The sequence below is a fragment of the Intrasporangium flavum genome (assembly GCF_001956915.1).
In the GTDB taxonomy this organism is placed as follows: Bacteria; Actinomycetota; Actinomycetes; order Actinomycetales; family Dermatophilaceae; genus Monashia; species Monashia flava.
In genome coordinates this window covers 57,672-114,026 of record NZ_MLJO01000022.1, presented here as the reverse complement: position 1 = coordinate 114,026, position 56,355 = coordinate 57,672, and the positions used below count along the sequence as shown (strand labels likewise).

Annotated in this window: 54 protein-coding genes and 2 pseudogenes (2 of these 56 running past the window's edge); 38 read left to right on the top strand and 18 right to left on the bottom strand. The window is 73.8% G+C overall.

Going from position 1 to position 56,355, the window contains the following annotated elements; translation table 11 throughout:
* Positions 1 to 192: the end of a M24 family metallopeptidase gene (locus tag BIV28_RS16205; RefSeq protein WP_076263536.1), read on the top strand. It extends 936 nt beyond the left edge of the window; the window shows 192 of its 1,128 coding nt (coding positions 937-1,128); the start codon falls outside the window, past its left edge; its stop codon occupies positions 190 to 192.
* 73 nt (positions 193 to 265) lie between these two features.
* Here the strand turns inward: BIV28_RS16205 and BIV28_RS16200 are convergent, their stop codons facing one another.
* Positions 266 to 1,717 carry an NAD(P)/FAD-dependent oxidoreductase gene (locus BIV28_RS16200; protein WP_083707422.1) on the bottom strand — a complete coding sequence of 484 codons (1,452 nt, stop codon included), beginning with the start codon at positions 1,715 to 1,717 and terminating at the stop codon, positions 266 to 268.
* 34 nt (positions 1,718 to 1,751) lie between these two features.
* Between BIV28_RS16200 and BIV28_RS16195 the strand changes: the two genes are divergently transcribed.
* From BIV28_RS16195 to BIV28_RS16120, 16 genes are all read left to right on the top strand, one after another.
* Positions 1,752 to 2,591, top strand: coding sequence for a GNAT family N-acetyltransferase (locus tag BIV28_RS16195; protein ID WP_076263535.1), 840 nt, complete (start codon positions 1,752 to 1,754; stop codon positions 2,589 to 2,591).
* A 134-nt stretch (positions 2,592 to 2,725) separates the two neighbouring features.
* A complete protein-coding gene (fbaA, locus tag BIV28_RS16190) occupies positions 2,726 to 3,754 on the top strand; it encodes a class II fructose-bisphosphate aldolase (RefSeq protein WP_076263533.1) in 1,029 nt (342 codons plus the stop codon).
* Positions 3,751 to 4,158 (top strand): DUF3151 domain-containing protein, encoded by a 408-nt coding sequence (locus tag BIV28_RS16185; RefSeq protein ID WP_076263614.1) that lies wholly within the window; start codon positions 3,751 to 3,753, stop codon positions 4,156 to 4,158. The genes fbaA and BIV28_RS16185 overlap by 4 nt, the downstream gene beginning before the upstream one ends.
* Before the next feature lie 16 nt (positions 4,159 to 4,174).
* Complete coding sequence (locus tag BIV28_RS16180; protein WP_076263531.1) at positions 4,175 to 4,978, top strand: Cof-type HAD-IIB family hydrolase; 804 nt, start codon at positions 4,175 to 4,177, stop codon at positions 4,976 to 4,978.
* A gap of 73 nt (positions 4,979 to 5,051) precedes the next feature.
* On the top strand, positions 5,052 to 5,882 hold the full coding sequence (locus BIV28_RS16175; protein ID WP_076263529.1) for a MerR family transcriptional regulator: 831 nt from the start codon (positions 5,052 to 5,054) through the stop codon (positions 5,880 to 5,882).
* Positions 5,883 to 6,091: 209 nt separating this feature from the next.
* Positions 6,092 to 7,402 carry an adenylosuccinate synthase gene (locus BIV28_RS16170; RefSeq protein WP_076263527.1) on the top strand — a complete coding sequence of 437 codons (1,311 nt, stop codon included), beginning with the start codon at positions 6,092 to 6,094 and terminating at the stop codon, positions 7,400 to 7,402.
* A 46-nt stretch (positions 7,403 to 7,448) separates the two neighbouring features.
* Positions 7,449 to 9,236: a lysine--tRNA ligase gene (gene lysS, locus BIV28_RS16165; protein ID WP_076263526.1), complete on the top strand. Its 1,788-nt coding sequence runs from the start codon at positions 7,449 to 7,451 to the stop codon at positions 9,234 to 9,236.
* Between the two features lie 103 nt (positions 9,237 to 9,339).
* A complete protein-coding gene (locus BIV28_RS16160) occupies positions 9,340 to 9,954 on the top strand; it encodes a helix-turn-helix domain-containing protein (RefSeq protein WP_242653085.1) in 615 nt (204 codons plus the stop codon).
* 168 nt (positions 9,955 to 10,122) lie between these two features.
* Positions 10,123 to 11,427 (top strand): MFS transporter, encoded by a 1,305-nt coding sequence (locus tag BIV28_RS16155; RefSeq protein WP_076263524.1) that lies wholly within the window; start codon positions 10,123 to 10,125, stop codon positions 11,425 to 11,427.
* A gap of 9 nt (positions 11,428 to 11,436) precedes the next feature.
* Positions 11,437 to 12,834 carry an FAD-dependent oxidoreductase gene (locus BIV28_RS16150; RefSeq protein ID WP_076263522.1) on the top strand — a complete coding sequence of 466 codons (1,398 nt, stop codon included), beginning with the start codon at positions 11,437 to 11,439 and terminating at the stop codon, positions 12,832 to 12,834.
* On the top strand, positions 12,831 to 14,054 hold the full coding sequence (locus BIV28_RS16145) for a CaiB/BaiF CoA transferase family protein (RefSeq protein ID WP_076263520.1): 1,224 nt from the start codon (positions 12,831 to 12,833) through the stop codon (positions 14,052 to 14,054). Before BIV28_RS16150 ends, BIV28_RS16145 begins: the two co-directional genes overlap by 4 nt.
* On the top strand, positions 14,051 to 14,872 hold the full coding sequence (locus BIV28_RS16140) for an enoyl-CoA hydratase-related protein (RefSeq protein WP_423221545.1): 822 nt from the start codon (positions 14,051 to 14,053) through the stop codon (positions 14,870 to 14,872). The genes BIV28_RS16145 and BIV28_RS16140 overlap by 4 nt, the downstream gene beginning before the upstream one ends.
* Positions 14,869 to 15,804, top strand: a complete 936-nt coding sequence (locus tag BIV28_RS16135) for a dihydrodipicolinate synthase family protein (RefSeq protein WP_083707421.1) — start codon at positions 14,869 to 14,871, stop codon at positions 15,802 to 15,804. Before BIV28_RS16140 ends, BIV28_RS16135 begins: the two co-directional genes overlap by 4 nt.
* Complete coding sequence (locus tag BIV28_RS16130) at positions 15,804 to 16,577, top strand: SDR family oxidoreductase (protein WP_076263518.1); 774 nt, start codon at positions 15,804 to 15,806, stop codon at positions 16,575 to 16,577. Before BIV28_RS16135 ends, BIV28_RS16130 begins: the two co-directional genes overlap by 1 nt.
* Before the next feature lie 32 nt (positions 16,578 to 16,609).
* Positions 16,610 to 18,040, top strand: a complete 1,431-nt coding sequence (locus BIV28_RS16125; RefSeq protein ID WP_076263516.1) for an aldehyde dehydrogenase family protein — start codon at positions 16,610 to 16,612, stop codon at positions 18,038 to 18,040.
* On the top strand, positions 18,037 to 18,951 hold the full coding sequence (locus BIV28_RS16120; protein WP_076263514.1) for an adenosine deaminase family protein: 915 nt from the start codon (positions 18,037 to 18,039) through the stop codon (positions 18,949 to 18,951). The genes BIV28_RS16125 and BIV28_RS16120 overlap by 4 nt, the downstream gene beginning before the upstream one ends.
* A gap of 84 nt (positions 18,952 to 19,035) precedes the next feature.
* On the opposite strand, the gene BIV28_RS16115 is transcribed toward BIV28_RS16120, so the two are convergent.
* Positions 19,036 to 20,595 (bottom strand): M4 family metallopeptidase, encoded by a 1,560-nt coding sequence (locus tag BIV28_RS16115; protein ID WP_076263513.1) that lies wholly within the window; start codon positions 20,593 to 20,595, stop codon positions 19,036 to 19,038.
* Positions 20,596 to 21,039: 444 nt separating this feature from the next.
* Positions 21,040 to 23,355: a HelD family protein gene (locus BIV28_RS16110; protein ID WP_076263511.1), complete on the bottom strand. Its 2,316-nt coding sequence runs from the start codon at positions 23,353 to 23,355 to the stop codon at positions 21,040 to 21,042.
* A 58-nt stretch (positions 23,356 to 23,413) separates the two neighbouring features.
* On the opposite strand from BIV28_RS16110, the gene BIV28_RS16105 reads away from it, so the two are divergent.
* Positions 23,414 to 24,046, top strand: a complete 633-nt coding sequence (locus tag BIV28_RS16105; RefSeq protein WP_076263509.1) for a GNAT family N-acetyltransferase — start codon at positions 23,414 to 23,416, stop codon at positions 24,044 to 24,046.
* A gap of 81 nt (positions 24,047 to 24,127) precedes the next feature.
* Here BIV28_RS16105 and BIV28_RS16100 read toward each other — a convergent pair whose 3' ends face one another.
* Entirely contained in the window at positions 24,128 to 24,727 is a 600-nt protein-coding gene (locus BIV28_RS16100) for a DinB family protein (RefSeq protein WP_076263508.1), read from the bottom strand.
* A gap of 48 nt (positions 24,728 to 24,775) precedes the next feature.
* Between BIV28_RS16100 and purD the strand changes: the two genes are divergently transcribed.
* The 4 genes and pseudogenes from purD (at position 24,776) to BIV28_RS20530 (ending at position 28,314) form a co-directional block, all read left to right on the top strand.
* Positions 24,776 to 26,053 (top strand): phosphoribosylamine--glycine ligase, encoded by a 1,278-nt coding sequence (purD, locus tag BIV28_RS16095; protein ID WP_076263506.1) that lies wholly within the window; start codon positions 24,776 to 24,778, stop codon positions 26,051 to 26,053.
* A 36-nt stretch (positions 26,054 to 26,089) separates the two neighbouring features.
* Complete coding sequence (locus BIV28_RS16090; protein ID WP_076263505.1) at positions 26,090 to 26,725, top strand: RNA polymerase sigma factor; 636 nt, start codon at positions 26,090 to 26,092, stop codon at positions 26,723 to 26,725.
* 56 nt (positions 26,726 to 26,781) lie between these two features.
* Positions 26,782 to 27,687, top strand: coding sequence for a phosphoribosylaminoimidazolesuccinocarboxamide synthase (locus BIV28_RS16085; protein WP_076263610.1), 906 nt, complete (start codon positions 26,782 to 26,784; stop codon positions 27,685 to 27,687).
* 55 nt (positions 27,688 to 27,742) lie between these two features.
* Positions 27,743 to 28,314, top strand: a pseudogene (locus BIV28_RS20530) (GNAT family N-acetyltransferase).
* An 11-nt stretch (positions 28,315 to 28,325) separates the two neighbouring features.
* Here the strand turns inward: BIV28_RS20530 and BIV28_RS16075 are convergent.
* Positions 28,326 to 29,609 (bottom strand): GNAT family N-acetyltransferase, encoded by a 1,284-nt coding sequence (locus BIV28_RS16075; RefSeq protein ID WP_207556034.1) that lies wholly within the window; start codon positions 29,607 to 29,609, stop codon positions 28,326 to 28,328.
* A 174-nt stretch (positions 29,610 to 29,783) separates the two neighbouring features.
* Here BIV28_RS16075 and purS point away from each other — a divergent pair, with 174 nt between their 5' ends.
* The 3 genes from purS to purL are packed head-to-tail and all read left to right on the top strand — an operon-like array spanning position 29,784 to position 33,123.
* On the top strand, positions 29,784 to 30,113 hold the full coding sequence (purS, locus tag BIV28_RS16070) for a phosphoribosylformylglycinamidine synthase subunit PurS (RefSeq protein WP_076263501.1): 330 nt from the start codon (positions 29,784 to 29,786) through the stop codon (positions 30,111 to 30,113).
* A complete protein-coding gene (purQ, locus tag BIV28_RS16065; RefSeq protein WP_076263499.1) occupies positions 30,110 to 30,805 on the top strand; it encodes a phosphoribosylformylglycinamidine synthase subunit PurQ in 696 nt (231 codons plus the stop codon). The genes purS and purQ overlap by 4 nt, the downstream gene beginning before the upstream one ends.
* A complete protein-coding gene (purL, locus tag BIV28_RS16060) occupies positions 30,802 to 33,123 on the top strand; it encodes a phosphoribosylformylglycinamidine synthase subunit PurL (protein ID WP_076263497.1) in 2,322 nt (773 codons plus the stop codon). The genes purQ and purL overlap by 4 nt, the downstream gene beginning before the upstream one ends.
* A gap of 56 nt (positions 33,124 to 33,179) precedes the next feature.
* Here purL and BIV28_RS16055 read toward each other — a convergent pair whose 3' ends face one another.
* The 3 genes from BIV28_RS16055 to BIV28_RS16045 are packed head-to-tail and all read right to left on the bottom strand — an operon-like array spanning position 33,180 to position 35,345.
* On the bottom strand, positions 33,180 to 34,049 hold the full coding sequence (locus BIV28_RS16055; RefSeq protein ID WP_423221544.1) for a spermidine synthase: 870 nt from the start codon (positions 34,047 to 34,049) through the stop codon (positions 33,180 to 33,182).
* Positions 34,050 to 34,056: 7 nt separating this feature from the next.
* Positions 34,057 to 34,893, bottom strand: coding sequence for a GNAT family N-acetyltransferase (locus BIV28_RS20080; protein ID WP_207556033.1), 837 nt, complete (start codon positions 34,891 to 34,893; stop codon positions 34,057 to 34,059).
* Between the two features lie 26 nt (positions 34,894 to 34,919).
* Positions 34,920 to 35,345: a VOC family protein gene (locus BIV28_RS16045; protein WP_076263493.1), complete on the bottom strand. Its 426-nt coding sequence runs from the start codon at positions 35,343 to 35,345 to the stop codon at positions 34,920 to 34,922.
* 122 nt (positions 35,346 to 35,467) lie between these two features.
* Here BIV28_RS16045 and BIV28_RS16040 point away from each other — a divergent pair, with 122 nt between their 5' ends.
* The 6 genes from BIV28_RS16040 to purF all read left to right on the top strand — a co-directional run bounded on the left by BIV28_RS16040 (position 35,468) and on the right by purF (position 40,462).
* Positions 35,468 to 36,349, top strand: a complete 882-nt coding sequence (locus tag BIV28_RS16040; RefSeq protein ID WP_076263491.1) for an LLM class flavin-dependent oxidoreductase — start codon at positions 35,468 to 35,470, stop codon at positions 36,347 to 36,349.
* A gap of 100 nt (positions 36,350 to 36,449) precedes the next feature.
* Positions 36,450 to 36,824 (top strand): sterol carrier family protein, encoded by a 375-nt coding sequence (locus tag BIV28_RS16035; RefSeq protein ID WP_076263490.1) that lies wholly within the window; start codon positions 36,450 to 36,452, stop codon positions 36,822 to 36,824.
* Between the two features lie 2 nt (positions 36,825 to 36,826).
* On the top strand, positions 36,827 to 37,072 hold the full coding sequence (locus BIV28_RS16030) for a hypothetical protein (protein WP_076263608.1): 246 nt from the start codon (positions 36,827 to 36,829) through the stop codon (positions 37,070 to 37,072).
* Positions 37,069 to 38,244, top strand: a complete 1,176-nt coding sequence (locus tag BIV28_RS16025) for a CaiB/BaiF CoA transferase family protein (protein ID WP_076263488.1) — start codon at positions 37,069 to 37,071, stop codon at positions 38,242 to 38,244. The genes BIV28_RS16030 and BIV28_RS16025 overlap by 4 nt, the downstream gene beginning before the upstream one ends.
* Positions 38,241 to 38,810 (top strand): RNA 2',3'-cyclic phosphodiesterase, encoded by a 570-nt coding sequence (gene thpR, locus BIV28_RS16020; protein WP_076263487.1) that lies wholly within the window; start codon positions 38,241 to 38,243, stop codon positions 38,808 to 38,810. Before BIV28_RS16025 ends, thpR begins: the two co-directional genes overlap by 4 nt.
* Before the next feature lie 89 nt (positions 38,811 to 38,899).
* Complete coding sequence (purF, locus tag BIV28_RS16015) at positions 38,900 to 40,462, top strand: amidophosphoribosyltransferase (protein ID WP_076263485.1); 1,563 nt, start codon at positions 38,900 to 38,902, stop codon at positions 40,460 to 40,462.
* Between the two features lie 81 nt (positions 40,463 to 40,543).
* Here the strand turns inward: purF and BIV28_RS16010 are convergent, their stop codons facing one another.
* Positions 40,544 to 41,449, bottom strand: coding sequence for a hypothetical protein (locus BIV28_RS16010; protein WP_076263483.1), 906 nt, complete (start codon positions 41,447 to 41,449; stop codon positions 40,544 to 40,546).
* A gap of 212 nt (positions 41,450 to 41,661) precedes the next feature.
* Here BIV28_RS16010 and purM point away from each other — a divergent pair, with 212 nt between their 5' ends.
* A complete protein-coding gene (gene purM, locus BIV28_RS16005; RefSeq protein WP_076263482.1) occupies positions 41,662 to 42,792 on the top strand; it encodes a phosphoribosylformylglycinamidine cyclo-ligase in 1,131 nt (376 codons plus the stop codon).
* Positions 42,793 to 42,980: 188 nt separating this feature from the next.
* On the opposite strand, the gene BIV28_RS16000 is transcribed toward purM, so the two are convergent.
* The gene (locus BIV28_RS16000; protein WP_076263480.1) at positions 42,981 to 43,178 is read right to left on the bottom strand and encodes a DUF3073 domain-containing protein; all 198 of its coding nucleotides are present in this window, start codon (positions 43,176 to 43,178) and stop codon (positions 42,981 to 42,983) included.
* A 588-nt stretch (positions 43,179 to 43,766) separates the two neighbouring features.
* On the opposite strand from BIV28_RS16000, the pseudogene BIV28_RS15995 reads away from it, so the two are divergent.
* Together BIV28_RS15995 and BIV28_RS15990 are read left to right on the top strand one after the other, a co-directional pair.
* Positions 43,767 to 43,958, top strand: a pseudogene (locus BIV28_RS15995) (BldC family transcriptional regulator).
* A gap of 145 nt (positions 43,959 to 44,103) precedes the next feature.
* On the top strand, positions 44,104 to 44,538 hold the full coding sequence (locus BIV28_RS15990; RefSeq protein ID WP_076263478.1) for a VOC family protein: 435 nt from the start codon (positions 44,104 to 44,106) through the stop codon (positions 44,536 to 44,538).
* A gap of 4 nt (positions 44,539 to 44,542) precedes the next feature.
* Here BIV28_RS15990 and BIV28_RS15985 read toward each other — a convergent pair whose 3' ends face one another.
* Positions 44,543 to 45,238 carry a nucleotidyltransferase domain-containing protein gene (locus tag BIV28_RS15985; protein ID WP_083707418.1) on the bottom strand — a complete coding sequence of 232 codons (696 nt, stop codon included), beginning with the start codon at positions 45,236 to 45,238 and terminating at the stop codon, positions 44,543 to 44,545.
* 74 nt (positions 45,239 to 45,312) lie between these two features.
* On the bottom strand, positions 45,313 to 46,962 hold the full coding sequence (locus tag BIV28_RS15980; RefSeq protein ID WP_083707417.1) for a PucR family transcriptional regulator: 1,650 nt from the start codon (positions 46,960 to 46,962) through the stop codon (positions 45,313 to 45,315).
* A gap of 213 nt (positions 46,963 to 47,175) precedes the next feature.
* Between BIV28_RS15980 and BIV28_RS15975 the strand changes: the two genes are divergently transcribed.
* Positions 47,176 to 48,456, top strand: a complete 1,281-nt coding sequence (locus BIV28_RS15975) for an NAD(P)/FAD-dependent oxidoreductase (protein ID WP_076263476.1) — start codon at positions 47,176 to 47,178, stop codon at positions 48,454 to 48,456.
* A 90-nt stretch (positions 48,457 to 48,546) separates the two neighbouring features.
* Here the strand turns inward: BIV28_RS15975 and BIV28_RS15970 are convergent, their stop codons facing one another.
* On the bottom strand, positions 48,547 to 49,017 hold the full coding sequence (locus BIV28_RS15970; RefSeq protein WP_207556032.1) for a hypothetical protein: 471 nt from the start codon (positions 49,015 to 49,017) through the stop codon (positions 48,547 to 48,549).
* 170 nt (positions 49,018 to 49,187) lie between these two features.
* Here BIV28_RS15970 and BIV28_RS15965 point away from each other — a divergent pair, with 170 nt between their 5' ends.
* Both BIV28_RS15965 and BIV28_RS15960 read left to right on the top strand, forming a co-directional pair.
* Complete coding sequence (locus BIV28_RS15965; protein ID WP_076263472.1) at positions 49,188 to 49,985, top strand: response regulator transcription factor; 798 nt, start codon at positions 49,188 to 49,190, stop codon at positions 49,983 to 49,985.
* A complete protein-coding gene (locus BIV28_RS15960) occupies positions 49,985 to 51,145 on the top strand; it encodes a sensor histidine kinase (protein ID WP_076263470.1) in 1,161 nt (386 codons plus the stop codon). The genes BIV28_RS15965 and BIV28_RS15960 overlap by 1 nt, the downstream gene beginning before the upstream one ends.
* A 53-nt stretch (positions 51,146 to 51,198) precedes the next feature.
* Here the strand turns inward: BIV28_RS15960 and BIV28_RS15955 are convergent, their stop codons facing one another.
* Positions 51,199 to 52,344: a hypothetical protein gene (locus tag BIV28_RS15955; protein ID WP_076263468.1), complete on the bottom strand. Its 1,146-nt coding sequence runs from the start codon at positions 52,342 to 52,344 to the stop codon at positions 51,199 to 51,201.
* Positions 52,341 to 52,886, bottom strand: coding sequence for a sigma-70 family RNA polymerase sigma factor (locus BIV28_RS15950; RefSeq protein ID WP_076263466.1), 546 nt, complete (start codon positions 52,884 to 52,886; stop codon positions 52,341 to 52,343). The genes BIV28_RS15955 and BIV28_RS15950 overlap by 4 nt, the downstream gene beginning before the upstream one ends.
* A gap of 141 nt (positions 52,887 to 53,027) precedes the next feature.
* Here BIV28_RS15950 and BIV28_RS15945 point away from each other — a divergent pair, with 141 nt between their 5' ends.
* Positions 53,028 to 53,672: a hypothetical protein gene (locus tag BIV28_RS15945; RefSeq protein WP_076263464.1), complete on the top strand. Its 645-nt coding sequence runs from the start codon at positions 53,028 to 53,030 to the stop codon at positions 53,670 to 53,672.
* Between the two features lie 81 nt (positions 53,673 to 53,753).
* Here the strand turns inward: BIV28_RS15945 and BIV28_RS15940 are convergent, their stop codons facing one another.
* The 3 genes from BIV28_RS15940 to BIV28_RS15930 form a co-directional block, all read right to left on the bottom strand.
* On the bottom strand, positions 53,754 to 54,695 hold the full coding sequence (locus BIV28_RS15940; RefSeq protein WP_242653083.1) for a BadF/BadG/BcrA/BcrD ATPase family protein: 942 nt from the start codon (positions 54,693 to 54,695) through the stop codon (positions 53,754 to 53,756).
* 61 nt (positions 54,696 to 54,756) lie between these two features.
* On the bottom strand, positions 54,757 to 55,677 hold the full coding sequence (locus tag BIV28_RS15935) for a carbohydrate ABC transporter permease (RefSeq protein WP_076263461.1): 921 nt from the start codon (positions 55,675 to 55,677) through the stop codon (positions 54,757 to 54,759).
* Positions 55,674 to 56,355, bottom strand: the 3' portion of a protein-coding gene (locus BIV28_RS15930) for a carbohydrate ABC transporter permease (RefSeq protein ID WP_076263459.1). It continues 218 nt past the right edge of the window; the window shows 682 of its 900 coding nt (coding positions 219-900); its start codon lies off the right edge, out of view — the gene reads right to left on this strand; its stop codon occupies positions 55,674 to 55,676. Before BIV28_RS15930 ends, BIV28_RS15935 begins: the two co-directional genes overlap by 4 nt.

Genomic DNA, 56,355 nt, shown 5'->3' with positions numbered 1-56,355 from the left:
CTCGACGTGCACGAGGAGCCGTACGTCGTCGAGGGCAACGACCTCCCGCTCGAGGCCGGCATGACGTTCAGCATCGAGCCGGGCGTCTACCTCGCCGGTCGCTGGGGCGCGCGCATCGAGGACATCGTCGCCGTCACCGACACCGGAGTCGAGCGCTTCAACACCCGCCCCACCGAGCTCGCCGTCCTCTGACGTCCCGCCCTCACCGCGAGAAAGTGCCCACTCGACTCGAGAACGCCGTCGAGTGGGCGGTTGGACTCACGGGTCACGAGTCGAAGCCGACGCCCATCCGGTCGAGCGCCTTCAGCCACAGGTTGCGGCGCCCGGTGCGGTCCTCGGCGGCCAGCGAGGCGCGGGTGGCGGTCACGGCGGCATAGCGCACCGGCTCGGGCGGGAAGGGCACCGGCTTGCGGCGCACCATCCCGAGCCGGGTCAGCTCGGTGTCCTTGCCGTCGACGAGGTCGAGGGCCACCGCCGCACCGAACCGCGTCGAGGCCACGCCGAGCCCGGTGTAGCCGACGGCGTAGGCCATCCGCCCGCCGAGCGCCGTGCCGAAGACCGGCGTGAACCGTGACGTCGTGTCGATGACGCCGGCCCACCGGTGCGTGAACCGGATGCCCTCGAGCTGCGGGAAGAGGTCGAGGAAGTGGTCGGCGAGCAGCCCGTGCGAGGCGTCGTTCTGCTCGAGCGCCGGGTCGATGCGGCCCGGGAAGTGGTAGTTGGCGTCGTACCCGCCGAAGAGCACCCGGTCGTCGAGCGTCCTTCTGTAGTAGTGGAACTGGTTGCCGGCGTCGGTGAGGCCCTCGCGTCCCTCCCAGCCGATGGCGGCCAGCTGGGCCGGCGTCAGGGGCTCGGTCATGAGCACGTGGTCGTACACCGGCAGCACCCACGCGCTGAACCGCTTGAGCACGCCCTGCGAGGCGTTGGTGCCGATGACGACGCGTCCGGCGTGGATCGACCCGGCGTCCAGCCGCACCCGCACCCCCGAGCCCTCGGCGTCGAACCCGGTGGCGCGCGTGTGCTCGTGGATCCGCACCCCGAGCGCCTCGGCGGCGCGGGCCAACCCCCAGACGAGGCGGGCCGGGTCGACGAGGGCCACCTCCGGGTCGAACATGCCCGCGAGGTAGCGGGGCGAGTCGACACGCGCGCGCGCCTGGTCGGCGTCGAGCAGCTCGACCGGCACGCCGTGCGCGCGGTGCAGCTCGTAGGACTCGTGCACCGACGGCACCTGGTGCTCGGTGAGGGCCAGGGTCAGCTCGCCCGGGCGGTGCAGGTCGGCGTCGATGCCGTGGCGCTCCAGGGTGGCGACGATGCCGTCGAAGTTCCCGGCGGCGAGACGGTCGAGCGTGCCCATCTCGTCGGGCCAGCAGGCCACCCCCTGGGCGAGCCCGTGGGTCAGCGACGGCGCCATGAAGCCGCCGTTGCGCCCCGACGCGCCGTCGGCGAGGCGTCCGGCCTCCACGACGACGACCTCGCGCGAGGGGTCGGCCTCCTTGGCCTGCAGGGCCGCCCACAGGCCGGTGAACCCGCCGCCGACGACGAGCAGGTCGGTGCGCGGCGCAGCGCCCGTCAGCGCCGGCCGCGGGTCGGGCCGCTCGGGACGGTCGGTCCAGAAGGGGACCGGCCGGGCGTCGGCCAGCGCCCGCGTGGCCCGGTCGCTCAGTGGTCGGTCGGGCCCGTGGGGGCGGGCGGCGCTGCGCGCGTGGAAAAGAGGCATGACGAGACGGATTCGACCATGCTTGGCTGGCTCTGTGAACCCCTCTTCGTTCCAGAGCGATGCCCCACCTGCCGACACCTCCGAGCTCCTCCGCGTCTTCCACGACGAGACCCGGGCGCCGATCCGCGTCGGCACCCCGCAGCGACCCCTCGAGGTCGACGGCCTCGTGCGGCGCGAGTACGAGCCCGACGGTGGGCGCTGGAACATGATCGAGAGCCCCGACGGCCTCGGCCCCGACCCGGCCGAGTGGGACGCCGTCATCGAGCGGCAGCGCGACTTCTTCGCCGAGCGCGGCCTGCGCGTCGAGTGGAAGACCTACGACTACGACGAGCCGGCCGACCTCGGCGAGCGCCTCGTCCGCGCCGGCTTCGTCAAGGAGGACGACGAGGCGCTGATCCTCGGCGAGGCCGCCCCTCTCGCCGCGCAGGAGATCGACCTGCCCGAGGGCGTCGTCGTGCGCGCCGCCGACTCCGACGCCGACTTCGAGCGGATGGCCGAGATGCTCGAGGTCGTCTGGGGTGAGCCGCAGCCGTGGGTGCTCGACTCGCTGCTGCCGCGCTGGACCGCGGAGCCGGGGTCGATGGACGTCGTCGTCGTCGAGGAGGACCGCGAGGGCCCGGTCCTGTGCGCGGCCCGCTCGGAGTACGACACGAGCCGGTTCACCGGACTGTGGGGCGGCTCGACGCTGCCGGACTGGCGCGGCCGCGGCCTCTACCGGGCCACGCTGCTGCACCGGGCGCGTCTCGGCCTGGCCCGCGGCAACGACTTCGTCCGCGTCGACGCCTCGCCCGACTCCGAGCCGATCCTGCGGCGCCTGGGCCTGCACCGGGTGGCGACGACGACCCCCTACGTCTTCGACCCGACGACGCGCTGAGCGGGCGCTCACCGAGGAGTGGGCACCGCTGACCGGACGCAGGTCGGCGTGGCAGGATCGTCCGCGGACCGGATCGCCGTGGGGCCCACCATCCGCAGACAGCGCCCCACCCGCACGAGACAGCAGGAGACGCCATGCCCATCGCCACCCCCGAGGTGTACGCCGACATGCTCGACCGCGCGAAGGCCGGCTCCTTCGCGTACCCCGCCATCAACGTCTCGAGCTCGCAGACGCTGAACGCGGCCCTGAAGGGCTTCGCCGACGCGGGCTCCGACGGCATCATCCAGGTCTCGACCGGCGGCGCCGACTACCTCTCCGGCCCGAGCATCAAGAACATGGTGAGCGGCTCGCTCGCCTTCGCCGCGTACGCGCACGAGGTGGCCAAGAACTACCCCGTCAACATCGCGCTGCACACCGACCACTGCCCCAAGGACAAGCTCGACGGCTTCGTGCGCCCGCTGCTCGCGGCCTCGACCGAGCGGGTCAAGGCCGGCGGCACGCCGTGGTTCCAGTCGCACATGTGGGACGGCTCGGCCGTGCCCCTCGAGGAGAACCTCTCGATCGCCCGTGAGCTGCTCGACCTCGCCAAGGCCGCGGACGTCGTCCTCGAGATCGAGGTCGGCGTCGTCGGCGGCGAGGAGGACGGCGTCGCCCACGAGATCAACGACAAGCTGTACTCGACGCCCGCCGACGCCATCGCCACCGTCAAGGCCCTCGGCGCCGGCGAGAACGGCCGCTACCTGACCGCCCTGACGTTCGGCAACGTCCACGGCGTCTACAAGCCGGGCAACGTCAAGCTGCGCCCCGAGGTGCTCCTCGAGGCCCAGAAGGCCGCCGCCCAGGAGCTCGGCCTCTCCGACGACGCGCGCCCGTTCGACCTCGTCTTCCACGGCGGCTCGGGCTCGCTGCCGGAGGAGATCTCGGCGGCCGTCGACTTCGGCGTCGTCAAGATGAACGTCGACACCGACACCCAGTACGCCTTCACCCGCAAGATCGCCGACTGGATGATCTCCGGCTACGCCGGCGTGCTCAAGGTCGACGGCGAGGTCGGCAACAAGAAGCAGTACGACCCGCGCGCGTGGGGCAAGGCGGCCGAGGAGGCCATGGCGGTGCGCATCGTCGAGGCGTGCTCCGCGCTGCGTTCGGCGGGCACGCACCAGTGAGCGACAACCTGCTCGGCATCCCCGAGACCCGTCTCGCCGTCGACCCGGCCGCCGAGAAGCTCGCGGCCGGCGTCGATCCGGTGCAGGTGGCCGCCGCCTACCCGGCGAGCTCGCTCGCGTGGGCGACCCTCGCCGAGGACGCGCTCGCCGACGGCGACCGCGACGTCGAGGCCTACGCCTACGCGCGCACCGGCTACCACCGCGCGCTCGATGCCCTGCGCAAGTCCGGCTGGCGCGGCCAGGGCCCCGTGCCGTGGTCGCACGAGCCCAACCGTGGGTTCCTCCGGGCGCTCGCGGCGCTCTCGCGCGCGGCCCGCGCGATCGGGGAGTCCGACGAGGAGCAGCGCTGCGCGCAGTTCCTCCGCGACTCCTCGGCAGAGGGCGCCCGCGAGCTCGGGCTCTGAGGACTGCCGCCACCGCATGACGCTGTTCTGCTCCGACGTCGACGGCACGCTGCTCGACCACCGACGCACCCTGTCCGACCGCACCGTCGCCGCCATCCGGGCGGTGCGGTCGGCGGGGCACACGTTCGTGCTGTGCAGCTCGCGCATGCCCGCCTCGCTCGAGGGGCTCGAGCGGCTCTGCGGCGTCGAGCCGACGCCGCTCATCGCCTACAACGGCGGCCTCGTCCTGCGCGCCGACCGGTCGGTCGTCACCGACGTGGCGATCGCGCCCGACGACGCCCGGGCGGCCTACGACGCGTGCGCTCTGCTCGGCCTCCACGCGAGCTTCTTCGCCGGGGACGACTGGTACGCCTGGGGGCCCGACCGCTGGACCGAGCGCGAGGCGACCATCACCGCCGTCGACCCGAGCGACGCGTCCGCCCACGAGTACGTCGCGAGCGGACGCGTCGACACCCGCCCGCCGCACAAGGTGATGGCCATGGGCGACCCGCGCCTCGTCGACGACCTGGAGGCCGCCCTCGCCGGCCGGGCCGGCCTCGTGACCTACCGCTCGAAGGACACCTACCTCGAGATCGCGAGCGCGGCCTGCTCCAAGGGCGACGGGCTGCGGGCGCTGGCGGGCGAGCTCGGCGTCGACGTCGCCGACACCGTCTTCTTCGGCGACAACCACAACGACGTCTCCGCCTTCGCCGTCGCGGGCACCGCGGTCGCCGTGGCCAACGCCGTCGACCCGGCGCTCGACGCCGCGTCGGTCGTCACCGGGCACCACCGCGAGGACGGCGTCGCCGAGTACCTCGAGGGATGGCTCGCGCGCGCCTGACGCCCCGTCCGGGAGGCTCGACCCGGAGGATGCTTGACCCTGACACGGTGTCAGACGGTCGGCTGGGGGGACCATGTTGAGTATCGGAGACTTCGCCCGGCTCGCCGGGGTGTCGGTGCGCATGCTGCGCCACTACGACGCCCTCGGCCTGCTCCGGCCCGCCCGCGTCGACCCGGCGTCCGGCTACCGGTCCTACTCGGCCGCGCAGCTCGACCGGGCCAACCGGCTCGTCGCGCTCAAGGACCTCGGGTTCACCCTCGAGGACTGCGGGCGGCTGCTCGGCGACGACGTGCCCGTCGAACAGCTGCGCGGCATGCTGCGGCTGCGTCGGGCCGAGCTCGCCGCGCAGATCGACGCCGACCGCGCGCGGTTGGAGCAGGTCGAGCACCGTCTCCGGATGATCGAGAAGGAGAACGCCATGTCACCGTCAGTCGTCCTCGACGCCTACACCGAGCAGGCGCTGCCCGCGGTCCGCGTCGTCCAGCTGTCCGGACGCGTGTCCGACGGACAGCAGGTCGGCGAGGTCGTCGGCCCCCTGTTCGGGCGGGTCGACCACGCCGTCCACGCAGCCCGCCTCGAGCCCACCGGGCCCTCGATCGGCCACTACACGATGGACGGCGAGGCGATGGTCGCCGCCGCGGCCTACCCCGTCGGCCCCGACGTGGGTGCCGACGCGGCTGCCGCGGCCGGCCTCGAGCTGGCCGAGCTGTCGGCCGAACCCCGCGCCCTCGTCACGACGCTGCGCGGGCCGCTCAGCGACATCGGCGAGGCCTGGCAGACGCTCTCGCGCGAGGTCGAGGCGCGCGGGCTCAGCTTCGCCGGGCCGTGCCGCGAGGTCTACCACGCGTCCGGCGAGGACGGCCCCGACCACTGGGTCATCGAGCTGCAGCAACCCGTCGCCTGAGCGGTCACCGCGTCCGCCCTCTGCGTTGCTCCGCAGGACGAGCCACCAGACGGGTGGCTCACCACGTGGAGCAACGCAGAGCGCACGCGGAGTCCCGGGGACCACGCGGCGGGACCCTGTCGGCTGCTCCCGAGCGGACGGCGTCCGGGGCAGGCGTCACCAACCGATAACCTTGCCGTTGGTTCGGACCACCAAGGGAAGGCAGACCGATGCCGGCGATCGTGCTCGTGGGAGCGCAGTGGGGCGACGAGGGCAAGGGCAAGGCGACCGACCTGCTCGGCAGCAGCGTCGACTACGTCGTCAAGTTCAACGGCGGTAACAACGCCGGCCACACCGTCGTCATCGAGAAGGACGGCAAGCGCGAGAAGTACGCGCTGCACCTGCTGCCCTCGGGCATCCTGTCGCCGAACTGCACGCCGGTCATCGGCAACGGCGTCGTCGTCGACCTCGGCGTGCTCTTCGAGGAGCTCGAGGGCCTCGACGCGCGTGGCGTCGACACGAGCAAGCTCAAGGTCAGCGCGAACGCGCACGTCATCCCGCCGTACAACCGGACCCTCGACAAGGTCACTGAGCGCTTCCTCGGCAGCCGCCGCATCGGCACCACCGGCCGCGGCATCGGCCCGACGTACGCCGACAAGATGAGCCGCATCGGCATCCGCGTCCAGGACCTCTACGACGAGGGCATCCTGCGCCAGAAGGTCGAGGCCGCCCTCGCCTTCAAGAACCAGGTGCTCGCCAAGATCTACAACACGCGCGCCGCCGACGTCGACGAGGTCGTCACCGAGCTGCGCTCGTACGCAGAGCGGCTCGCGCCGATGGTCGCCGACACCGCCCTCGAGCTGGTGCAGGCCCTCGACCGCGGCGAGACCGTCCTCTTCGAGGCCGGCCAGGCGACGCTCCTCGACGTCGACCACGGCACCTACCCCTACGTCACGTCGAGCAACGCCACGTCCGGCGGCGCGTGCACCGGCTCGGGCGTGCCCCCGACGCGCATCGACTCGGTCATCGCGATCCTCAAGGCGTACACGACGCGCGTCGGCGAGGGCCCGTTCCCCACCGAGCTGAACGACGACATGGGCGAGTTCCTCCGCAAGACCGGCGCCGAGTTCGGTGTGACCACCGGGCGCCCGCGTCGCTGCGGCTGGCTCGACGTCGTCATCGGCCGCTACGCCCAGCGGATCAACGGCGTCACCGACTTCGTCATCACCAAGCTCGACGTGCTCACCGGACTCGACACGGTCCCGATCTGCGTCGCCTACGACGTCGACGGCGTCCGCCACGACGAGATGCCGGTCAGCCAGAGCGACTTCCACCACGCGAAGCCGATCTACGAGGAGATGCCCGGCTGGTGGGAGGACATCACCCACTGCCGCACCTTCGAGGAGTTGCCCGAGAACGCGCAGAAGTACGTGCTGCGCGTCGAGGAGCTCATCGGCGCGCGCGTCTCGGCCATCGGCGTCGGGCCGGGCCGCTCGGAGATCATCGAGCGCTTCCCGCTCAAGCCCAGCGTCGCGAGCTGACGGCACCCTGAATCTGCACGAACCTGCTTGAACCCGAAGGACTTCCATGAGTGACACGGCTGCCTCCGCCGTTCCCGAGCCGCTCGACTGGGTGACGCGTCTGGCCGACGACGTCATCGCCGAAGCGAAGCACCGCGGCATCGAGACGATCGTCTGCGCGTCGGGCATCAGCCCCTCGGGCCCGATCCACCTCGGCAACTTCCGCGAGCTCATCACGCCGCACCTCGTCGCCGACGAGATCAAGCGGCGTGGCATCCCCTGCGAGCACATCCTGTCCTGGGACGACTTCGACCGGTTCCGCCGCGTGCCCAAGCGGCTCGAGGGCGTCGACGAGTCGTGGGAGCAGTACATCGGCATGCCCCTGACGTCGGTCCCTGCCCCGGCCGGGTCGCCGCACGCCACGTGGGCCGACCACTTCAAGGCCCCGCTGCTCGAGGCCATGGCGGCCACCGGCATCGAGGTGCGCCAGATCAGCCAGACCGAGCAGTACCGCGCCGGCGCCTACCGCGACCAGGTGCTCCTCGCGATGCGCGAGCGGACCGCCATCGACAAGGTGCTCGACCAGTACCGCACCCTCGAGGCCGAGGCCGACGCGCGCCAGAAGGCGTCGGGCAAGGGCAAGCGCCACGACCCCAAGGTCGCGAAGCTCACCGAGGAGCAGGCGGCCGCCGCCACCGAGGCCGAGCGTGGCTCCGGCGCGGCGGGCGAGGACGACGGCAGCGAGGGCACCGCGGGCTACTTCCCGTTCAAGCCGTACTGCAGCGTCTGCCACACCGACTTCACGACCGTCACGGCCTACGACGACGACTCGCACGACCTCGCGTACACGTGCACGAAGTGCGGCCACCAGGAGACGGTCAACCTCGACACCTTCACCGACGGCAAGCTCGTCTGGAAGGTCGACTGGCCGATGCGCTGGGGCTACGAGGGCGTGCTCTTCGAGCCCTCCGGCGTCGACCACCAGAGCCCCGGCAGCAGCTTCGTCGTCGGCAAGGACCTCGCGCCGGTCTTCGGCTGGGAGCGCCCGATCGGCCCGATGTACGCCTTCGTCGGCATCGCCGGCATGGCCAAGATGAGCTCGTCCAAGGGCGGCGTGCCGATCCCGAACGACGCCCTCGAGGTCATGGAGCCGTCGGTGCTGCGCTGGCTCTACGCCCGACGCCGCCCGAACCAGAGCTTCGACGTCGCGTTCGGACCCGAGCTGCAGCGTCTCTACGACGAGTGGGACGCCTTGAACCGCAAGGTCGCCGGCGGCGACGCCCAGCCGGGCGACCTCGCCGCCCACCTGCGCGCCACGTCGACGGCGTCGGGCGTGCTGCCCGCCACGCCCCGGCCGATGCCGTTCCGCACCATCGCCTCGGTCATCGACATCACGCAGGGCGACGAGGCCCAGGCGGTGCGCATCCTGTCCGAGCTCGACCCGGACAACCCGGTCGGCTCCACCGACGACCTGCGCCCGCGCCTCGACTGTGCCGAGCGCTGGATGCTCGGCTACGTGCCCGCCGAGGACCGCACCGTCGTGCGCGAGGTGCCCGACGCCGACCTGCTCGCCGGCCTCGACGACGAGCAGCGCGAGTCGCTGCGGCTGCTGCTCGAGGGCCTCGATGCGCACTGGTCGGTCGACGGCCTGACCCACCTCGTGTACGCCGTGCCGAAGATCCAGCGCGGCATCGACCCCGAGGCCAAGGTCAAGGACCCCGAGCTGTCCGCGGCCCAGCGCGCCTTCTTCGTCCTCGTCTACCGCCTGCTCGTGTCCACGGACACCGGCCCGCGCCTGCCGACGCTGCTGCTGGCCGTCGGTGCCGACCGCGTCCGGACGCTCCTCGGCGCCTGACGCGTCACCGCGCCGAACCTGTTTCTTCATTCTGCTAAAGAAACCATTGACATAGTGAAGACGGTTCGTATGCTTGGGGGCACGTAGAACGAAGGAGTTTTCCGTGAGCAGCGAGACCGCCGGCACCGCCGGTACCGACGGCGTCCCGATGGAGGCCATGCTGGCCGACTTCGGGGCCCGGGTCCGTTCCCTGCGCAAGGAACGGTCGCTGACCACGGAGCGGCTCGCCCAGAACGCCGGGGTGAGTGCCGGGCTCATCAGCCAGATCGAGCGCGGTCACGGCAACCCCTCCTTCGCCACCCTGGTCCAGCTGGCACACGGGCTGCAGCTGCCCGTGGGACAGCTGCTCCAGCCGACCGAGACGGAGAACGTCGTCGTCCGCAAGGACCAGCGTCGCCGTCTCGACAGTCACGGTCTGGCCACCGATGACGGCGGCGTCTACGAGCTGCTGACCCCCGACCTCAACGGTGCCCTCGAGGCCAACTGGGTGGTCACGCCACCCGGATACGACACGAGTGCCACGCCGTACACCCACCACGGCGAGGAGTTCGGCATCGTCCTGTCGGGCACCAAGGACGTCTACCTCGACGGAGTGCGTCACCGGCTCGAGGCCGGCGACTCGATCCGCTACAGCTCCACCATCCCCCACTGGTACGCCAACCCGTCGGACACGCAGGAGTGCACCGCCGTCTGGGTGAGCACCCCGCCCACCTGGTAGGTCCCACCGCCCGGTCCTGAACAGGCCTGAACAGGCCTGAACGGGCCGACCGGGCCGCCTCCCGCCGCCGACCCTCCCCATCCCCACAGGTCCCGGACGCCCCTGCGCCACGGGTTCCCTCGAGTGCGCCCGAAAACGCGCCTCCCGTCACGAACCGGAGAGTTCGCCATGACCGCTACCCCGAAAGCGACCACCGCCACGCCCCCCGAGTCCTCGGACGACCGCCCCCGCTCGACCCGCCGGGCCATGCTCGGCCTCGGGCTCGGCAACACCCTCGAGTGGTACGACTGGATGATCTTCGGCCTGCTGGCCACGTTCATCGGTCCGCTGTTCTTCGCCAAGACCGACCCCGTCTCGGCGACGCTCGACGCCCTCGCGGTCTTCGCCGTCGGCTTCTTCGTCCGCCCTCTCGGCGGCGCGCTGTTCGGCACCGTCGCCGACCGGATCGGCCGGCGCAGCGTCATGCTCTGGTCGGTCGGCACCATGGCCGTGACGACGCTCGTCATCGGGCTGCTGCCCACCTACGACTCCATCGGCGTCTGGGCCGGGGTGCTCCTGCTCGTCTGCCGCCTCCTGCAGGGCCTGTCGACCGGCGTCGAGGCGCCCCTGTCGACCGCCTTCGCCGTCGAGGTCATGCCGAAGGGCCACGAGGGCCGGGCCGCCGGCTACATCAGCTTCTTCGTCAACCTCGGCATCCTGCTCGCCTCGCTCGTCAGCTTCGCCACGAGCTACGCCATCGGCGGCGACGCCATGGCGACGTGGGGCTGGCGCGTGCCGCTGCTCTTCGGCGCTGCCCTCAGCTTCTTCGTGCTCTACCTGCGACGCGCCCTGCCGGAGACCCTCCACGAGGAGGAGCGCAGCGAGACGACGGGCGGCACGTGGAGGGGCGTGCGCAAGCACTGGCTCGGCCTGCTCGCCATCGTCTTCGTCGTCGGCAGCGCCCAGGCCTTCAACTACGCGTGGAACGTCGGCCTGCCGACCCTGGCCCGGACCACCTTCAAGGAGAACCCGACCGAGGTGTTCGGCGTGACGACGCTGCTCGGCGTCATCCTCCTCGCCGGATCGATCGTCACCGGACGCGTCGCCGACCGGGTGACGCTCTCGCGGGCCTTCGTCGTGACCCGTCTCGCCTCGGTGCCGGCGGTCTTCCTCATGCTGCTCTACACCGGGCCCGGCATGGGCACCTTCGCCCTCGTGGTCCTCGGCGGCGGCATCGTCCTCGTCGCCAACATGACGCTCTACAACGTCGTGTCCGCGTCACTCATGCCGAAGTTCTGCCGGGCCACCGGCACCGGCGTCGGCTACGGCGTCGCCGTCGCCCTCTTCGGCGGCACGGCCTCCTACCTGCTCGTGTGGCTCCAGAGCCACGACCTGGCCTGGGTCTTCCCGGCCTACACCGCCGCGCTGTCGGTCATCAGCGTCGCCCTGTACGTCGCCGCCCGCCGCCGCAGCGGCCTCTTCGCCGGAGAGTGAGTCCGCACCATGAACACCCACCAGCAGTCCCAGCTCGCGATCAGCTCCGACGAGGTGACGGCTCCGGTCGTGCGCCGCAGCGACGTCGTCGTCGTCGGGGGAGGGCCCGCCGGCGTCAGTGCCGCCGTGTCGGCCGCGCGCAGCGGCGTCGACGTCACCCTCGTCGAGCGCTACTCGGCCCTCGGCGGGCTCGCCTCCGGCGGCATGGTGCTCGTCCTCGACGACATGGTCAACGGCGACGAGATCACCGTGACCGGCATCGTCGACGAGTACGTCGAGCGGATGGCGCGCACGAAGCTCGCGGTGTACCCGCCCGTCGAGGAGCGCGCCACCTCCCAGGAGCTGTGGAACAAGTGGGGCCGCTGGGGCACCTTCAACTTCCACTCGCACACCAACCCCAAGCCGATCTGCTACGCCGTCGCCTTCGACCCCGACGCGTGGAAGGCGACGTCGGTCGACCTCGTCCGCGAGTCGGGCGTGCACCTGCGGATGCACAGCTGGTTCTCGCGGCCGATCGTCGACGACGGCGTGCTCAAGGGCGTCGTCGTCGAGACGAAGCAGGGCCCGCAGGCGATCCTGGGCGACGTCGTCATCGACACCACCGGTGACATCGACGTCGCGTCCCGGGCGGGTGCGCCGTTCGCCCACGACTCCTACCTCGTCACCCTCGTCTTCCGCCTCGGCGGCGTCGACACCGACGCGGCGGAGCGCTTCGAGCAGGAGCACCCGAAGGAGGCGCGGGCCGTCAACCGCCGGATCAAGCGGCTGCTCGGGGGTGCGTGGGAGCTGTGGTGGCTCAAGACGCCGCTGCCCGGCGTCGTCTGGTGCAACACCCCGCACATGACCGGCTTCGACGGCTCCGACCCCGAGTCGCTGACCAACGCCGAGTTCGCCGCCCGCGACCGCATCGCGGCGGCCCTGCCCGAGATCAAGGCCACCCTGCCCGGCTTCGAGAACGCCTACGTGCTCGACGTCGCCCAGCAGATGGGCGTGCGCCAGACCCGCCTCCTGCAGGGCGAGTACGTCGTGACGAAGGAGGACGTCGTGAGCCGCCGGCACTTCGCCGACTCGGTGGCGCGCGGCCGCGACTACTACACGCCGTACCGCTCGCTGCTGCCCGTCGGGGTGGACCAGCTCATCGTCGCGGGGCGACACTACTCGGCGACGCCGGAGGCCCAGCGGATGTCCCGCGAGATCCCGCCGTGCATGGCCCAGGGACAGGCGGCGGGGATCGCGGCGGCGCTCGCCGTCGAGAAGGCCCTGCCCGTGCGTGACGTGCCGGTCGACGAGATCCAGCTGCGCATGCGCGACCAGGGGGCCGACCCGGGCGACCGTCCGGCGCCCAACGCGACCATCGACGCGACGACCGAGAACGACATCAAGGATCAGCAGGAGAACCAGCGATGACGACGCCAGCCCCCTCCACCACCAGCCCCTCCACCACGGCGCCGCGGGCCCTCGAGGGCGTCACCGTCCTCGACTTCACGCAGGTCTACATGGGCCCGTCGTGCACGCAGATGCTCGCCGACTACGGGGCCGAGGTCATCAAGGTCGAGCGGCCCGTCTGGGGCGACCTGTCGCGCAACTCGCTGCCCGACCCGGCTGGCCAGGAGAACCCGATCTTCATCTCGATCAACCGGGGCAAGCGGTCGGTCACGATCGACACGCGCACCGAGGCGGGGCGCACCGTCGTCCTCGACCTCGTCCGGCGCTCCGACGTCGTCGTCAGCAACTTCCGCGCCGGCGTCATGGAGCGGATGGGCTTCGGCTACGAGGACCTCCGGCAGGTCAACCCGAGCATCGTCTGGGCCTCCGGCACGGGCTTCGGCGAGACCGGGCCGTACGCCCACAAGGGTGGCCAGGACGTCATCGCCCAGGCGTACTCGGGCGTCATGTGGCGACGCTCCGACGACACGGTGCCGCTCAGCGTCTACCCGACGACGCTCGCCGACTACACGACCGGCATGCACCTGTGCCAGGGCATCCTGCTCGCCCTCATCGCCCGCGACCGCACCGGCGAGGGCCAGAAGGTCCAGGTCAACATGTACGACTCGATGCTGCACATGCAGATGCAGGAGGCCTCGACCCAGCTCAACCGCGGGCACGAGGTCAACTGGGCGGCGATGCCGCTGTCGGGTGTCTTTCCGACGAGCGACGGTGCGGTGTGCATGGTCGGGGCGTTCAAGGAGAACCCGCTGCGCGACATCAGCAAGGCCCTCGAGCTCGACGAGGACTGGTCGATCAAGCCCGGGTTCGACACCCTGGAGGGCCAGTTCGAGAACCGGCCGCAGCTGCAGGCGCTCTTCCGCGAGCGTTTCGCCACCGACACGACGGCGCACTGGGTCGAGCGGCTCGAGGCCGTCGACATCCTCTGCGCGCCGGTCCGCAGCCTCGTCGAGGCGCTCGCCGACGAGCAGACCGCCGCCAACGGCATGGTCGTCGAGATGGAGCACCCGCACGGCGGCACGATGCGCGTGCTCGACGCGCCGATCCGGCTGTCGGGCACGCCGAACGCCGCCCGGCGACCGGCCCCCATGCTCGGCGAGCACAACGCCGAGGTGCTCCGCGAGCTCGGCTACGACGAGGAACGCGTCGCCGCGCTGCTCGCCGACGGGGTCATCCGGTGAGCGCCGTGACAGCCCAGCAGGAGCAGTCCGAGCGCGTCGACGAGGTGCGCTTCGAGCGGCGCGGACGCGTCGCGTACGTGACGATCGACCGCCAGCACGTGCTCAACGCCGTCGACGACGCGACGAGCCGCCGCTGCACCGAGATCTGGGACGAGATCGAGCGCGACCCCGGCGTCCACGCCGTCGTCGTCACCGGCGCGGGGGAGCGGGCCTTCTGCACGGGCGCCGACATGTCGGCCGGCGGCACCGGCAAGAACGGCATCGACTACTGGGCCGACCTCGACCCGAACGGCTTCGCCGGCCTCAGCCTGCGCCGCACCCTCGACGTGCCCGTCATCGCGCGGGTCAACGGGTACGCGTTCGGCGGTGGCATGGAGATCGTCCTGGGTGCCGACATCGTCGTCGCGTCGAGCACCGCGCAGTTCGGGCTCACCGAGCCGCGGGTCGGGCGTCTCCCGCTCGACGGCGGCATCGTCAAGCTCGTCCGGCGCATCCCGCACACGCGCGCCATGTCGATCCTGCTCACCGGACGCCGCGTGCGGGCCGAGGAGATGCGCGACCTCGGCCTCGTCAACGAGGTCGTCGCCCCCGAGGAGCTCGACGCCGCCGTCGACCGGTGGCTCGACGACGTGCTCGCCTGCGCCCCGACGTCGCTGCGCGCCATCAAGCAGATCGTCAACCGCACCGACCACCTCACCGACCGCGACGCGCGGGCCCAGCGGCTGCCCGCCCTCATGGAGTGCCTGACGAGCCCCAACGCCACCGAGGGCGTGCAGGCCTTCCGCGAGAAGCGCGCCCCCGTCTGGAGCGACCGGTGAACCCGCACATGCGTCCCGGCGTCTGGGGCGTGCTCGCCACCCCCTTCGCCGGCTCGACGCTCGACGTCGACGACAGCGGCATCGCCCGGCTCGTCGAGCACGCCGACGCCGCAGGCGTGGCGGGCCTGACCGTGCTCGGCGTCTTCGGCGAGGCCGCCCGGCTGTCGTGGGCCGAGCGCCGGCTCGTCCTCGAGACCGTGCTCGAGACCACCGACCTCCCGCTCGTCGTCGGCTGCACGTCGCTCGCCACGGCGCCCGTCGTCGACGAGGCGCGGATGGCGGTCGAGCTCGTCGGCGACCGGCTCGCCGGCGTCATGGTCCAGGCCAACAGCGCCGACCCCGCGACGCTCGACGCGCACCTGACCGCGGTGCACCAGGCGTCCGGCGCCGACGTCGTCGTGCAGGACTACCCGGTCGTCAGCGGCGTGCACGTGTCCTCGGCGGTGCTCGGCGACCTCGTCGCCCGGTCGCCGCACGTCACGGCCGTCAAGGCCGAGGCGCCGCCCACGCCCGTGGCCGTAGCCGAGCTGACCGCCCGCTGCGACGTCCCCGTCTTCGGCGGCCTCGGCGGCATCAACCTGCTCGACGAGCTCGCCTGCGGGGCGGCCGGCGCCATGACCGGCTTCTCCTACCCGGAGGGCCTCGTCGCCACCGTCGAGGCCTGGGACCCGGCCGCGCCCGAGCGCTCCCGTGCCGCTCTGCTGCCCTACCTGCCGCTCATCACCTTCGAGCAGCAGGTCGGCATCGCCCTCGCAGTGCGCAAGGAGTGCCTGCGCCGGCGAGGGCTCATCGCCGAGTCGGGGGTGCGTCCGCCCGCGCGGGTGCTGCCCGACTCGCTCCGGCCGCTGCTCGCCGCGCACCTCGACGCCACCGAGGCCGCGACCGGAGTCCCCACCCGCGTCCCGACCGGCGTCACGTCCGGGGTCGCCTGATGGACCTCGGACTCGACGGACGCGTCGCCCTCGTCCTCGCCTCGACCGGCGGCCTCGGTGCGGCGGTCGCCACGGCGCTCGCCGCGGAGGGTGCCCACGTCGTGGTCACCGGCCGCGACGCGGGCCGCGCCGAGGCGCTCGCGGCGTCGCTGCCCTCGGCCGTCGGCGTCGGCGTCGACCTCACCTCGCCCGACGCGGCGGCCACGGTCCTCGGGGCCACCCGGGAGGCGTTCGGCGACCCGGACGTGCTCGTGCTCAACGGACCCGGCCCCGCGCCCAGCCGCGCCGCCGACCTCGACGGTGCCGCCGCACGCGCCGCCGCCGAGACCCTGCTCGTGCCGCACGTCGAGCTGGTCCGGCGGGCGCTGCCGGCGATGCGGGCCCGCGGCTGGGGACGCGTCCTCGCGATCGGCTCGAGCGGCGTCGAGGCGCCGCTGGCCAACCTCACCGCGTCGAACGTCGGTCGTGCCGCACTCGCCGCGTACCTCAAGACGCTCGCCACAGAGGTCGCCGCCGACGGCGTCACCGTGAACATGCTGCTGCCGGGGCGGATCGCGACCGACCGCGTGGCGGCCCTCGACGCGGCCGCGGCAGACCGCCAGGGCCGGACCGTCGACGAGGTGCAGGCGGCCTCGCGCGCGTCGATCCCCACCGGTCGCTACGGCGAGCCGGCTGAGTTCGGGGCCGTCGGCGCCTTCCTCTGCAGCGACCGCGCGTCCTACGTCACCGGCAGCCTCGTGCGCTGCGACGGCGGCCTGCTCGCCAACCTCTGACCACTCGACTCCGAGCTCCCGAGGAGACTCCCATGACCACTCACGTCCACAACATCGTCGACGGCGCCCGCACCGGGCAGCCGACCGCCGAGCGCCGCAACCCCGCCCGCGCCGAGGAGGTCGTCGCCGTGTCGCCCTCCTCCAGCGCCGCCGACGTCGACGCCGCGGTCGGCGCCGCCGAGAAGGCCCAGCCCAGCTGGGCGGCGATGACGCCCGTCGCCCGTGGCGCCGTGCTGCTCGACGCCGCCGACCTGCTGCGCCGGCGCCAGCCGCAGATCGCCGAGGACCTCGTGCGCGAGGAGGGCAAGACCCGCGCCGAGGCGATGGGCGAGGTGCGCCGGGCCATCGACGTGCTGCGCTTCTTCGGTGCCGCGGGCTGGCGCTCGACCGGGGAGACGCTGCCGAGCGTCGTGCCGCACACCAGCGTGCACACCCGCGCCGAGCCGCTCGGCGTCGTCGGGCTCGTCACGCCGTGGAACTTCCCGATCGCCATCCCGGCCTGGAAGATGGCGCCCGCCCTCGTCTCGGGCAACGCCGTCGTCATCAAGCCCGCCGAGCTGACCCCGCTCTCCATCGACCACCTCGCCACCGCCCTGCACGACGCCGGCCTGCCCGCGGGCGTGCTCAACGTCGTCCACGGCCAGGGCTCGGTCGCGGGGGAGGCGCTCGCCTCCCACCCCGACGTCGCCGCGCTGTCGTTCACCGGCTCCACCGCAGTGGGCCGCCACCTGCACGACGTCGTCAGCGCCCGCCGCGCCCGCGTCCAGCTCGAGATGGGCGGCAAGAACGCCTACCTCGTCCTCGACGACGCCGACGTCGAGCACGCCGCGGCCACCGTCGCCGCCGGCGCGTTCGGCCTGACCGGCCAGGCGTGCACCGCCACCTCGCGGGTCTACGTCACGCCGGGCATCCGCGACGCCTTCCTCTCCCGCCTGCGCGAGCACGCGGCGGCCGCCCGTCCGGGTGACGGCCTCGACGACGCGACGACGATCGGCCCGGTCGTGTCGCAGGCCCAGCTCGACAAGGACCTCGCCGCCATCGAGGGCGCGGTCGCCGCCGGTCACGACGGCGGCTCGCTCGCCGACCCCGACGGCCTGCTGCTGCGGCCCGTCGTCTTCTCCGACGTCGACCACGGCAGCCCGCTCGCCCGTGACGAGGTCTTCGGGCCCGTCGTCGCGGTCGTCGACGTCGCCGACTACGAGGTGGGCCTGGCACGGGTCAACGACTCGAGCTACGGCCTGACGGCCGGCGTCTGCACCCGTGACCTCGGCACGGCCCACGACTTCGCGGCCCGCGCCCGCGTCGGCGTCGTCAAGGTCAACCGCCCGACCACCGGGCTCGACCTCAACGTCCCCTTCGGCGGCGTGCGCGACTCGTCGTCGAACACCTTCCGCGAGCAGGGCGCCCGGGCCGTCGACTTCTACACGTGGTCCAAGAGCGTGTACGTCGGGCACGACGTGTGACCCCCGACGAGCTCCGGGCGCTGCCCAAGGCCGAGCTGCACCTGCACCTCGAGTCGGCGATCGGCGCGGACACGACGCGTGAGCTCGCCGACGCGTCGGGGCTGCCGCTCCCGCCGAGCGGCCCGTTCCCCGACCAGGCGGCGTTCGTCGTGGCCTACGAGCGGGCCCGCGACCTCGTGCGCACCACGGCCGACGTGCGCCGGGTGGCTCGCGAGCTCGTCGAGCGCCAGGCTCGCGACGGCGTCGTGTGGAGCGAGGTGCACGTGGCCCCGGCCACGTACGCGGGACGGCTCGGCCCGCCGGACGGCATCCTCGAGGCCTTTCTCGACGGCGCCGACGGGCGGGCCGGGGTGGTGCTCGGCATCAACCGTGGCCTGCCCGTGGCCGAGGCCGAGGCCACCGTCGACCTCGCGCTGCGCTGGGCCGGTCGCGGCGTCGTCGCCGTCGGGCTGGCCGGGGCCGAGGCCGCATTCCCGCCCGGCCCGTTCGCGCCGCCCCTGCGCCGGGCCGCCGCCGCGGGGCTGGCCGTCGTCCCGCACTGTGGCGAGGGCACGGGTGCCGACGGCGTCCGGGCGGCACTCGCCCTCGACCCGGTCCGCCTCTGCCACGCCGTCGGGGCCGAGCAGGACCCGCGGCTCGTCGAGCAGCTGCGGGAACGGGCCGTCTGCCTCGACATGGCGCCGTCGTCCAACGTCGCGCTCGGGATCGTCCCCGACCTCGCCGCCCACCCGCTGCCGACGCTGCTGCGCGCCGGCGTCGAGGTCACCCTGAGCACCGACATCCCGGGTTTCCTCGGGCACGGGCTCGTGGACGAGCTCGAATCCTGTTCTCGTGCCTGGTCGCTCACCGACGACGAGATCGCGCTGCTGGCGCGCACCTCGTTGCGTCGCAGCCTCGGCCCGGCGGCCTGAGGCGCGGACGTCAGGACGACGAAGGGGCCCCGACCGTGTGGTCGGGGCCCCTTCGCGTGCGTCACGGAGCCCGTGTGACGCCCGTCAGTTGACGCTGACCGCGCTCCACGCCGCGGCGGTCGCGGCGTACTGGGCGCTGCCGGCGCCGTAGAGGTCGGTCGCCGCCGAGAGCATGCCGGCGCGGGCCTGGGCGTACGTCGTCGACGAGGTCCAGTACGTCGACAGCGCGCGGTACCAGATGCGCGCGGCGGCGTCGCGGCCGATGCCGGTCACCGTGGACCCGTTGCACGTCGGGCTGTTGTAGGCGACGCCGTTGATCGTCTTGGCGCCGCTGCCCTCCGAGAGCAGGTAGAAGGCGTGGTTGCCGACGCCCGAGGAGTAGTGCACGTCGAGGGTGCCGACGCTCTTGCTCCAGCAGTCGGCCGACGCGCCGTCCTTGCTCGGCTTGTCCATGTAGCGCAGCGGCTTGGCCGAGCCGAGGGCGAAGCGCTCGCCGATGAGGTAGTCGCCGGGGTCGCCCGTCGTGTTGGCGGTGAACTCGACCATCGTGCCCATGACGTCGGAGGTCGACTCGTTGAGGCCACCGGACTCGCGGCGGTAGGCCAGGCCGGCCGTCGCCGACGTCACGCCGTGGGTCATCTCGTGGCCCGCGACGTCGAGCGAGACGAGCGGTCCGTAGCTGACGCCGTCACCGTCGCCGTAGCGCATGCAGAAGCACGTGTCGCTCCACGACGCGTTGACCCAGTTCGTGCCGACGTGCACGAGGCTGCGGGCGCCCTTGCCGTCGTTCTTGATCCCGTTGCGCCCGAAGGTGTTCTTGTAGAAGTCCCACGTCGCACCGACGCCGAAGTCGGCGTCGACGGCCGCGCTCTGGCGGTTGCTGCTCGAGCCGGTGCCCCACGTGTTGTCGGCGTCGGTGAACAGGGTGCCGGTCGTCGAGGACGTCGAGCCGTTGTTGCCGTCCTCGGTGCGGGCGCCGCCGCGGCTGCCGTCGACCATCTGGTACTGGCCGCCGGAGAGTGTCGTCGTCAGGCTGACCGTGCCGAGGTAGAGGCTGTTGCCCGTGCCGGTCTCGTTGATCTCGGTGGCCCACTGGTCGACGACCGAGCCGGTTCGGGCGTCGACGAAGACGACCTTGCCCGCGGGCTCCTGGTGCGCGCCGACGCCGTCGACCTGGGTCTTCCAGACGAGGCGGGCCGGGCCCTCGAGGGCGTAGACGGCGAGGCTCGGCGTCGAGGTGCGCACCGTGAAGCCGGCGCCGCGGGCGGCGGTGTCGGCGGCCCGCTGGGCGGTGACGGTCGGCGTCGTCGACCCGACGCGGACGGCGGACGCCGCGGCGTTCGCGCCCTTCCAGGCGCCGGCCCGGTCGGTGTGGACGACGAGGTCGCCGCCGACGACGGGCAGGCCCTTGAACGTGCGGTCGAAGCGGACGTGCGTCGTGCCGTCGGCATCGGTGCTGACGCTCTTGGTGGTCAGGCCCTGGTCGGCGTCGAGCCCGAAGGCGGCGCCGTGGGCGCGGGCCGCGCTGACGGCGCGGTCGACGCCCGTGGTGCCGGCCTGGGCCGTGCTCGTCGTGGTCAGGGCCAGGGTGGTGGCGACGACGGCGACCGTGGCGGTCGCCGTGGTGATGAGGCTCTTCTTCAAGAGTTCGCTCCTGCGTGCGATGGACCCCCGAGTCGCGGCCGGGAGACCGCCCGGCAAATCTGTCGGCCGGGAGGGGCCGGCGCCAGAGATCCGACGCAAGGTTTGCCGTCGCTTGACGGAAATTTGACCGTCGGCGGGCAGTCGGCCGGCAGTCGGCGGACGCACGAAAAGGCCCCGGACATGGGTCCGGGCGAGGGGCGGGATGCAGGGGGGATGCATCTCGCTCCTCGCCCGGTGCGAGTCCTCAATGGGGGGCGGGACTGCGCCGGACGTCGAAGGGGTCTCGATGGGGGGAGGAGACCGGCGGGGAGGGTGTTCGCGCGCCCTCGACGTCCTGACCATCATCCCGCGCTGCGCAGGAGGAGTCGATGGTTCGACGATTCTTTGAACAAACCTTTACCTGCGGGCGGCACGCACCTCGCGACCGGGCCTTTCCGGCAGGAATCAGGACAGGACGGTCATGCGGTGCGCGGCGCGGGTCAGGGCCACGTAGAGCACCCGGACGCCGCCGGGCGACTCCCGGACGATCTCGTCGGGGTCGACGACGACGGTGGCGTCGTACTCGAGGCCCTTGGTCGACATCGGGTCGACGACCTGGACGCGCCCGTCACCGACCCCGTGGACCGACGCCAGGGCGGCGGCGTGCCGGGAGGGCGTCACGACGGCGATGGCGCCGTCGACCTCGCCGAGCAGCGCCTCGACGGCCGAGGAGACCGAGGCTGACGCGTCGGGGCCCAGCGGCAGCTGCAGCGGCTCGACCCCGGTCTCGCGGACCGCCTGCGGGATGTCGGCGTCGGGCACCTCGCGCCGCACGACCTCGGCGGCGTAGTCGAAGATCTCGCGCGCGTTGCGGTAGTTGGTGTCCATGTGGAAGGACTGGCGCTGCTGGCTGCCGAAGGCCTCCTCGCGCGCCGCCGTGGCCTCGGCCGGCTCGGGCCACGACGCCTGCGCCGCGTCGCCGACGACGGTCCACGACGCGTGCCGCCCCCGGCGTCCGATCATCCGCCACTGCATGGGGGAGAGGTCCTGGGCCTCGTCGACGAGGACGTGGGCGTACTCCTCGGGCTTGCCGATGCGCCCGGCGAGGAGGCGGTCGGTGGGGTCGCCCCCGACGACCTCGGCGCGCTTCTCGTCGCGCACCGACACCGGCTGCACCTCGGTGACGCCGTACTGGCTGAGGTCGTCGAGCTCCTCGATCTCGTAGAAGCCGCGCTCCTCCTGCGGCGCGTCCTGCACCGGGCCCAGGCGGGCCGCGACGTCGTCGACGAGCGCGACGTCGGCCACCGACCACGTGCCGGTCTCCAGGGCGGTGCGGAACGAGTCGGCGAGCAGGCCGGCCTCGTCGTCGCGCAGGGTGCCGCGGGCGTGCCGCCGCACGAGCGACTCGTCGGCGAGCCAGAGCAGCACCTGGCGCGGGTCGACCTGCGGCCACCAGGCCTGCATGAACGACTCGACGTCGAGGTGGTCCTCCCACTTGTCGACGAACTCGGCCTTGGCGTCGCGGTCGCCGGTGATGCCGAGGGAGGTCCAGGCCGCCTCGCCGAGCGCGGCCTGCGCCGCGGCGGTGGCCGCGTTGCGCTGGTGCTGGCGCAGCACCTGGGCGCGGACGCGGTCGAGGTCGCGGGCCTCGAGCCGGACGGCTCGCCCGGCGACGATGGCCCGGAACTCGGTGGGCGCCTCGGGGACGCGACCGCGGGCGGCCGCGCCGAGGAGGGTGCGGATGCGGACCGAGCCCTTGAGGCGGGCGACGGGGGGAGCGTCGAGGCGCTCGGTGCTGACGACGTCGAGGACGTCGCCGAGCGCGCGCAGCGTGACGCTCTCCTCGCCGAGCGAGGGCAGGACCCGCTCGATGTAGGCGGTGTAGGCACCCGACGGGCCGACGACGAGGATGCCCCCGGACTCGAACCGGCGCCGGTCGGAGTAGAGCAGGAAGGCCGCGCGGTGCAGGGCGACGACGGTCTTGCCGGTGCCGGGGCCGCCGGTGATCTCGGTGACGCCGCGGGCGCTCGCGCGGATCGCCTCGTCCTGGTGGGCCTGGATCGTCGCGACGATGTCGCGCATCCGGGCGCCGCGGGTTCGGGTCAGGGCGGCCATGAGGGCGCCGTCGCCGACGATGACGAGGTCGTCGGGCGCCTCGGGCACCATGAGGTCGTCCTCGACGCCGATGACCGTGGTGCCCCGGCTGCGCAGGACGCGGCGGCGCAGGACGCCCATCGGCTGGGTGGGCGTGGCCCGGTAGAACGCCGACGCGGCGGGCGCGCGCCAGTCGATGACGAGCGGCTCGTAGTCGTCGTCGCGGACGCCGAGACGGCCGATGTAGCGGACCTCGCGGTCGGCGGGGTCGGCCGGGACGGCCGTGCCTGTCGCGCCGGTCGCGGCGGTCGCGGCGGCGTGCCCGTTGGAGGTGCCGTTGGCCGCGGCGCCCTCGGCGCGCAGCATCGCGTGGTCGATGTCGAGGCGGCCGAAGACGAGGCCCTCGTACTGGGTGTCGAGGGCGGTGCGCCGGCGGGCCGCGTGGAACATCAGGGCGTCACGCTCGAAGAGGCCGGCGGCCTCCTCGTAGGCCACCTCGGCCGACTTCGTGATCTGGCCGCGGGACAGGCCCTCGGCCTGCACCGACTCGGCCCGGACGCCCGCCTTGACGAGCTCCTCGTGGACCCGGTCGACGTGCGCCTGCTCGACGGCGATCTCGCGGGCCACCTCGTCGGGGACCGCGGCCGAGGCGCGCTGGGGAGATGCGTTCGAAGTGCTCACTGACATCCATGGACGTAAGGGGCGCCCTGGGCGGCGCGGGAACCATCAAGTCTACTGTCAGGGCATGCACGAATCGGACTGCATCCCACCCACCGGCGTGCCGCTCGTCGGGCGCGTCGTCCGGCTCGACGTCACCCGCCCCGAGGACGCCGAGGGCCTGTTCGCCGTGTACTCCGACCCGCGCTGCTACGAGCAGGGCTTCCTCATGTCGCGGCCGCACGAGACCCTGGCCGACACCGAGGCCCTCGTCGCGGCGTCGGTCGCGGCCCGCGAGACCGGCCGCACCGCCTACACGGTGCGTCTCGTCGAGGACTCGCCGCTCGGCGCGGCCGGCACGGTCGTCGGGTCGAGCTCGCTCGGCGACGTCGACCTCACCCGCCAGCACGTCCACCTCGGCTGGACGATGTACGGCTCGCCGTGGTGGGGCACGGCCGTCAACCCGGAGTGCAAGTTCCTCCTGCTCGCGCACGCCTTCGAGACGTGCGGTTTCGGCCGGGTCCGCTTCCAGACCGACGTGCTCAACAACCGCTCGCGCGCCGCGATCCTCAAGCTCGGCGCGGTCTTCGAGGGCGTGACGCGTCGTGACGTGCGCCGTGCCGACGGCTCGTGGCGCGACACCGCGGTGCACTCGATCCTCGTCGAGGAGTGGCCCGACGTCCGCCACCGCCTCCGCGAGCGCCTGGCCGTCATCTCCTGAGGCGCACGTGACCCGTCCGGGCGTCCGGCTCCCCTTCTCATCGAGTGAGCACGTCGTCCCACGCGTCGCAGCTGCGTCCGCTCAGCGGTGCGCGTCGGCCGCGGCCTCGACGCGTCCGAGGTAGTCGGTCCACCACGACGCGTCCTCCTGGGGCAGGTTCTCGCGGCCGAGGAAGCGTCCGACGCTGCCGTCGAGCTGCTCGCGCATGATGTCGGCGTGCCCCGCGTGCCGGGCCGTCTCGGCGACGAGGTGGCCGAGGACGAGCCGGACGTCGACGACCGCCCGCTCGTCCGGCCACCACGGCACCCGGCCCCGGTGGTCGAGGCCGAGCGCGACGGTGTCGGCCCCGAAGGCCCACGCGTCGCGGTAGAGCGAGACGACGTCCTCGCGGGACTCCTCGGCGAAGGCGTACATGTCGTCGTTGGGCAGCGCGTCGTCGTCCCAGGCGGGCAGCGACGCCGTCACCTCGCGGCCGAAGGTGGGCCCCCAGTAGCCGAACTCGACGTAGGCGAGGTGCTTGACGAGGCCGAGCAGGTTGGTGCCCGTCGGGGTGAGCGGGCGCCGCGCGTCGTGCTCGGGCACGCCCTCGAGCTTCCACAGCATGGCGTCGCGGTGCGACTGGAGCGTCGAGACGAGCCACGCGAGGTGGTCGGGAGCCTCGGAGACCTCGGTGTTCGGCATCGGGACAGCCTCGCAGCCGGTGCGGGGCGAGCCAATAGGCTGGACGCCGTGAAGGTCCTCGTCCTCGGTTCCGGTGCCCGCGAGCACGCCCTCGTCAAGGCCGTCGCCGCCGACCCGGAGGTCGAGGCCGTCATCGCGGCCCCCGGCAACCCGGGCATCGACGCCACGGCACTCTGCGTCCCGGTCGACGTGATCGACGGTGCGGCCGTCGCCGCCCTGGCGCGCGAGCACGAGGTCGACCTCGTCGTCGTCGGGCCCGAGGCGCCGCTCGTCGCCGGGGTGGCCGACGCGTGCCGTGAGGTCGGCGTGGCGGTGTTCGGACCGTCTGCCGAGGCCGCGCGGCTCGAGGGCAGCAAGTCCTTCGCCAAGGAGGTCATGGCCGCCGCCGACGTGCCGACCGCCCTGGCCCACGTGTGCGAGACCGTCGAGGAGGTCGAGGCGGCCCTCGACGCCCTCGGTGCGCCGTATGTCGTCAAGGACGACGGGCTCGCCGCGGGCAAGGGCGTCGTCGTCACCGAGTCGCGCGCCGACGCCGTCGAGCACGGGCGCGCGTGCCTGGCCAAGACCGGTGGACGGGTCGTCGTCGAGGAGTTCCTCGACGGCCCCGAGGTGTCGGTGTTCTGCATCAGCGACGGCACGAGCGTCGTCTCGCTCTCGCCGGCCCAGGACTTCAAGCGCGTCGCCGACGACGACGCCGGCCCGAACACCGGTGGCATGGGGGCGTACTCGCCGCTCGAGTGGGCCCCCGAGGGCCTCGCCGACGACGTCGTCGCGCGGGTCGCGCAGCCGACGATCGACGAGATGCGCCGCCGCGGAACGCCTTTCGTCGGCGTTCTCTACGTCGGCCTCGCGCTCACGTCGCGCGGCCCGAAGGTCGTCGAGTTCAACGCCCGCCTCGGCGACCCCGACGGACAGGCCTCGCTCGCACGCCTCGAGACGCCCTTCGCCCAGCTGCTCTTCGCCGCGGCCACCGGCACGCTCGGCGACTTCGGCCGGCTGCGCTGGTCCGACGACCGCGCGGTCGTCGTCGTCATCGCCTCCGAGGGCTACCCGGCCTCGCCGCGCACCGGCGACCCGATCACCGGCCTCGACGCCGCGGCCGAGGTGCCGGGCGTCGTCGTGCTCCACGCCGGCACCGCGCTCGACGAGTCCGGCCAGCTGGTGTCGGCGGGCGGGCGCGTCCTCGACGTCGTCGCCGTGGGGCCGACGCTGGCCAAGGCGCGCCAGGCCGCCTACGACGCCGTCGCCGTCATCGAGCTGCCCGGCTCGCACCACCGCACCGACATCGCCCTGCGGGCCGAACGCAGCGAGATCACCGTCGGCTGAGGCGAACCTGACGGCTCGAGCCGGACTCTTCCCGACATGAGCGTCTTCACCTCGACCCGGGGCGGGCCGTCGCCCGGGGTCGTCGCACCGCCCGAGGACCGTGCGCTGTGGGGCCGCCTGGCCGACGCCGACGGCAGCGCCCTGACCGAGCTGTACCGACGGCACTGCGACGCGGTGTACAACTTCGCCTTCCGACGGACGGCGTCCTGGGCCGCCGCGGAGGACGTGGTGCAGGCGACCTTCACCGCCGCGTGGCGCCGGGCCCTCGAGGGTGCCGTGGACCCGCTGCGGGCGCCGACGGCCCGGGCCGTGCTGCTCGTCATGGCCGGCCAGGAGTGCGCCAACGTCGTGCGTTCGGCCAGGCGGCAGCGCCTCCTGCACGGGCGCATCGAGGCCGACGCCGGCGGCGTGGTCGCGGCCGACCACGCGCCGGCCACCGCGGCTCGCGTCGACGACGAGCAGCGGATGAGCGAGGTGCGTCGGGCCGTGGCGCGCATCCCGACCGCCCAGCGAGAGGTGGTCGAGCTCGTCGTCTGGTCGCACTGCTCCGTCGCCGAGGCCGCCGCTGCCCTCGGTGTGCCCGAGGGCACCGTGAAGTCCCGCCTGCACCGTGCGCGCCGCAGCCTGTCCACCGTCCTCGACGTCGACGCCCTCAAGGAGGCCCTGTCGTGAACCTGCCCCTTCCTCCCGAACGCGCCGTGCCCGACCGCCTCAGCAGGTGGCAGGCTGTGCGCGTGACCGACCTACCCCTGGACCTCCCCGGCTACGAGCACGTCTACTCCGGCAAGGTGCGCGACCTCTACGCGCCGCTCGACGCGTCCGGCGAGGTCGTGCCCGACCAGTTGCTGCTCGTCGCCTCGAACCGTCTCTCGGCCTACGACTGGATGATGTCGCCCGAGATCCCCGACAAGGGTGCGGTGCTGACGCGTCTGTCGCTGTGGTGGTTCGACCAGCTGGCCGACCTCGTGCCCAACCACGTCGTGTCCACCGACGTGCCCGACGCCGTGGCCGGGCGCGGCGTGCTCGTCCGCAGGCTCGACATGCTCAAGGTCGAGGCCATCGCCCGCGCCTACCTCACCGGTGGCGGCCTGGAGGAGTACCGGGAGAAGGGGTCGGTCTCAGGCGTCGCGCTGCCCGAGGGGCTCGTCGACGGCTCGAAGCTGCCCGAGCCCGTCTTCACGCCGACGACCAAGGCGCCGGTCGGCGAGCACGACCTCCCGATGACGCCGGTCGAGGTCGAGGCCGAGCTCGGTGCCGACGTCGCCGCCGAGGTGTCGCGCCTGACCCGCGCGATCCTGGCCCGGGGGAACGAGATCGCGGCCGAGCGGGGCATCCTCATCGCCGACACCAAGGTCGAGTTCGGGGTCGCTCCCGACGGCTCCGGCGGGCTCGTGCTCGCCGACGAGGTGCTGACCCCCGACTCGTCGCGGTTCTGGCCGGCCGAGCTGTGGGAACCCGGTCACCCGCAGCCCTCCTACGACAAGCAGTTCGTCCGCGACTGGCTCACGTCGTCCGAGTCGGGCTGGGACCGCAAGGCCGGCGGCCCGCCCCCCGAGCTGCCCGCCCGCATCGTGGAGCAGACCCGCGCCAAGTACGTCGAGGCCTACGAGCGGCTCACCGGCGAGACCTTCTGACACGGGCGCCCTCGGTGCGGTGAGCGAGGTCGGCGGCAGGTGGGAGGGTGGCGTCATGTCCGCCCTCCCCGTGGCCGTCGCCGCCGGAACGATCAGCTCGGGTCCACAGCCCAGCCTCGACGCCGGTGCCGGGCTCACGCTGCGTCCGTTCGTCGACGCCGACGCCGCGGCGCTCGTCCGCGCGTACGCCGACCCGGCCATCCAGCGCTGGCACCGCCGGTCCCTGACCCACCACGAGGCTCTCGAGTGGGTCCGGGGCCGGGCCCACGCACGGTGGCAGCGCGAGACGGGTGCCGAATGGGCGTCGTCGACTCGGCGGGAGACCTCGTCGGACGCGTCGGCCTTCCGGTCCTCCACCTCGACGAGGGCCTCGCCGAGGTCGGCTACTGGGTGCTGCCAGAAGGCCGTGGTAGGGGCGTCGCCGGTCGTGCCCTGACCGCGATGACGGACTGGCTGTTCGCCCTCGGGCTGCACCGCGTCGAGCTGATGCACTCGGTCCGCAACGAGCCGTCGTGCCGCGTCGCCGCCAAGAACGGGTTCGAGCTCGAGGGCGTGCGTCGGTCGGCCCTGCTGCACCCGGACGGCTGGCACGACATGCACCTGCACGCCCGCCTCGCCCCGGCCTGACCGCAAGAGCGTCAGGGCGTCGGGGCGTCGGCCTCGAGAAGGGCCCGGCACGTGCGCACGACGAAGTCCCGCACCTCCTCGAACCGGCCCGGGTCGTCGTCCCGGCCCGCGGCGTACCACCAGTCGCGGGCCCACCGGGCGAGCGCCGCGTCGGCCGGGCGGTCGGCCTCGACCCGGTCGGCCAGCCGGTCCGCGGCCGCCCGCTTGGACAGCTGCTCGCCCTCGGCCACGGCGCACCAGGCCCGGCACGCCGAGAGCACGGCGTAGGACTGGGCGCCCACGGGTCGCATGTCCTCGACCCACTCGGGCCAGTCGCGCACGTGGGCCAGGAGCGCCCGTCGGAGCTGCTCGTCCGGGACGACCGGCAGCACGTCGGCCGCGGGAGGGCCGGCCAGCGGCCGCCCCCGGCCGCGCACCGTGGCCCACGTGAGCACCCGGTGCCGCGTCGCCGGCAGCAGGTGGAGCGTCTCGCCGGGGCTGACCCGCATGATGACGTCGTCGGCCGCGGGGTGGCGGCCGCCCACGAGCGAGGCGACGGTCGGCAGCCCGACGGTCTCCACCTCGACGCGCCCGCGCCAGCCCGGGTGGGCGGCCTCGACGGACGCGAGGACGGGCGCGGCTGCGGCGAGGGCCTGCTCGCCGGGCGCCTCCCGCAGGGCGACGAGCACGTCGAGGTCGCTGCGGGCAGGCGTGAAGTCTCCGGCCACGAGCGAGCCGTGCACCCAGAGCCCGACGAGCCCGTCCCCGTGAGCGTCCACCAGCCCCCGCGTCAGGTCCTCGAGCACCGCCCAGGCCCCGACGCCACGTCGCATGACAACCCGCCGCCCGGCCTCGTCGAGGCCGAGGCGCCGCTCGGTGTCGCGCAGGGCCGCGAGCCCGGGCGTGAGGTCGGAGACGGGTTCGAACCCGTGCCGGGCGTAGAACGGGCCGTTCCACGGCACGTCGGCGAAGGTGCTCAGCGTCAGCGCGTCGTGGCCGGCGTGCGCGGCCCACGTCGCCGACGCGTCGAGCAGCGCGGCGCCGACGCCCCGACGCCGGGCGCGCGGGTGCACCGACAGCTGCTCGAGGTGCGCCTGGTCGTCGACCACCTCCAGGCGGGCGAAACCGACGACCTCGGGCGCGGGCGCGTCCTCGGCCACGAGGACCGCAGCCGCCTGCGCGAGCTCGGCCGTCGTCGTGGCGACGGGCGGGATCGGCCCGATGCCGTGCTCCGCGAAGATCGTGTCGGCGTCGGCCTCCAGGGCCGGCAGGCCGGGCAGGTCGTCGGAGCGGGCCGGGCGCACACGCGTCGTCACCGCGTCAGCCTGCCACGCGGCGCCGGGCGCGTGCCGCGCCGATACGGGCGTCGTGCCGGCCGTCGTGCCGGCCGTCGTGCTGAGACGCGGTCCGGAGCACGTGTGGGGGCCGATAGACTTCGGCCGTCCGAACGGACGCTCCTGACCCCGCTCAGACAGGGAGAACCACCAGCGATGGGAAGCATCGTCGTCGACGTCATGCTCAAGCCCGAGATCCTCGACCCCCAGGGGCAAGCCGTCGGCGGGGCCCTCCCGCGCCTCGGCTTCGACGGGTTCACCGACGTCCGGCAGGGCAAGCGGTTCGTCCTCACGGTCGACGGTGACGTCACCGACGAGCACCTCGCCGCGGCCCGCGAGGCCGCCGAGAAGCTGCTGTCGAACCCCGTCATCGAGGACGTCGTCTCGGTCCGCGAGCTCGAGGACCCGCAGCCGTCCGAGGAGCCCGACGAGGCCGACGAGGCCGCCGGCGACGCGGAGGCGGAGCCGAAGGACGACGCGCAGTGAAGGTCGGCGTCATCACCTTCCCCGGCTCGCTCGACGACCGTGACGCGGCCCGCGCCGTGCGCGAGTGCGGCGGCGAGGCGGTCTCCCTCTGGCACGGCGACGCGGACCTCAAGGGTGTCGACGCCGTCATCCTCCCCGGCGGGTTCTCCTACGGCGACTACCTGCGCTGCGGCGCCATCGCCCGCTTCGCGCCGGTCATGGACGCCCTCGTCCCCGCCGCCAAGGGGGGCCTGCCGGTCCTCGGCATCTGCAACGGCTTCCAGGTGCTCACCGAGAGCCACCTGCTCCCCGGCGCGCTGATCCGCAACGACCACCGCAAGTTCAACTGCGTCGACACCCGGCTCGTCGTCGAGAACGCCTCCACGGCGTGGACGCGCGAGTTCGAGGCCGGCCAGGAGATCACCATCGTCCTGAAGAACGGCGAGGGCGGCTTCGTCGCCGACGACAAGACCCTCGACAGGCTCGAGGGCGACGGACGCGTCGTGTTCCGCTACGTCACCGACGCCGAGGGCCGCAACCCCAACGGCTCGTACCGCAACATCGCCGGCATCACGAACAAGCGCGGCAACGTCGTCGGCCTCATGCCGCACCCCGAGCACTGCATCGAGGAGGGCTACGGCCCGAGCCTCGACGGCCGGGCCTTCTTCACCTCGCTGATCAAGCACACCCTCGAGAGCGCAGCCACCGCATGAGCGACACCGCAGCCACGGCCACCGCCGCCACCCCCGAGACCGGCGTCGACACCGTCGAGCACGCCGCGTCGACCCCCGACGTCGAGCAGCCCTGGGCCGAGCTCGGCCTCAAGTCCGACGAGTACGCCAACATCCGCGAGATCGTCGGCCGCCGGCCCACCATCGCCGAGCTGGCCATGTACTCGGTCATGTGGTCCGAGCACTGCTCGTACAAGTCGAGCAAGGTCCACTTCAAGCTGTGGGGCGAGAACACCACCGACGAGATGCGCGAGAAGCTCCTCGTCGGCATCGGTGAGAACGCCGGCGTCGTCGACATCGGCGACGGCTGGGCGGTCACCTTCAAGGTCGAGTCGCACAACCACCCGTCCTACGTCGAGCCCTACCAGGGCGCGGCCACCGGCGTCGGCGGCATCGTCCGCGACATCATGTCGATGGGTGCCCGCCCGATCGCCGTCATGGACCCGCTCCGCTTCGGCAACCTCCACCACCCCGACACCCAGCGCGTCCTGCCGGGCGTCATCGCCGGCGTCGGCGGCTACGGCAACTGCCTCGGCCTGCCGAACATCGGCGGCGAGGTCGTCTTCGACGACTGCTACCAGGGCAACCCGCTCGTCAACGCCCTCTGCGTCGGCGCCATGCGCGTCGAGGACATCCACCTGGCCAAGGCCAGCGGCGTCGGCAACAAGGTCATCCTCTTCGGCGCCAAGACCGGCGGCGACGGCATCGGCGGCGTCTCGGTCCTCGCGTCCGAGACCTTCGAGGCCGGCGGACCGGCCAAGCGCCCGGCCGTTCAGGTCGGCGACCCCTTCGCCGAGAAGGTGCTCATCGAGTGCTGCCTCGACCTCTACAAGGCGGGCGTCGTCGACGGCATCCAGGACCTCGGCGGTGCCGGGCTGTCCTGTGCCACCAGCGAGCTCGCGAGCAACGGCGACGGCGGCATGCACGTCGAGCTCGACCGGGTGCCGCTGCGCGACGCGACCCTCGAGCCGCACGAGATCCTCATGTCCGAGTCGCAGGAACGGATGATGGCGGTCGTCGAGCCGAAGCACCTCGACGAGTTCATGGCCATCACCGACCGCTGGGACGTCGAGGCCACGGTCGTCGGCGAGGTCACCGACGGCGACCACCTCGTCATCACGTGGCACGGCGAGGTCATCGTCGACGTGCCGCCGCGCTCGGTGGCCCACGAGGGCCCGACCTACAACCGTCCGCTGGCCCGGCCGGACTACCTCGACGCGCTCAACGCCGACTCGGCCGCGACGCTCGAGCGCCCGGAGTCCGGCGACGACGTCCGCGCCCAGCTGCTGACCCTCCTCGGTTCGCCGAACCTGTGCGACAAGTCGTGGGTCACCGACCAGTACGACCGCTACGTGCTCGGCAACACGGCGCTCGCCCAGCCCGACGACGCCGGCGTGGTCCGCGTCGACGAGGAGACCGGCCGCGGCGTGGCCGTCTCCACCGACTGCAACGGCCGCTTCGCCAAGCTCGACCCGTACGCCGGCGCCCAGCTCGCGCTCGCCGAGGCCTACCGCAACGTCGTCACGGCCGGTGCCGAGCCCCTGGCCGTCACCGACTGCCTCAACTTCGGCTCGCCGGAGGACCCGGGCGTCATGTGGCAGTTCCGCGAGGCGATCCGCGGCATCGCCGAGGGCTGCAAGACCCTCGGCATCCCGGTCACCGGCGGCAACGTCTCCTTCTACAACCAGACCGGCGACGTCGCGATCCACCCGACGCCCGTCATCGGGGTCCTCGGTGTCATGGAGGACGTCTCGAAGCGCTCCGGCTCGGGCTTCCGCTCCGACGACGCGCACGTCTACCTGCTCGGCACGACGCGCGACGAGCTCGACGGCTCCGAGTGGGCGCACGTCGTGCACAAGCACCTCGGCGGCCTGCCGCCGAAGGTCGACCTCGCCGCCGAGCAGGCGCTCGGCGAGGCCCTCGTCCGCGCGGCCAAGGCCGGCGTCGTCGAGGCCGCGCACGACCTCTCCGAGGGTGGCCTCGCGATCGGCCTGGCCGAGATGGCGATGCGCCACGGCGTCGGCGTCATCGTCGACGGCCTCGACAGGGTCGGCACGACCGACGGCGGCGAGCCGCTCGACGCGTTCACGGCGCTCTTCTCCGAGTCGGCCGCGCGCGTGCTCGTGGCGGTCCCGGCCGGCCACGCGGCCGAGTTCGAGCAGCTGCTCGCCGAGGTCCCACACGTGCGCATCGGCGTCACGGGCGGCCGCGACGTCGAGGTCACCGACCTGTTCACGGTGTCGGTGTCCGAGCTGCGCTCGGCGCACCAGTTCACGATGCCGGCGGTCTTCGGCGCCTAGTCGACCCGTTCTCCCGCGAGGGGCCGCGCCCGGTCGGGTGCCGCCCCTCGCGCGTGTCACACGACCCGCCAGCCGGACGCGTCGGGCGGTTCGGGGCTGCGGGTCCCGTCGTCCCCGAACGGTTTCGCGCCGGCGCACAGGCGCTCGAGCTCGTCGCCGACCCGGAGGCCGGTGGGCAGCGACGCCCGGGCGACGTCGCGGCGCAGCCGCTCGAGGGGGAGCGGCGCGCGCGAGGCGGCGAGCACGGCGTTGCCGAAGCGTCGACGCTTGAGCACCTCGTGGGTCGCGACGACCGCCACCTCGGGCAGCACCTGGCGGACGGTCGCGACGACGCGCGACACCCAGCGCAGGCCCGGCTCGTCGGCGAGGTTCCACAGCGCGACGCCACCGGGCTCGAGCACCCGGGCCAGCTGCGTCGCGTAGGCCGTGCCGACGAGCTCGGCGGGTACCCGGCCGCCGGCGTAGGCGTCGGTGACGACGACCCCGGCCGACGCGTCGCGCAGGCCGGCGACGCCGGTGCGGCCGTCGACGGGCCGCACCCGGATGCGGTGGCGGCGGGGGAGCGGCACCTGCTCGCGGACGAGTGCGGTCAGCTCGGCGTCGGGCTCGAGGACGATCTGCGGCGAGCCCGGACGCGTCGCCTCGACGTAGCGGGGCAGCGTCAGCCCGGCGCCGCCGACGTGCGTCACGGTGAGCGGCGCGGGCGGTGCGGGGGCGAGGGCGTCGAGGACGAGCGCGAGGTGCTGGACGTACTCGAAGACGAGCACGGTCGGGTCGTCGGGCTGCACGTGCGACTGCGGCGAGCCGTCCATGTGCACGGTGACGCCGCCGCGTTCGTCCCACTCGAGGGCGACGTGGCTCGCAGTTCTCGTGCCGGCCGGGGGTCCGTGGGGGTCGGGGCCGCCCCGTCGAGCGCGGGCGCTCACGTGCGGCTCACGTGAGGTCGACGACGAGCTGGCGCTGCTCGCCGTACCGGCGGAAGCCGACCGAGCGCAGGATCGGCGAGGACGTCTCGACCCTGCCGTGGGTCAGCGCGAGGGTGGCACCGGCGTCGACGACGTGTCGCAGCCGCGCCTCGAGCACCGCGCGGTAGGCGCCGCGGCCGCGCAGGTCGGGGTGGGTGCCCGCGCCCCAGAAGCGGGCCACCGGCCCGACCAGGGTCCAGCCGCCGGTGCTCGCCGCCCGACCGTCGACGGAGGCCAGGACGCGACCGCCGGAGCCGTCGGCCAGGCCCTTGTCGACTTCCGCGACGCTGAGGTCGACCTCGGCGTCGTCGGGCTCCTGACCGCCGAAGGCGAGCTGGCTGATGACGAGCGAGTCGAGCACGTCGCCGCGGTCGACGACGCGGTGCACCTCGACGTCGCCGGGCACGCCGAGGTCCGGAACGTGGCCCTGCGAGAGGTCCAGGGCGAGCACGTCCATCCGCTCGGCCACGGTGCCCCCGCGGCGCACGATCTCCTGCTCCACGCCGGGGGTCGTCGTGTCCGACACGGCCCACCACAGCCGGTCCCTGCCGAGGCCCCGGGCCACGGCGTGCACCTCGTCGACGAGGTCACGGGGGTCGCGGGCGGCGGTGCCGGAGCTGAGGACCCGCGCGCCGGTCGGGGTGAGGAACGTCTCCGGGTACGCGACGACGAGGTACTCCTCCGTGCGGACGCTGCGCGCGAAGTCGGGCACCCAGGACCACTCGGTCGACGCGGCGAGCACCGCGGCGTCGTCCCACGGCGTCGGTGCTCCGCTGGGCGTCGGTCGGTGCTGGTCTGGCGTCACCGGACCAGCCTAGGAGGGCGGCGGGGTCAGGAGCCCATCGCGGTGGTGCCGTCGGACATGACCGGCGAGATGAGGCCGAAGACGTTGCCGTCGGGGTCGTGGAGGTAGGCCAGGCGCCCGACGCCCTGCATGTCGTTGGGCGCGATGGCCTCGGTGCCGCCGAGCTCGAGGCCCTTGGCGAAGAGGCCGTCGACGTCGTCGACCGCGACGACGAGGTTGGCGCCGTTGACGGCGCCGCCCGTCTCCGGCCTCGGGCCCTGGCGCTGGGTCAGGCCGCCGTTGATGCCCTGGCCGGGGCCGCCCTGGTGCATCGACTCCTCGCCGGTGTCGATGGACCAGTACGGCATGTCGCCGAACTGCTGGAAGGACCAGCCGAGCAGCCGGCCGTAGAAGTCGGCGAGGACCGCGGGGTCCGAGCCGTGGATCTCGAAGTGGACGACGAGGTTGGACATGGCGGCTCCTTCGCGGCGCGTCGGCCACCCGGTGCGCTCCGGGTGGTCCTCCCGACGCTACGACCCGGCGCCGACAGCGACAACGGTTCGGGGACGCCGCCGTTCGGTACTACCGTCGGGGCATGCGCTTCGGTCTCGCGATCCTGCCCGAGCACGCCTGGTCCGTCGCCGAGCCGATGTGGCGCGAGGCCGACGCGATGGGCTTCGACCACCTCTGGACCTTCGACCACATCACGTGGGGCGGCCTGCCCGAGTCGCCGTGGTTCGCCGCCGTGCCGACCCTCGCCGCGGCGGCCGCGGTCACCTCGAACGCCCGCCTCGGCACCTTCGTGTCCTCGCCGAACAACCACCACCCGGTCCAGTTCATGCGCGAGGTCCTGGCCCTCGACGACATCTCCGGCGGCCGGTTCCTGCTCGGCATCGGCACGGGCGGCGACCTCGACTCGCGCATCACCGGCGACGACCTCCCGCTCAAGGAGCGCGTCGCCCGGTTCCACGAGTTCACCGACCTGCTCGACCGGCTGCTGCGCGAGGACCGGGTGTCGGCCGACGGTCGCTTCTACTCGGCGCGCGACGTCCAGACGCGTCCGGGCCCGGTGCGCGGGCTGCCCGAGGGCCACCGGGTCCCGCTCGTCATCGCCGCCAACGGCCCGCGCTCCATCCGGCTCGCCGTGCGGCGTGGCGACGCGTGGATGACCTACGGCGGCAGCGCCGACACCGACGCGGAGTGGTGGGCCCTCGTGGCCGGCCACTGCCGCGTCGTCGAGGAGACGCTCGAGGCGTCGGGCCGCGCCCCGGGCAGCCTCGACCGCTACCTCAACCTCGACAGCGCCCCGACGTTCTCGCTGAGCAGCGTCGACGCGTTCGAGGACGCCGTCGGCCGCGCCGCCGACCTCGGCTTCACCGACGTCATCACGCACTGGCCGCGGGCCACCGAGCCGTACCGTGGCAACCGGTCGGTGCTCGACGCGGTCGTCGCCGACGTCATCCCGCGCCTGCGCTGACACGCCTGCACTGACGCGTCCGGACACGTCCGGGCGGGCGTCGGGCTGACGCGTCGGTGCGCGTGGGTGGGCGTCGGTGCGCGGGGCTAGGCTGCCGCCCATGCCGCCTCGCCGACGCACCCCGGTCGACGCGGGTCGAGCCGCCCTGCAGGCCTGCCGCGCCGCCGACTTCACGGTCGACCGGTCGACGCTGGCCACGGCCGTGCGCTACACCCTCGAGGAGCTCGCCACGGTCGCCCCGGGCCGCACCGTCGAGGTGCGCGTGCCGCCGTTCGGCGCCGCCCAGTGCATCGAGGGGCCCGTGCACCGACGCGGCACCCCACCCAACGTCATCGAGACCGACGCCGACACGTGGCTGCGCCTGGCCGTCGGCGACCTGTCGTGGGAGGACGCCGTCGACGCCGCCCGGGTGCGCGCCAGCGGCCAGCGGGCCCACCTCGACGGCCTGCTGCCGCTGCGCTCGCTTACGCTGTGACCGTGAGTCCCGACGTCCCCCGCACCCCGAACTTCAAGCGCTTCCTCGTCACCGGGGCCCTCGTGGGGCTCGTCATCGGCGTGTTCATCGGCCTGCGCGAGCCGGGCGGCCCCAGCTACTCCGTGACGAAGTCCTACGACATCGGCACCGCGGTCCTGTTCCTCGGCGCGCTCGGGGTGTTCCTCGGCGCGGGCCTGGCCGGCATCATCGCGCTCCTGCTCGACCGCACGGGCCGCGACGGCTCGTGAGCCCGGCGCCGCGCGGAGGGCCCCTCGCGGGCGTCCGCGTCGTCGAGCTGGCCGGCATCGGCCCGTCGCCGTTCGCGGCGATGCTCCTGGCCGACCTCGGCGCCGACGTCGTCCGCGTCGACCGCCCGGGGCTCTCGCCGCTGCCGGTGCCGCTCGAGCCCGAGCACGACCTGCTCCGCCGCGGCCGCCCCTCGGTCGCCCTCGACCTCAAGCACCCTGACGGCCTCGCGGCCGCCCTGCACCTCGTCGAGCAGGCCGACGTGCTCGTCGAGGGCTACCGCCCCGGCGTCGCCGAGCGGCTCGGCCTCGGCCCCGACACCTGCCTCGAGCGCAACCCGCGGCTCGTCTACGGCCGGATGACCGGCTGGGGCCAGGACGGCCCGCTCGCGCAGGCCGCGGGCCACGACATCGGCTACATCGCCATCACCGGGGCCCTCGGGGCCATCGGCCGTCAAGGCGGCCCGCCGCAGGTGCCGGTCAACCTCGTCGGCGACTTCGGCGGCGGCGCGCTCTACCTCGTCGTCGGCGTCCTCGCGGCGCTGCTCGAGGCGCGCACGAGCGGGAAGGGGCAGGTCGTCGACGCCGCGATCGTCGACGGCACGGCGCACGTCTCCTCACTCGTCCTGGGCCTCCTAGGTGCCGGTCTCTGGAGCGACCGCCGCGGCACCAACCTCCTCGACACCGGCGCCCCGTTCTACGACGTCTACGAGACGAGCGACGCCGGCTGGATGGCCGTCGGCCCCCTCGAGCAGGCCTTCTACGACACGTTCCTCGAGCTGCTCGGGCTCACCGACGTCGCCCCGAACCGCCTCGACCCGAGCGAGTGGCCGGCGCTGCGCACCCTCCTCGCCGACACGTTCCGCACCCGCACGCGCGACGCGTGGGCCGCGCTGTTCGAGGGCACCGACGCGTGCGTCGAGCCGGTGCTGTCCTACGCGGAGGCGCCCGCCCATCCGCACCTCGCCGCGCGCGGCACCTACGTCGAGCACCACGGCGTCGTGCAGCCCGCGCCGGCTCCGCGGTTCTCCCGCACGCCGGCCGCGCTCACGACGCCACCCTCGCCGGTCGGCGCCGACACCCGGGCCGCGCTCACGGCGTGGGGTGTGCCCGACGTCGAGGGGCTGCTGGCGTCCGGGGCTGCCCTCGACACGTCGGAGGCGTCGGTGCCGTGAGGCTCTTCGTCGCGCTCGTCCCGCCCGACGACGCGCTCGACCACCTCGCCGCCCACGTCGAACCCCGCCGCGAGGCCGGGGCCGAGCTGCGCTGGACCGACCCGCACCAGTGGCACGTCACCCTCGCCTTCCTCGGCGCGGTGCCCGACCGCAGCCTCGACCCCCTCACCGATGCCCTCGCGTCCGTCGCGTCGCGGCGCGAGCCGCTCGTGCTGCGGCTGTCCGGGGCCGGCGTCTTCCCGAACCCCTACGCGGCCCGCGTGCTGTGGGCCGGCGTCGAGGTGCTCCACGGCGACCTGCGCGCCCTGGCCCGGGCCACGCGCGGCGCCGCGAACGGCGTCGGGGCCACTCCTGACGGCACCCGTTTCCACCCGCACGTCACGCTCGGGCGCTTCCCGCGGCCGGCCGAGGCCACGCGCTGGCTGCGCGCGCTCGACGCCTACGAGGGGCCGACGTGGCGGGCCGACGAGGTCGTCCTCGTCGAGTCGCACCTCGGCGAGGGCCGCGGACGCCGTACGCGGTACGAGGTGCTGGCCTCGCTCCCGCTCGGCCGGCCGGCCGACTGAGCCGGACGCGTCGGCGCCGGGAGGGCCGTGGCGGGCGTCCCGGGTGGGACGCGTCGGGCGGCCCCTCGCGGCTGTGCGACACTGGGCCCGTGGCACGCGGCGACGGTCGACTGAACCATGACCTCATCCCCGGCGAGAAGGGCCCGCAGGATGCCTGCGGGGTCTTCGGCGTCTGGGCCCCGGGAGAGGACGTCGCGAAGCTGACGTACTTCGGGTTGTACGCCCTGCAGCACCGCGGGCAGGAGTCGGCGGGCATCGCCACCGGCGACGGCGAGAAGATCCTCGTCTACAAGGACATGGGGCTCGTCTCGCAGGTCTTCGACGAGACCGCCCTCAGCTCGCTGCGCGGGCACCTGGCCATCGGCCACACGCGCTACTCCACGACCGGCGGGTCGACGTGGGAGAACGCCCAGCCGACGCTCGGCGGCACCGGCCACAGCACGCTGGCCCTGGCCCACAACGGCAACCTCATCAACACCGTCGAGCTGCGCGCCCTCGTCGACGAGCACTTCGGCGGCACGCGCGTCACCGGCGAGCTCGCCCGCGGCAACACCTCCGACACCGCCCTCGTCACGACGCTCCTGGCCGCCGACGAGGACCGCACCCCCGAGCAGGCCGCCCTCGACCTGCTGCCGAAGCTGCGCGGCGCCTTCTCCTTCGTCTTCATGGACGAGCAGACGCTCTACGCCGCCCGCGACCCGTGGGGCGTCCGGCCGCTCGCGCTCGGACGCCTCGAGCGCGGCTGGGTCGTCGCGTCCGAGACCGCCGCGCTGCAGACCATCGGTGCCTCGGTCATCCGCGAGGTCGAGCCCGGCGAGCTCATCGCCATCGACGAGAACGGCCTGCGATCGCACAAGTTCGCCGAGCCCCAGCCCAAGGGCTGCGTCTTCGAGTACGTCTACCTCGCGCGCCCCGACGCCGTCATCCGCGGCCGCGTCGTGCACGAGGCCCGCGTCGAGATGGGCCGGGTCCTGGCCCGCGAGCACGCCGTCGACGCCGACCTCGTCATCGGCGTCCCGGAGTCGGGCGTGCCTGCGGCCGTGGGCTACTCGCAGGAGTCCGGCATCCCGTTCGGGCAGGGCTTCGTCAAGAACGCCTACGTCGGGCGCACCTTCATCCAGCCGTCGCAGACGCTGCGCCAGCTCGGCATCCGGCTCAAGCTCAACCCGCTCGAGCACACGATCCGCGGCAAGCGGCTCGTCGTCGTCGACGACTCGATCGTGCGCGGCAACACCCAGCGCGCCCAGATCCGGATGCTCCGCGAGGCCGGCGCCGCCGAGGTGCACGTGCGCATCTCCTCGCCGCCCGTGCAGTGGCCGTGCTTCTACGGCATCGACTTCGCGACGCGCGCCGAGCTCATCGCCACCGGCCTCGGCACCGAGGAGATCCGCGCCTCGATCGGCGCCGACTCGCTCGGGTACATCTCCGAGGAGGGCATGATCGGGGCCACCCAGCAGCCGCGCGAGCAGCTGTGCTCCGCGTGCTTCACCGGGAAGTACCCGATCGAGCTGCCCGAGGACGGCCAGATCGGCAAGCACGTGCTCGAGACCCTCCCGCTGACGGTCCGCACCGGCCACGACCGTTCGGTCGACGTCGAGGGCGTCACCCTCGGCGTCTCCGCCGGCGGCGAGAACGCCCTCCAGCACCCCTGACCCCGCGCACTCCGCCCTCCCTTCCGTATCGAGGTAATCGGCGACCGTATGTGGTCGGTGAATACCTCGATCGGGGCCACCTCAACGGGACAGGCCAAGCCGGACCTGGCGCATGTACTCGTCCTGGTAGAGCCGCAGACCCACGAGGTCGATCCGGAGCACGCGGTCATTGCCGAGCGTGACCGCGTTCCTGCTCAGGTTGTCCGCGGTGGCGTTGAGCCCCTCGCGGTGCTGGGCGCCGTCGATCTCGACGACGAGACGAGACGCGTCCCACCGCACGTCCAGGTAGATCCGGCCGCGCGGGCCCCGGCGCACGAGCTGCCTGCTGGGCTCGGGGAGCCCCTCGGTGCGGCACATGCGGGCGAAGTCGAGCTCGCCCAGGGACTGCACGCCGTCAGCCGCGTCGAGCAGGATCCGTCTGATGAACGCGCGGCGTCGACGCCCCGGCATCCGAGCGCTGGTCTCCAGCATCCGCTGGGGGGTCGCCAGCCCCTGCTGCACCGTCATCAGCAGCACGAGGGCCGCCTGCCGATCCGACATCGCCCACGAGGCGGCCCGCAGGGCGGCGACGTCCGGTCTCGTCCGCGGCAGGTCGGAGACCGCGAGCTCGTCCGGGAGCCGTCGGATCACCTTGTGCAGGCGAACCCCCGTCAGGCGCTTGACCGATGCGGTGTGCACCACGGACACGTGCACGTGCTCGTCGACGTAGTTGCGCAGGCCAGCGACCTGGAGCGCGGTGACCCCGTCGAGTGCCGCGACCTCGGCGCCCGTCTCCCAGAGCGCGCACCGGCGCCGCGCATCGACGTCGAGGGGACCCGTATGCAGCGCGACGCTCTGGAGTCCGTGGCGCCGCCAGCGACCCGCACGGATCTCGGTCCGGATGTCGACGTAGTTCAGTCCCGCGGCCTGCAGGGCATCTCTTGACGTGATGCCTCCGGTCGGCGCAGCCACGTCCTGCGCCAGGGCGCGCCGTTCTGGTCCTCTCACGTGCTCGACCTTGGACGCCCACCCCGATGGACAGGAACCCCCGTCTCCGCCGCTGTGGACGAGCCCAAGGACGAGCACGTGGGTGTGGAAGCACGGGTCGAGGTATTCGCCGACCGCATGTGGTCGCGGAATACCTCGAACGGGGGAGAGGGGGGTGGGGCGGGGTGGACGGGGTCGGGGGGGTGCGGGCGGGCGCCGGTAGGCTGGGGGCCGTGAGCGACGCCCCCATCACGTATGCCTCAGCCGGAGTGGACGTCGAGGCGGGTGACAAGGCCATCGAGCTGATGAAGGAGTCGGTCCGTCGCGCGACCCGACCCGAGGTGGTCGGCGGCCTCGGCGGCTTCGCCGGGATGTTCGACGCGAGCGCCATCGCCCGCATGACCCGCCCGATCCTCGCCACGAGCACCGACGGCGTCGGCACCAAGGTCGCGATCGCCCAGGCGCTCGACCGGCACGACACCATCGGCTTCGACCTCGTCGGCATGGTCGTCGACGACATCGTCGTCTGCGGGGCCGAGCCGCTCTTCATGACCGACTACATCGCCACGGGCAAGGTCGTGCCCGAGCGGATCGCCGCCATCGTCGGCGGCATCGCCCGGGCCTGCGAGGAGGCCGGCGTGGCCCTCGTCGGCGGCGAGACCGCCGAGCACCCGGGCCTGCTGGAGCCCGACGAGTACGACGTCGCGGGCGCGGCCACCGGCGTCGTCGAGTTCGCCGACGTGCTCGGCCCGCAGCGGGTGGCCGACGGCGATGTCGTCGTGGCGCTCGCGAGCAGCGGCCTGCACAGCAACGGCTACAGCCTCGTGCGGCGCGTCGTCGCGAGCGCCGGCTGGCAGCTCGACCGGCACGTCGACGAGTTCGGCCGCACCCTCGGCGAGGAGCTGCTCGAGCCGACGCGCATCTACACCGGGCCGCTGCTGTCGATCATCGGCGACGACGGCGTCGAGATGCACGCCCTGAGCCACGTCACCGGCGGCGGGCTCGCGGCCAACCTGGCGCGCGTCCTGCCCGCGGGGACCTTCGCCCGCCTCGACCGCTCGACGTGGACCCCGCCGGCCGTGTTCCGCACCGTCCAGGACCTCGGACGCGTGCCGCAGGCCGACATCGAGCGCACCCTGAACCAGGGCGTCGGGTTCGTCGCCGTCCTGCCCGAGGCGCACGCCGACCGCGCCATCGAGCTGAGCGAGGCAGCGGGCATCACGGCCTGGCGCCTCGGCGAGGTCACGACGGAGGAGTCGGCGGTCTCGACGGGCATGGTGGAGCGCGACGTCGAGGTGGTCCGTGGCGCCAAGGGCGTCGACGGAGGCGCCGTGCAGGTCGTCGGGGCGCACCCGACGCGCTGAGCGGCGCCCCGACGGACCCGCGACGAGCCTCGACGACCCGACGAGCGCCAGCCTGCACCTGCCGAGGGCAGGCTCAGGCCGACGGACCACTCGGGCCCGAGGGCCCGGACGCGTGATCAGGGTGGAGACGACCACGTGCCGGGTGACGAGTCACCCGGCACCTGTCGAGAAGGCTTGAGGGGACGAGCTCAACGCTCGCCCGACGCCCACTTCCCGTAGTCGTCGTACTCGTTCTCGCTGGCTGGGGCCGGTGACTCGTTGTCACCGTCCCGCTGAGACGAGCCGTGCAGCTCGCGCTCCAGCGCGCCCAAGTCCGTGTTCGGCGTGTAGTACTTGAGCTGCCGTGCGACCTTGGTCTGCTTGGCTTTGGCTCGGCCGCGCCCCATGGCGTGACCCCCTCATGCGTCGTGCCGGGGCGGCATCGCTCGGCGGGGAGACTCTCGGCTCTCCGTCTTCCGCGTAGCGGCCCCGGGATGTGTGGTGTCTGCGTGGTGCTAACGCTACATGAGCGAGGCAAATCGTGCCCGCGCCCACCCCGCATTCCAGCTGCCCGATGCGGACGATCCGGCAACGATCCGGCCTCGCCCCCGCGCCGACGGCATGACGGGCCGATGACATGAGCCCCACCCGCCGGTGACGGGCCCTCTGCCGGCAGGGGCGGAGGGCCGGCCGGGGGCCGTCAGGGCCGTCAGGGTGACGTGACGCAGGCCACGTCGGGTGCCCGGTGCCCAAGCCCCCACCGGGCCTGCGAAACGGGAAGGATGCGACCTGGCCTCGGAGAACAGGGGATCCGGAGCCGCCCGACGGGGTGCCCCGCGTGGTATACACCATCGCCCCGCTTCGCGCGTCGATTTGAGACTTTTCGGGGTTTAACTGCCATTCAGGCGCTCGAGACTTTACCCTTGCTTTACTGAGCCCCGGTTGGGGCACATGCGTGTCGCTGCACCTAGCGACAGGGTGGTGGGGATATGACAATGACGACTCAGGATCGGCACGACACCGAAAAGCTGCTCACGCCTGCCTAGGTCGCGGCCCTCTTCCGGGTTGACCCGAAGACGGTCACCCGTTGGGCCAAGGCCGGCAAGCTCACCTCGATCCGCACGCTCGGCGGTCATCGCCGGTACCGCGAGTCCGAGGTCCGCGAGCTGCTCGGCGGTGGGCACTGACGCGCCGGAACCAGGGGGAACCGGTCGACGACACGGGGGAGGGGTGCCAACGGTGCCCCTCCCTCACTCGTTCCCGCGCTGCTCGCGGCACGGGTCGGGTGCTCGGCCTCGGCGTGCCGTCGGTGGCGCGCCCTAGGGTCGAGGGATGACGACTCCGCAGATCAGCGCCATCACCCTCGGGGTCCGCGACGTCGAGGCGTCGCGCGACTTCTACGTCGAGGGCCTCGGCTTCCGTCTCGTCCTGCACCTTCCGGGTGAGATCGCCTTCGTCCAGTGCGCCCCGGGTCAGCTGCTCGCGCTGTGGAACGTCACGTCGATGCCGAGCGAGTACGGCGACGTCGGCCACGGCACCCAGGCGCCCCCGATGTCGTTGGGGCACAACGTCGCCGACGCGTCCGACGTCACCCGGCTCCATGACGCCGCCGTCGCGGCCGGGGCCACGAGCGTCACCTCTCCCGCGCTGCGCGAGTGGGGCGGCACGAGTGCCTGCGTCGCCGACCCCGACGGCTTCCGGTGGGACTTCGTGCACAACCCGAACTTCCGCGTGGGCGCCGACGGCACCGTCGAGCTGGGCGACTGACGCGTCAGCCCAGCCGCGCGCGCCACGGGTGGTCGGGTGCGTGCTCGGCGACGAACCGGGCGAGCAGATCGCGGGCGGCGTCGTCGAGCAGCGGGAGGGCGGCCTCGAGGTCGGCGTCGTCCTTGGGCCGGCCCGAGGCCACCTTGTGGACGAGGACGTGCTCGGGGCGCAGGTAGCGGATCCCGTCGCGGACCCACGTGACCTCCTCGAGCGGGACGACGAGGGAGGCGTCCCGCTTGGACTGCCAGCGACCGTCGAGGTCGGCGTTGAGGAGCACCTCGCCGCGCCAGGGTGCGAGGGCGTGCTCGCGGAACCACACCTGCCCCGAGTCCTCCGGCATCGCGCGCCCCGCGGCCAGGTGCAGCAGGCCGGCGTCGCTCGCGGACCAGAGGTGGAAGCGGGCGCCGAGGTGCTCGCGCAGGACGGGCAGGTCGCGGCGGAAGACCGACAGGTCGATGTCCTCGTGGTGGCGGTGGACGCCCGTCCAGGCCTCGATCGCCCAGCCGCCGGCCACCCACCACGGGGCGTCCATCCCGGCGAGGAGGTCACGGGCCTCCTCCGGCGTCAGCGGGTCGAGGGGGCCGTAGACGCGCTGGAACTCCTCCTCGCTCATCCGGGCCTCGTCGGCAGCGGGGGCCGTGGCGTCAGGGGCGTCGTCGGCGTCGGGAGCGTCGGCGTCGTGGGGCTGGCTCGTCGGCACGGCGCCACGCTAACGCGGCGCCCGGCCACCCGCGCCGCACCGGGCGTGGGAGGGGACGTGCCGACGCCGACGCGTCAGTGGCCGAGGGCACGCAGCTGCAGGCGCAGGGCGAGGCGCGTCTCGGGGTCGTGCAGGTCGAGGTCGACGACGTCGGAGAGGCGCTGCATCCGGTAGCGCAGCGTGTTCGGGTGCACGTGCACGGCCCGGGCCGCGGCGCGTGGGTCACCGGGGTGGTCGAGCCACGCCGCGACGGTGGACAGGTAGGCGGTGCCGTGCTCCTCGTCGTGCAGGCGCAGCGACTCGACCGGGCCGAGCAGCTCCTCGGTCCAGATCCCGCTCAGCGCCCGGGCGTTGGTCACCGCGGCCCAGGCGTCCTCGACGGTGACCGTCGTGCCGGTGACGCGGCCCGCCTCGCGCAGCCGCTGCACCTCGGTGGCTTCGCGCCGTGAGCGGTCCAGCTGCGCGACCCGCGACACGCGTCCGCCGGCACTCGCGGTCGCGGTGGGCGTGACGCCCGCGACCTCGGTGACGACGCCGAGCAGCCACTCCCACGTGCCGGGCGTCGTGTCGCCCGGCACGTCGCGGACGAGGGCGAGCGCGACACCGTCGAAGATCGCGAGGAGCGGCTGGCGCCACGACCGGCGCCGGGCCGCGGACTCCCAGACGTCGAGCTCTCGCTCGGCCGTGCTGCTCGCCCTGCCTCCGGACGCCTCCGGCCCGGTACCGGTGTCGGCCGGGGCCTCGTGGGCGCCGGCCAGCACGGCCACCCGCCACGGCGGCGGGGGCAGCCAGCCCTCGGCCTCGGGGCTGTCGCCGCTGAGCACGGCGCGCACCCGGTCGGCCGCGACGCGACGCGCGAGGTCGGCCTGCGAGCGGAGCCGGAGCAGGTGCAGCGCCACGACCGACGCGGTCTGGGCCAGGGAGCGTCGCACGGCCTCGGGCGGCTCGTCGTCGACGACCGCCCAGATCGAGCCGAGCCACTCGGTGCCGGCACGGACCGGCACGACGAGCCGCGCCCCGAGGTCGCGGCCCGCCGGCACGAAGAACGGCTCGTCGGATCTCGCCAGACGCCGGAAGACGCCGCGGCCGCGGAGCGAGGCGATCACCTCGTCGGGCACGCGGCGGCCCACGATCGTCGAGACGCGGGCCGGGTCGGCGACCGCCTGGGCGGAGGAGTAGGCGAGGACGCGGGACTGGGTGTCCTCGATGGTGATCGGGCCGCCGACGAGCGCGGCGCAGGCGTCAGCCAGGGCGAACAGCTCGTCGAGCACCGGTCCCTCGGCGCGCACCGCGGGTCCGCTCGCCGCCCGGTCGAGCACGCCGCGCAGCAGCCACACGACGTGGGCCCACGACGCGTGGTCGGCCAGCTCGACGAGCGCGACGCCGTGCCGGCGGGCGGCCGCGCGCACCTGCGGGTTGCGGGCCGCGCCACGGCGCAGCACCACGGCCCCGACGTCGACGCCCGCGGCACCCTCGAGCAGGGCCGCGGCGTCGGCGGGACGGTCGACGCCGACGCCGAGCAGCAGGTCGCCGGCCTGGCCGAAGACGCCGGAGCCGGGCTCGGCGAGGGTCACGTCGTCGACGGTGCCGGCGCCGGCGTCGACGACGACCGTGAGCAGGCCGCCGCCGATGGTGCCGACGAGCTGCGAGACGGGCAGCCCGACCGAGCTCGTGGAGGAGGTGCGGGTGGCGGCGCGGCGCGAGGTGCCGCGGGTCGTGGCCATGCCCCATGGTGGCACGGCGGTTGTGCCCGGCGCACAACGATCGGCCGGAAGTCTGGCGGAGGAGCACCACGGGCACTGGCCCGGGCGGCCCGACCATGGTCGTGGGCGCCACCCCACCGGCGCCCACCCAGCACCACTGCACCGCACGCGCGCACGGCCCCACGTCGAGCGATCGAGCCCGCGCACCAGCCCCGACCACCAGGAGTCGAGCCCATGGCCGCAGCCACAACCCCGTCCGTCCCCTCGGCGCACCCCGCCCCCGAGCGCGTCGCCGTCGTCGGCGCCGGCATGGTCGGGCTCGCCACCGCCTGGTTCCTCCAGGAGCGCGGCGTCGAGGTCACCGTCATCGACCGCGAGGGTGTCGCCGCTGGCGCGTCCTGGGGCAACGCCGGGTGGCTGACGCCGGGCATCGCGACGCCGCTGCCCGAGCCCGCCGTCCTCAAGTACGGCCTGCGTGCCGTGCTATCGCCGACCTCGCCGGTCTACGTGCCGCCGAGCGCCAACCCCGACTTCCTGCGCTTCGTCACCGGCTTCACCCGCCACAGCACGATGACGGCGTGGAAGAAGGCCATGGGCGCCCTCGTCCCGGTCAACGACCTGTCGCTCGCCAGCTTCGACCTGCTCAAGGACGGCGGCGTCGACGCCGAGACGTACGAGGCCAAGTCGTTCACCGCGGCCTACCGCACCGCCGAGGAGCGCCAGACCCTCCTCGAGGAGATCGAGCACATCCACGCGTCGGGCGGCGACATCACCTTCGACGTCCTCTCCGGCGACGAGGCGCGCGCCGTCGAGCCCGCGCTCTCGGAGAACATCGGCGCCGCGATCGTGCTGCACGGCCAGCGCTTCATCAACCCCGGCGCGTTCGTGGCCGCGCTCGCCGACTCGGTGACCGCCCGCGGCGGCAAGATCGTGACCGGCAGCGCCGTCACGTCCATCACCGACACCGCCACCGGCGTCGTCGTCACCAACGACTTCGGCCAGGCCGAGCAGTACGACGCCGTCGTCGTCGCCACCGGTGCGTGGCTCGGCAAGCTGGCCAAGGAGTTCGGCGTCAAGCGCGTCGTGCAGGCCGGTCGCGGCTACTCCTTCAGCGTCGAGGTCGAGGACCTGCCCAACGGGCCGGTGTACTTCCCGGCCGCGCGCGTTGCGTGCACGCCCGTCGGTGACCGCCTCCGTGTCGCCGGCATGATGGAGTTCCGCAAGCCCGAGGCCGCCCTCGACCAGCGCCGCATCGGTGCCATCGTCGAGTCGGCCCGCCCGCTGCTCAAGGGCGCCGACCTCGACCACCGCCAGGACGAGTGGGTCGGCTCGCGCCCCTGCACCATCGACGGCCTGCCGCTCATCGGCGCGACGCGCAGCTCGAAGGTCTTCGTGGCCGGCGGCCACGGCATGTGGGGCATCACGCTCGGCCCGGTCACCGGTCGCCTGCTCGCGGAGCAGATCGTCACCGGCTCGACCCCCGACGAGCTGCGCCCGTTCAACCCGCTGCGCTGACGCGGGTTCGCCTGGGAGGGAGCAGGGCCCGCTCGACGGTCGACGTCGAGCGGGCCCTCATCCATCCCCCGGGGACGTGGTTGGCGGCGCTCAGGCCTGGGAGGCCGGAACCCGGTTGACGGTGCACACGAACCGCTTGACGACGCCGTTGTCGACGAGGTCGCCCGCGGTCAGCGCTGCGGCGACCTCGTTCGTCGCGTCGATGACCCCGTTGCCGTCGAGGTCGCCCGACGCGAGCGCCGCGGCGTACCCGTGGGGCGCGGTGACGGCGTGCACGGCCCAGCGACCGCCGTTGAAGTCGCGGTAGCCGGGCGCCGAGGTGGCCACGCTGCGCTGGAGGGCGCCGAAGCTGTAGATGGTGTCGAAGCTGCTCTCTGGGGCCCCGGTGCCGGTCAGGTCGGTGGGCGTCGCCACGGTGCGGTACAGCACGTGGTCGACGTAGAAGGCCGGCCCCGAGACGCCGGCCGACGCGGGCCCCGCTGCGACCGTGGCCAATGCCGCGCCGCCTGCCAGGACGGCCGACGCCACAGCTGCGAGGTGACGGATTCGCTTGTGCTTCATGGTTTCTCCTCGTGAGCCGGTCGGGTGACCGGGTTCCCCACGATTCAAGTCCGAGGGCGCCGGCGACTCCATGACGTCGTCGTTACGGCGTTCTTACGAGGTGCTGACGTGCCCGCGCCGAGGGGTCGCGCCAGCAGTGCGCCGGGCCGCCGGCGACCTATCCTGAGCCCGTGGAGACCGTGCTCGTCGTCGAGGACGACACGACCGTGTCCGGCGTCGTCGCCGCCTACCTCGACCGGGCGGGTCTGGGCGTCGAGGTGGTCGTCGACGGCCGGGATGCCGTCGCGTCGGTCGTGCGCCGACGCCCCGACCTCGTCCTGCTCGACGTCATGCTCCCCGGGATCGACGGCCTCGAGGTGTGTCGCCGGGTGCGCCGGCTCCACCCCGACCTGCCCGTGGTCATGCTGACGGCTCGGGGCGAGGAGCACGACCGCATCGCCGGGCTCGAGCTCGGCGCCGACGACTACGTCACCAAGCCCTTCAGCCCTCGCGAGCTCGTCCTCCGGGTGCAGTCGATCCTGCGCCGCGCCCGGGCCGCCGACGCGTCCGCCACCCCGGCCGCCCCGGCCGCCGCCGACCCGGGCGGGACGGTGCCCGCGGAGGTCCTCGTCGACGGCGACCTCACCGTCGACGGCGCCGGTCGCCGGGTGCACCTCGGCGGCGCCGAGACGGCCCTGACCACGCGCGAGTTCGACCTGCTCGCCTGGTTCGTCGGGCACCCGGGACGCGTCTTCACCCGCACCGACCTCATGCGGTCGGTGTGGGGCTGGGAGTTCGGCGACGAGTCCACGGTGACCGTCCACGTCCGACGGGTGCGCGAGAAGGTCGAGGCCGACCCGAGCGCGCCGCGGCGCCTCGTGACCGTCTTCGGCGTCGGCTACCGGTGGGACCCGGCCTCGCCGGTCACCCCCTCGACACCCGGGCTCCCCGGCGACGCCGCGGCCACGGATGCGGCGGGAGGCCGGTGATGGACGCGGCGGGTGCGCAGGCTGTCCTCGTCTCCGCCGGGGTCGCGACCGTCGTGGGGGTCGCGGGGGTCCTCGTCGTCCGCTTCGCCACCCGACGCCCGACCCTGCGAGCGGCCGTCGCGGCGGCCCTCGCCACCCCGCTCGTCGTCGTCCTCGCCGTCGGCGCCGGCATCTACGCCGGCTCGCGGGCGATGCTGCTGTCCGAGCACGACTCGGCGCTCGTCCTCATCAGCCTGCTCGCGACGGTCCCCGTCGCGGTCGCGGCCGGCTGGGCCGTCGCCCGGCACGTCCAGCACCTCGGCCGCGCCATGTCGCGCGCCGAGGAGGCCCGGCTGCGCGACCAGGCGATGGAGGAGCGCCGGCGCGAGCTCGTCGCGTGGGTCTCGCACGACCTGCGCAGCCCGCTCGCCGCGATCCGGGCGCTGGCCGACGCCCTCGAGGACGGCGTGGCCCCCGACCCGGAGCAGGCCTTCGCCCAGCTGCGCCGTGAGATCGCCCGGCTCGACGCCATGGTCGGCGACCTGCTCGACCTGTCGCGGATCACCGCCGGCGACGTCGCGCGCGACCGGGCGCTCGTCGACCTGTCGGACGTCGTCTCCGACGTCGTCGCCGCGGCCCGCCCGGTGGCGGCGCGGGTCGGGGTGTCGGTGGTCGGCACCACGTCGGGCACGCCGACCGCCGACCTCGACGCCCGCGACGTCACCCGGGTCGTCGACAACCTCGTCGCCAACGCCGTGCGGCACACCGCCCCGGGCAGCACGGTGCGGGTCGACCTCGCCGTCGACGGCCCGGACGCGGTGCTCGCCGTGTCGGACGCGTGTGGCGGCATCGCCGACGACGTGCTCCCGCGCGTGTTCGAGGCGGGCTTCCGCGGGTCGCCGGCCCGCACGCCCACCGGCACGGCCGGAGCGGGGCTGGGGCTGGCGATCGTGTCGGCCGTGGTCGGGGCCTATGGCGGCACCGTGACCGTGGCCAACGTCGGTGCCGACGGCGCCCGCGGCGACGCGACGACCCACGGCGGGCCCGAGTCCGTCGAGGGGCCCCGCCCGCCGGTGGGTTGCCGCTTCGAGGTGCGCCTGCCCCTCGACGGCAGGCCGCCGCAGCCCACCCCGCGGGCGACCCGTGCGCACGACGAGGGCGCCGCTGCCTCGACGCCCTGACCGACCGTCGACGGCTCATGCCACCGAGATCGCACCGAGCACGTCGGTCGGTGTCAGTCGGAGCCGCGACCCTCTTCGTCCGAACCGGGTCCGGTTGCGCCGGAGTCGGATCCGCTGTGCGAACCGTCGTCGGACCGGGTGCCCGACCCGTCGTCGGACCGGTCCGCGGAGCCGTCGTGGGAGTCGTCCCCAGAGCCGTCGCCGGAGCCGTCGTCGGAGCCGGTGCCCGACCCGGAGTCGTCGGACTCGTCGTCGTCCCCACCGCCTTCGCCGGAGTGGTCGCTGCCGGACGGGTGTCCGGAGCCGGACGACTCCGACGCGTCGTGGCCACTCGTGCTCCCGCTCGTGGTCGTGTGGACCGCCGCCGTCCCGGAGTCCTCACGGCCGTCGTCGTCTCGCGAGTCCTCACGCCCGTCCTGTCGTGAACCCGAACCGGCCGGCCTCGTGCCGGACGAGGCGGTGCCGCTCGCGCCGCCGTGGCGCGTCGAGCCCCGGTCGGCCGCGCCCGGGGTGGTCGGGGCGACGGCGCCGGCACCTCCGGTGGTCTCGACGACGCCGACGGGGGAGTCGAGCCGGTGGCGTGCCGCCGCCAGGGCGCCGGCCACCCCGGCCAGTCGGGCGCGCACGGCGTCGACCCCCAGCGTGCCGCCCACGGGGTCGCGCACCCCGTCGAGCACGTCGGCGGCCTGGGCGAGCAGCGACTCGGCCCGGTCGAGGCCCGCGGTCGTCGGCTCGGCATCGGGCGGCGCGACGAGTCCCTGGGCCTCCGCGACGAGGGCCTGCGCGCGGACGAGCGCCACGGGCGCGGCCGGCAGCACGGGCGAGGGCAGGGGCGGCCGGGTGTCGTGCGCGGCGGGGACGAGCCCGAGCGCCACGCAGGCCGCGGCCGCCACGAGGACCCGCGAGGCGATGACCGCGTGACGATGCCGCCGGCCCGCGCTCAAGGGCGCCGGCGTCGGCCCGAAGGTCCTGGCGCCTGACGCGCTGCCGGCCGGGGTGCCCGGGTCGGGGGTGCGCTCGGGCACGGCGCCGACCTGCGACGGGGCGAGGCCGGCCGCGTCGTCGGCGGCACGGGCCAGGCGCAGCAGCGCCTCGGTGGCGCCGTCGCCCGACCCGGCCTCCGGCGCCCGGCGCTCGGCGAGGCGGTCGAGGAGGAGGTCGTCGGCGTGGACGGCGGCGAACGGCTCGGGGCGGGTCATGACGCGTCCTCCTCGAGTCGTCGGCGCAGGGCACGCAGCGCGCGGTGCTGGGCCACCCGCACGGCCGTCGGCGTCATGCCGAGCAGGCCGGCCACCTCGTCGGCGGAGAGTCCGTCGACGACGCGGAGCAGGAGGATCTCACGCTGGCGCTCGGGCAGCCCGCCGAGCGGGGCCAGGGCGCGGGACAGGTCGTCGCCGGTGACGGCGCGCTGCTCCGGCGTCGGGTCGGCCGACGCCGCGTCGGGCACGACGCCGGCGAACTCGCGGGCCCGCGCCAGCGTGCGGCGGGCCATCGACACCTTGTTCGCGGCGATGCCGAAGACGAAGCTGCTGAAGGGGACCCCGCGCTCCTCGTAGCCGGGTAGCGCGTGGGCCAGGGCGAGGCAGGCCTCCTGGGTGACGTCCTCGGCGAGCTCGTCACCGAGGCGCGTGACGCAGTACCGGTGGATGCGGGGCCGGAACTCGGCCAGCACGGCCTCCACCGCGTCGGGATCGCCCGACCGGCCCCGTCGTACGGCGTCGCGCAGCAGTGGCTCGTCCATGTCCTGTCCGCGTGGGTGGTCCGCGTGGTGGATGGAATCGGACATTACACGCGCACCGGGCGTAACGCCGGGCGATCGCGCGGCAATGTACGGGCGCACCCGGCCCCGGTCAGGCCTCCACCCACGGAAGGACCGAAACCCATGAAGCAGCGGCTCGTCCAGCGCAAGATCGTCCTCGGCGTCGGCGGCGTCGTCATCGCGGCGGCCATGGCCGGAGGCGGCATCGCCTTCGCCTCCGACGACACCCCGGCGCCCCCACCCGCCGTCGTGACGACCCCGGCCGCCGACGAGACGCCCGAGGCGCCCGAGGCGAGCGAGCCGGCGGAGACCGAGGCTCCCGAGGCATCGGAGACGCCGGAGGCCACCGAGACCCCCGAGGCCACCGAGACCTCCGAGGCGCCGGCACACCCCGAGGCCGCGGCCAAGGGGCAGGCCACGGCGGCTGCCGCGAAGAAGAAGGGCGTCGAGACGCGCACGGCGCACCGGTCGGCCCGTGCGGCCGCGGTGTCCCACGCCGGCGGCACCGGCACGCCGGCCGCCGACACGCCCCGCAGCCACGACGCGTCCGACGACCAGGGCGAGGACGCCGACGACCAGGGCGAGGACGCGAACGACCAGACCTCGGGCGAGGACGCGAACGACCAGACCTCGGGCGAGGACTCGCACGACTCGGGCGACGTCACGTCAGAGCACAGCGGTGACCACCGGAGCGGTCACGACAACGGTGACGACAACGGGGACGACGGCGGCGACCACGCCGGCGACGACGGCGGCTCCGACGACTGACCTGCCCCGCCCGCAGGACCCTCCATCGGGGGTCGAGCGGCCGCCCTCCCGGCCGGCCGCTCGACCGCCCGGCCTGCCTCCTCAGCTGCCCGAGAACTGACGCGGCCGCTGCAGGAGGTAGGCCGGGTGCTCGGGGACGCGCCCCGTCGCGGCCAGCAGCCGCCCGAGGGCGAGGGCCCCGTGCAGGGCGCCGCCGCGGGCCGGCGTGCGCGCCAGACCGCGCGCCGCGAGCTCCGCGTCGAGGGCGCCGGACACCTCGGGTGCGCTCAGCAGGCCGCCGGAGGCGACGAGCGTCGGGTCGGCGAGCCCGGAGGCCGCCGCGACGAGCGACTGGGCGAGCGACCGGCCGGCGTCGGCGCACACCCGCGCCGCCACGGCGTCGGTGCCGGCGGCCGCCGTGACGAGCGGGGCCACCGACGCGAGGCGTTCGGGGGCGTCGGCCCCCGTCATGACGAGGCGCGGCCACCCGGCGGGGTCACCGAGCAGCTCGGTGGCCGCGTCGAGCAGTTCGGGCGAGCCACCCGGCAGCCCGTCGAGCGCGCGCAGCGCGGCCCGCAGGCCCTCGAGGCCGACCGACGCGGCCGACCCGGCGTCGCCGAGCACGTGGCCCCACCCGTCGACGCGGTTCCATCGCGTGCCGAAGTCGGTGCCGAAGGCGACGGCCCCCGTGCCGGCCGCCACGACCGCGCCGGGTCGGACGCCGCCGAGGGCACCGACGAGGTTGGCGACGGCGTCGCTGACGACGACCGTGTGCCGGGCCCGCAGGCCCGACGCGACGGCGTCGAGCACGGCGTCGCGGTCGGCGAGGAAGAGCAGCCCGCGCATCGACCACACGACGGCGGCGTCGGACAGGTCGGCGTCGGGGAGCAGCGAGCGCGCCGACGCCACGAGGGCCGGCACGTCGATCCCGTTGGCGCCCAAGCGAACCCCGTCGGCCGTGCGGACGGTCAGCGGCCCGTCCGCGGGCCCCGACGCGTCGACGCAGGTGAGCCGCAGCCCCGACCCCCCGACATCGACGGCCACGACGCGCCTCAGCACGGCACCGCCAGGACCCCTGCTCGCACCCGCCACGCAGGCGAGCCGATCACTTCGCCATGCCGGCGGTCAAGCCCGCCACGATCTGCTTCGTGGCCACGAGGAAGAGCAGGATGAGCGGGATCGTCGTGATGACGAGGCCGGCGAAGACGGCGGAGTAGTTCGTCGCGTTCTCGCCGAAGAAGCTCGTGAGGCCGACGGGCAGCGTGTACTTGTCGTCGCGGCGCAGGAGCACGAGCGGGAAGAGGAAGTCGTTCCAGATCGGCACGAACCGGAACACCGCCACGGTGGCCACGGCCGGGCGCACGAGGGGCACCATGATCCGCCAGAAGGTCTGCCACTGGTTCGCGCCGTCGAGCGCCGCCGCCTCCTCGAGCTCGGCGGGCAGCTGCCGGAAGAACGTCGTGAGCACGAAGATCGAGAACGGCACGCCTGACGCCGCGTACATGAGGGACAGGCCGAAACGGGAGTCGATGAGGCCGAGGCCGTCGAAGAGGTAGAAGATCGGCAGGATCGCCAGGTGGATCGGCAGCATGAGGCCGGACAGGAAGAGCGACTCGAACCACCGGAACACCCGGGAGCGGCCGCGCGCGAGGGCGTAGGCCGCCATCGTCGACACCGCCGTCGAGATGACGACGGCCCCGACCGTGACAGCCAGTGAGTTGCCGAAGTACGTCGCGAAGTTGCCCGTGGTCCACGCCTCGACGTAGCTGGCCGTCGTCGGCGGGGAGGGCAGGCCGAGGGGGTCGGTGATGAGGTCGGAGTTGGAGCGGAACGAGTTGCTCACCATGAGCAGCAGCGGCACGAGGGCGAGCGCGGCGTAGCCCCAGAGCAGGATGCTCGCTCCCGCGCCGCCGACGGCGCGGCCGGTGCCCGACGGGCGGCCTCGGCCGGGGCGCGGCGACGTTCGCCGGAGGGACTCGCGGGCCGGCGCGTCGGACGACTCGGTGGTGACGACGGCCGTGGTCATGCGGTGATCCTCCGCTCGTGCCGGCGGAGCACGGCAGTGGCCGCGTACGCCCCGCCGAAGATGATGACGAACAGCACCGTCGCGAGGGCCGAGGAGCTGCCGATCGCGTCGGTGGCGCCGGAGTCGAAGGCGGTGCGGTAGAAGAGCAGTGACACGAAGTCCGTTGCGCCCGCAGGGTTTCCGGTGGAACCGCCGAACGCGTACGGCAGGGCGAAGGCCTCCATCGCGAAGATGAACGTCAGCACCGACACCGTGCCGATGGCGGGCACGAGCAGCGGCAGCGTGATGCGGAAGAAGGCCTGGCGGTGCGAGGCGCCGTCGACGCGAGCGGCCTCGGTCAGCTCCTCCGGGACGCCACCGAGGGCGGCGCCGTAGAGCAGGACCGGGAAGCCGATCCACTGCCAGACGCTGACGAGGATGACGACCCAGAGGGCGGTCTTCGGGTCGCCGAGCCACGGCAGCGCCCACGACTCGAGGCCGATGTTGGTCAGCAGCGTGTTGACCGGCCCGAAGGTCGGCGACAGGAGCAGCGTCCAGAGGTAGCCGATGACGATCGGGCTCACGAGGTAGGGCATCGCGTACAGCGTCTGCAGCATCCGGCGCGTGCGCGGACGCGTGTGCAGCAGGTAGGCGACGCTGAGCCCGATGGTGTTCTGGATGAGCATCGTGCCGACGAAG

Coding starts and splice junctions, on each gene's coding strand:
- BIV28_RS16200 (WP_083707422.1), bottom strand. CDS start 1,717: ATGCCTCTTTTCCACGCGCGCAGCGCCGCCCGCCCCCACGGGCCCGAC.
- fbaA (WP_076263533.1), top strand. CDS start 2,726: ATGCCCATCGCCACCCCCGAGGTGTACGCCGACATGCTCGACCGCGCG.
- BIV28_RS16180 (WP_076263531.1), top strand. CDS start 4,175: ATGACGCTGTTCTGCTCCGACGTCGACGGCACGCTGCTCGACCACCGA.
- BIV28_RS16175 (WP_076263529.1), top strand. CDS start 5,052: ATGTTGAGTATCGGAGACTTCGCCCGGCTCGCCGGGGTGTCGGTGCGC.
- BIV28_RS16170 (WP_076263527.1), top strand. CDS start 6,092: ATGCCGGCGATCGTGCTCGTGGGAGCGCAGTGGGGCGACGAGGGCAAG.
- lysS (WP_076263526.1), top strand. CDS start 7,449: ATGAGTGACACGGCTGCCTCCGCCGTTCCCGAGCCGCTCGACTGGGTG.
- BIV28_RS16155 (WP_076263524.1), top strand. CDS start 10,123: ATGACCGCTACCCCGAAAGCGACCACCGCCACGCCCCCCGAGTCCTCG.
- BIV28_RS16150 (WP_076263522.1), top strand. CDS start 11,437: ATGAACACCCACCAGCAGTCCCAGCTCGCGATCAGCTCCGACGAGGTG.
- BIV28_RS16145 (WP_076263520.1), top strand. CDS start 12,831: ATGACGACGCCAGCCCCCTCCACCACCAGCCCCTCCACCACGGCGCCG.
- BIV28_RS16130 (WP_076263518.1), top strand. CDS start 15,804: ATGGACCTCGGACTCGACGGACGCGTCGCCCTCGTCCTCGCCTCGACC.
- BIV28_RS16125 (WP_076263516.1), top strand. CDS start 16,610: ATGACCACTCACGTCCACAACATCGTCGACGGCGCCCGCACCGGGCAG.
- BIV28_RS16110 (WP_076263511.1), bottom strand. CDS start 23,355: ATGTCAGTGAGCACTTCGAACGCATCTCCCCAGCGCGCCTCGGCCGCG.
- BIV28_RS16105 (WP_076263509.1), top strand. CDS start 23,414: ATGCACGAATCGGACTGCATCCCACCCACCGGCGTGCCGCTCGTCGGG.
- BIV28_RS16100 (WP_076263508.1), bottom strand. CDS start 24,727: ATGCCGAACACCGAGGTCTCCGAGGCTCCCGACCACCTCGCGTGGCTC.
- BIV28_RS16090 (WP_076263505.1), top strand. CDS start 26,090: ATGAGCGTCTTCACCTCGACCCGGGGCGGGCCGTCGCCCGGGGTCGTC.
- purS (WP_076263501.1), top strand. CDS start 29,784: ATGGGAAGCATCGTCGTCGACGTCATGCTCAAGCCCGAGATCCTCGAC.
- purL (WP_076263497.1), top strand. CDS start 30,802: ATGAGCGACACCGCAGCCACGGCCACCGCCGCCACCCCCGAGACCGGC.
- BIV28_RS16045 (WP_076263493.1), bottom strand. CDS start 35,345: ATGTCCAACCTCGTCGTCCACTTCGAGATCCACGGCTCGGACCCCGCG.
- BIV28_RS16040 (WP_076263491.1), top strand. CDS start 35,468: ATGCGCTTCGGTCTCGCGATCCTGCCCGAGCACGCCTGGTCCGTCGCC.
- BIV28_RS16035 (WP_076263490.1), top strand. CDS start 36,450: ATGCCGCCTCGCCGACGCACCCCGGTCGACGCGGGTCGAGCCGCCCTG.
- BIV28_RS16000 (WP_076263480.1), bottom strand. CDS start 43,178: ATGGGGCGCGGCCGAGCCAAAGCCAAGCAGACCAAGGTCGCACGGCAG.
- BIV28_RS15990 (WP_076263478.1), top strand. CDS start 44,104: ATGACGACTCCGCAGATCAGCGCCATCACCCTCGGGGTCCGCGACGTC.
- BIV28_RS15980 (WP_083707417.1), bottom strand. CDS start 46,962: ATGGCCACGACCCGCGGCACCTCGCGCCGCGCCGCCACCCGCACCTCC.
- BIV28_RS15975 (WP_076263476.1), top strand. CDS start 47,176: ATGGCCGCAGCCACAACCCCGTCCGTCCCCTCGGCGCACCCCGCCCCC.
- BIV28_RS15970 (WP_207556032.1), bottom strand. CDS start 49,017: ATGAAGCACAAGCGAATCCGTCACCTCGCAGCTGTGGCGTCGGCCGTC.
- BIV28_RS15960 (WP_076263470.1), top strand. CDS start 49,985: ATGGACGCGGCGGGTGCGCAGGCTGTCCTCGTCTCCGCCGGGGTCGCG.
- BIV28_RS15955 (WP_076263468.1), bottom strand. CDS start 52,344: ATGACCCGCCCCGAGCCGTTCGCCGCCGTCCACGCCGACGACCTCCTC.
- BIV28_RS15950 (WP_076263466.1), bottom strand. CDS start 52,886: ATGGACGAGCCACTGCTGCGCGACGCCGTACGACGGGGCCGGTCGGGC.
- BIV28_RS15945 (WP_076263464.1), top strand. CDS start 53,028: ATGAAGCAGCGGCTCGTCCAGCGCAAGATCGTCCTCGGCGTCGGCGGC.
- BIV28_RS15935 (WP_076263461.1), bottom strand. CDS start 55,677: ATGACCACGGCCGTCGTCACCACCGAGTCGTCCGACGCGCCGGCCCGC.